The organism is Parabacteroides sp. PF5-6, assembly GCF_029504695.1.
Lineage (GTDB): Bacteria > Bacteroidota > Bacteroidia > Bacteroidales > Tannerellaceae > QVMG01.
This window is the reverse complement of record NZ_JAQFIN010000005.1, coordinates 1-57,671: the sequence shown is the minus strand read 5'-3', so window position 1 is coordinate 57,671 and position 57,671 is coordinate 1. Positions and strand designations below refer to the sequence as shown.

The following is a 57,671-nucleotide window of genomic DNA, read 5'->3' as shown; positions in this document are numbered from 1 at the left end:
CATAACCCTTACGCATTTTGATTATTCATGTCATAATCACGTCTCACAACAAACTTGGTCGTTACCGGAAGCTTCTGAGCGGCTAAGCGCAATGCTTCTTTGGCCACATCAAAGGGAACACCTTCGATTTCGAAAAGGATACGGCCCGGAGTAACAGGCGCCACAAACCCTTCGGGGTTACCTTTACCTTTACCCATACGCACTTCGGCGGGCTTCTTCGTAATCGGTTTATCCGGGAAGATACGTACCCATACTTGTCCCTGACGTTGCATGTAACGGGTTACAGCGATACGGGCAGCTTCGATCTGACGACCGGTAATCCATTTATTCTCTAACGATTTTATTCCAAATGATCCGAATGCGATCTGGTTGCCACGTTGAGCTTCGCCCTTCATGCGCCCTTTCTGCATTCTTCTGAATCTGGTTCTTTTCGGTTGTAACATCTTTCTTAAGTTCTAATGTTTAACGATTCTCTCTCTTCTTCTTGAAGTTTCTGTCCCCTCTGTCTCCTCTTTCTCTTCTGTCGCCACGGCCACCACCGGTGTTGCCGCCACGGCCGGAATCTTTCTGTTGTGTGAAGTTAGGAGCCAGGTCGCGTTTTCCATACACTTCCCCACGGCAGATCCAAACTTTAACACCCAACAATCCCACTTTTGTCAACGCTTCTGCCAGAGCATAATCGATATCAGCTCTGAAAGTATGTAACGGAGTACGACCTTCTTTATACATTTCCGAACGAGCCATTTCCGCTCCATTCAGACGCCCAGAGATTTGAATTTTAATACCTTCGGCTCCCATTCTCATGGTTGATGCGATAGCCATCTTGATAGCGCGACGGTAAGCAATTTTTCCTTCCAACTGACGAGCAATATTGTTTGCGACAATGACAGCGTCTAATTCAGGTCTTTTTACCTCAAAGATGTTGATTTGAACTTCTTTGTCGGTAATCTTTTTCAACTCTTCTTTCAACTTATCCACTTCCTGACCACCTTTTCCGATGATAATGCCCGGACGCGATGTGCAAACTGTAATTGTGATCAATTTCAGCGTACGTTCAATAATGATACGAGATACACTAGCTTTGGCCAGACGTGCGTTCAGATACTTACGGATCTTGCTGTCTTCCAACAAGGTGTCACCGTAGTTTTTGCCGCCATACCAATTGGAGTCCCATCCGCGGATGATACCCAAACGATTACTAATTGGATTAACTTTTTGTCCCATCTAAATTAATTTTGACTATCGTTGTTACTTAGTGTATCTACAAACAATGTTACATGGTTCGAACGTTTACGAATCCGGTAACCTCTACCCTGCGGAGCCGGACGCATTCTCTTCAAAGTTGTAGCGCAATCCACACTAATGGCGGAGATATACAACTCACCGGCTTCTGCCTTACGTTCGTTCTTCTGTTCCCAGTTGGAAATAGCCGAACGAAGCAACTTTTCTACTCTTGCTGCAGCTTCTTTATTGGAAAACTTCAAAACACCCAAAGCACGGAATACTTCCATTCCACGTACCATGTCTACAACCAGACGCATCTTACGCGGAGAAGTCGGTACATTCCGTAGTTTTGCAAAGTATTGGGTCTTGCGAGCATCTTTTCTTGCTTCAGCTGATATTCTTTTTCTAGCACCCATTTTCTATTCTTTTTATTAGATTCCTGAGTTCCTGTTATTTCTTCTTGTTACCGGCATGGCCGCGGAACGTACGTGTCGGAGAGAATTCGCCTAACTTATGTCCTACCATGTTTTCAGTGACAAAAACAGGAATAAATTTATTACCATTGTGAACTGCAATTGTATGCCCGACAAAGTCAGGAGAAATCATTGAAGCTCTTGCCCATGTCTTAATGACATTCTTCTTGCCTGATTCGTTCATATCCAGAACTTTCTTTTCAAGCTTTACATTAATATACGGGCCTTTTTTTAGTGAACGACTCATAGTTTCTTTAATTAATCAGATTATTTCTTTCTTCTTTCAATGATATACTTGGAAGAATGCTTCTTAGGAGCTCTTGTTTTCAAGCCCTTAGCATATAAGCCTTTGCGTGAGCGAGGATGTCCTCCCGATGCACGTCCTTCACCACCACCCATGGGGTGATCAACCGGGTTCATCACAACCCCACGAACGCGAGGACGACGACCCAACCAGCGTGAACGACCGGCTTTACCTGATTTTTCAAGACCATGGTCTGAATTACCTACACTACCAATGGTAGCTTTACAAGCAGCAAGAATCTTTCTTGTTTCACCCGAAGGCATACGAATAATCGCATACATGCCTTCTTTAGAAGTCAGCTGAGCAAATGCACCGGCCGAACGTACCATCTTGGCACCTTGTCCCGGGCGAAGCTCGATATTGTGAATAATAGTACCCACAGGGATGTTTGCCATCGGCAAGCAGTTCCCTACTTCAGGAGCGGCGTCGCTACCTGAGACCACTGTCTGGCCTACTTCCAATCCGTTGGGAGCGATGATATAGCTCTTTGCTCCGTCGGCGTAATACAGTAAAGCGATGCGTGACGTACGATTCGGATCGTACTCAATGCTCTTTACTGTTGCAGGAATGCCATCTTTATTTCTCTTGAAGTCGATAAGTCTGTAACGTTGTTTGTGGCCACCACCGATATAACGCATAGTCATTTTACCTGTGTTGTTACGGCCACCTGTCCGTTTCTTACCTGTTACAAGAGACTTCTCTGGTGTACTTGCAGTGATCTTGTCAAATGCACCAATAACTTTGTGTCTCTGCCCCGGTGTCGTGGGCTTTAATTTACGTATTCCCATTTCTTTTTAGATATTGCTAAAGAAATCAATTATGTCTCCTTCTTTCAACGTGATAACAGCTTTCTTGAACGACGGCATCCGACCGTTGATCACACCCGATTTGGTGTAACGGCTTTTCAGTTTGCCTGCATAATTCATTGTGTTTACATCCACAACGGTTACATTATACATGTCTTCAACAGCTTTCTTTATCTGTAACTTATTGGCATTCGGAGAGACACGAAAACCATAACGATTAGGAAATTTATCCGTGATCGCTGTTTGTTTCTCTGTTACGATAGGTTTAATGATTATTCCCATTTCTCTTTACTCCTTATGCATTAAAAAGTTTCTCAATAATAGCCAGTGAGCTTTCGGTCAACACCAGGTTGTTGGCATTCAGAATACCATACGTGTTCAACTCACAAGCCTGAATAACATTTGTCTTCTGCAGGTTGCGTGCCGACAAATAGATCGCATTATTCTTCTCAGGCAAAACGAACAGCAATTTCTTGCCTTCTACGTTCAGTCCTTTAGCAATGGCGATGATTTCTTTTGTCTTGGGTGTTTCCATGACAAAGTCTTCCACTACCACGATAGCATTTTCCTGAGCTTTATAAGCAAGAGCTGACTTACGGGCCAGACCCTTTACTTTTTTGTTCAACTTAAAGCTGTAGTCGCGTGGTTTCGGTCCGAAAACGCGTCCACCACCTACCAATACCGGAGATTTGATGTCCCCGCGACGAGCACCGCCTCCACCTTTCTGGCGGATCAGTTTGCGCGTACTACCGGCGATCTCACTTCTTTCTTTCGATTTGTGAGTTCCTTGGCGTTGGTTTGCTAAATACTGCTTTACATCCAAATAGATCGCATGGTCGTTAGGTTCAATGCAAAAAATCGCATCATTCAAAGTAACCTTTCTCCCGGTATCTTCACCTTTAATATTCAATATACTCAGTTCCATTACTTTTCAATTAATAAGATTGAACCTTTTGCTCCCGGTACAGATCCTTTAACCAATAAAAGATTGTGTTCCGCAATTACCTTTATCACTTCCAGGTTCTGAACGGTTACGCGTTCATTCCCCATTTGACCGGCCATACGTGTTCCTTTGAATACTTTGGCTGGATACGAACAGGCTCCGATAGCACCGGGCGCACGCAGACGGTTGTGCTGACCGTGAGTAGCTTGTCCTACCCCACCGAAACCATGGCGTTTTACAACACCTTGGAACCCTTTACCTTTGGATGTACCTACGACATCCACGAAACCGGCATCTTCCAGGTAATCTACTGTGATTACATCACCCAGTTTGTACTCCGTTTCAAAATTCTTGAACTCGGCCAAGTGTCTCTTGGGCGTTACTCCCGCTTTCTTGAAGTGACCCATCTCAGGTTGTGGTGTGTGTTTCTCTTTTTTGTCTTCGAAACCCAATTGCACGGCCTGGTAGCCATCATTCTCAAGCGTTTTGATTTGTGTAACGACACAAGGACCTACTTCGATAACAGTGCATGGCAAGTTTTTACCCTCGGCACTGAAAACGGATGTCATTCCGATTTTTTTTCCTAATAATCCTGGCATTTCACTTAATTATTTAATTATCTCACACTTTAATTTCAACCTCTACTCCACTGGGTAATTCCAGCTTCATCAATGCATCGACCGTTTTAGCAGTCGAGCTGTAAATATCAATCAATCTCTTATACGAAGAGAGTTCGAACTGTTCACGTGACTTCTTGTTAACGAAAGTCGAACGGTTCACGGTAAAGATACGCTTGTGTGTCGGCAGAGGGATCGGCCCGCTGACTACTGCACCTGTCGCCTTTACGGTCTTCACGATCTTCTCAGCTGATTTATCAACCAGGGAGTAGTCGTAAGACTTCAGTTTAATTCTGATTTTTTGGCTCATTTAACTAATTGTTAATTATTAATTATTAATTATGGGGGAAAGAGCCATTTCCTCCCCCCATTCTAAGTTTTATTTTATCAGGTCTACGCGTCCCTGCACTTCTTTGAGTACTTCGCGAGCGATCGCTGAAGATACCGGCATGTAGTGAGAGAAATGCATAGAAGAGGTGGCACGTCCGGATGTGATCGTACGCAAAGCGGTTACATAACCGAATGTTTCCGACAGTGGCACTTTCGCTTTTACGATACGGGCACCGGTACGGCTTGATTCCATACCTTCTACTTGTCCGCGACGTTTGTTCAAGTCGCCAATCACATCACCCATGCTTTCTTCCGGCGTAACGACTTCCATCTTCATGATCGGCTCCAGTAAGACAGGACCTGCCTTAGCGGCCGCTTCTTTGAAGGCCTGGATCGCAGCGATCTCGAACGACAACTGGTCGGAGTCGACCGAGTGGAAAGATCCATCGATCAGTGTCACCTTCAGTTGATCCAATGGATAACCGGCCAATACACCGTTCTTCATGGCTTTCTCGAAACCTTTCTGTACGGAAGGGATAAATTCTTTCGGAATATTACCACCCTTCACCACATCAACAAACTGCAGTGTGCCTTCGAAGTCAGCATCTGCCGGCTCAACGCGAACGATGATATCGGCAAACTTACCACGACCTCCGGATTGTTTCTTGTACACTTCGCGCAGTTCGACTGCTTCTGAGATCGCTTCTTTATAAGTTACCTGAGGACGTCCTTGGTTACATTCTACTTTGAATTCACGTTTCAGACGGTCGATAATGATATCCAGGTGAAGCTCACCCATACCACTAATGACAGTCTGGCCTGTATCTTCGTTTGTTTGTACACGGAACGTGGGATCTTCTTCAGCCAGTTTCGCCAAGCCCATACCCAGACGATCTAAGTCTTTCTGCGTCTTAGGCTCTACAGCGATACCGATAACCGGTTCGGGGAATTCCATGGATTCCAGGGTGATCGGGTGATTTTCATCACACAGGGTATCACCTGTACGGATATCTTTGAAACCTACTCCTGCGCCGATGTCACCACAACCGATCGTTTCCATCGGATTCTGTTTGTTGGAGTGCATCTGGAACAAGCGGGAGATACGTTCTTTCTTGCCGGTACGGCTGTTGTAGATATAAGAACCGGCGTCGAGCTTTCCGGCATATACGCGGAAGAAGCACAAGCGGCCTACATACGGGTCGGTTGCGATCTTAAACGCTAACGCGGTCAGGGGTTCTTCGTAGATCGGTTTACGCGTGATTACCTTTTCCGAGTCGTTCGGATCGGTTCCTTCGATAACGTCTACGTCGGCCGGGCTGGGCAGATAAGCACAAACAGCATCCAACAGCGGTTGAACGCCTTTGTTCTTAAAGGATGATCCACAGATCAACGGATTGATCTGCATCGCCAGTGTTCCTTTGCGGATCGCGGCCATAATTTCTTCTACGGTGATCGTAGAAGGATCGTCGAAATACTTTTCCATCAGCGTATCATCGCATTCAGCCAGTACTTCGAGCATCTTGTCGCGCCATTCTTCAGCTTCTGCCAACAGGTCGGCAGGAACATCTTCTACGGAATACTCCGCACCCATGGTTTCGTCGTGCCAGTAAAGCGCTTTCATATTTACCAGGTCGACAACGCCCTGAAACTTTTCTTCCGCCCCGATAGGGATCTGGATCGGACAGGGGCTTGCACCTAAAACATCTTTCACCTGACGCACTACTTCAAAGAAGTTCGCGCCCGAACGGTCCATTTTATTTACATAGCCAATTCTTGGTACGTTGTATTTATCGGCCTGACGCCATACCGTTTCCGATTGGGGCTCAACACCACCCACGGCACAGAATGCGGCGACCGCACCATCCAGTACACGCAGTGAACGTTCCACCTCTACGGTGAAGTCCACGTGTCCCGGGGTGTCAATCAAATTGATTTTATACTTATCGTCTGTGTAATTCCAGAACGTGGTGGTAGCGGCAGAAGTGATCGTGATCCCACGTTCTTGCTCCTGTGCCATCCAGTCCATGGTTGCTGTACCATCGTGCGTTTCACCGATCTTATGTGTCAGACCGGTATAGAAAAGAATACGCTCTGAAGTCGTCGTCTTTCCCGCGTCGATGTGAGCCATGATCCCAATGTTCCGGGTATACTTTAATTGTTCATCAGCTTTACTTGCCATCGTTTACTATTTTCCTATTAATTTGCCTTAAAGATTAAAATCTGAAGTGAGCGAATGCACGGTTAGCTTCCGCCATGCGGTGCATATCTTCTTTGCGTTTGAATGCACCTCCTTGGTTATTAAATGCATCAACAATTTCCGCAGCCAACTTATCAGCCATGGTCTTACCTCCGCGCTTACGCGAATAAAGGATCATATTTTTCATGGATACGGACTCTTTGCGATCCGGACGGATCTCAGTAGGTACCTGGAAGGTAGCTCCACCTACACGACGGGATTTCACTTCGACCTGCGGAGTGATATTATCGAGTGCGGCTTTCCAAATCTCGAGCGGGGATTTCTCTTCGTTAGGCAGTTTTGCCTTTACAGTTTCCAGAGCGGAATAAAAGATCGTGAAGGCAATACTCTTCTTGCCATCATACATCAAATGGTTCACGAAACGTGTAACCTTTACATCACCGAAGACCGGATCCGGAAGGATCTGTCTTTTCTTTGGTTTTGCTTTTCTCATTTTCTCAAAACATTTTTGTTCTTGTCTTTGGTTGGTCTGTCTTCAACAAGCTACGCTTAGCCGTTTACTCAACCGATATATCCAAATACTCAAACCGCTTTAATTACTTTTTACTTAAATCTCAGTTTGAAGGGGATGAATTACTTCTTAGCAGCCTTCGGACGTTTGGCGCCGTATTTGGAACGACGTTGCGTACGGCCATTCACACCTGCTGTATCCAATGTACCCCGAACGATGTGATAACGTACCCCCGGTAAGTCTTTTACACGACCACCACGCACCAATACGATGGAGTGCTCTTGCAAGTTATGACCTTCGCCCGGAATGTAAGAGTTCACCTCTTTACCGTTCGTCAAACGTACTCTGGCTACCTTACGCATGGCAGAGTTCGGCTTTTTCGGAGTAGTAGTATAAACACGTACACATACGCCACGTCTTTGCGGACAAGCATCCAGTGCCGGTGATTTACCTTTTACTACCAAAGATTCCCTTCCTTTTCTAACTAATTGTTGAATTGTAGGCATTTCTTCTTTCTTTTAAACTTAATATATCTCAAAAAATTCTTAATCGCTTTCCGTGTTTCAGGGCTGCAAAGATACGCATTATTCTCGTAACATCAATGAGTTACGTCTATAAAATGCATACAGCATGCGCCAAAACGGTGCAAAGGTAGTGTTTTTCAAGCTTGGCCGTATTATATATTATAGATATATTCCAGAATATTAAGGATAATTAACGGTGGTAAGAAAACTAAAAGGAGTTATCACAACAAAAGGGATAAGCTATTACCCCGCCAGGGGTTATCCATATTAAAGCCCTTTCGGGCTTTCCTCTTACAGTCACTTACAATTTGCAGGTGTAGAAAAAGATAGTAGACTTTACCTCTAAATCCTACTTAATTAAGCATTCCTTAGGCACTTCCCCTACAACTATAAGCCCCAAACCCTAATCTATTTCATTCAAACCCCGCAGAATTAAACCGGCCCACAGCTGTGGGCCGGATGTTTCACACTTGTGGGCCACTTGCTCCACAGCTGTGGGCCGGTTGCTCCACACCTGTGAAACCATCTAAAAGTGCAGTCGAAAGCACTTTGAAGCTTATAGTTTTTCACTATATTTGCCGGACACATTCATCTATACATCTTATTATATAGCAAATTTACCTGACATAAATAATTTAGAATCATGAAAAAAACGTTGATCTTCTTCAGTCTATGGGCAATCAGCCTGGGGCTTGGGGCACAGACGCCCCGTTTACTCTGGGATAACTTCACGGAACTGACCGACACCAAGCCACACGATAGCGAGGCGGTTTGGCGCGCCCAACCGGCGGCAACCCAGATCAGCTGGGGCAGTACGGATGTGCGTTACCCGAAACTAAGTATTCCGCAAGTGACGAAAACCAACCGCTGGCAAACGAAAGCCTGGAAAGGCGAACGGGTGAATGCCCAGGCGGTGGTGTGGACCACAACGGATCTTTCGGGCGCTACCCTGACGGTGAGCGACCTGCGGAACGGTTCAAACCTGATCCCGGCATCAGCCGCCTCGGCGAGCTTCGTGCGTTACGTGATGACCGACGAACTGAGCAAAGACCGCAGTACGGGTTGCGGACACCGCGACAACAAAGCGGATTGGGACTCTTCGATGGTCGCCGATGCGCTCGATATCATCAAGATACACGATATTCAAGCCCTGACAACCCAACCGATCTGGGTAAACATCTGGATCCCGCAGCACATAAAAGCCGGTAAATACAAAGGAACACTGACGGTTGCAGGCGCGAATTTCCAAGAGATGCAATTGCAAATGGAGGTAGAAGTCATGAACCGTACGCTGCCGGCACCCAAAGAGTGGAAATTTCACGTCGATTTCTGGCAAAATCCTTATTCGGTGGCACGCTACTACAAGGTTCCATTATGGAGCCGGGAGCATTTCGACGCGATGCTGCCGATCATGAAGATGCTGGCCGATGCCGGGCAGAAGGTCGTCACGGCAAGTATCATGCATCGCCCCTGGGCGGGACAGACCGAGGATCATTTCGACAGTATGGTGGGGAAAATGAAAATGCTCGACGGCAGCTGGGCGTACGACTATACCGTGTTCGACCGCTGGATCGAGTTTATGCGTAACGAAGTGGGCATCACCCAGCAGATCAGTTGCTACACGATGATACCCTGGGCCTTGAGTTTCGATTATTACGATCAGGCAACCAGTCGGGTGCTCTATGTCGAAGCCAAACCCGGCGATGCTTTATACCAGGACTACTGGGGCAATTTCCTGACCGACTTTGCCCGTCACCTCAAAGCCAAAGGTTGGTTCGAGATCACCACCATCGCCATGGATGAGCGGCGCATGGAAGATATGAGAGAGGCGATCCAGATTATCAAAAAGGCGGATCCCGACTTTAAGATCGGACTGGCAGGCAACTACCACGATGAGATACAAGCCGACCTCTATGACCTGGCGATTGCCTATGGCCACCAATATCCGCCTGCCGTGCGCGAGGAACGCGCCAAAGCCGGCAAGCTGAGCAATGTCTATACCTGCTGCGCCGAAGCGTTGCCTAATATCTTCACCTTCTGTCCGCCGGCAGAAGCGACCTGGACCTTCTGGCACGCCGCGGCCGGCAACTACGACGGCTTCCTGCGCTGGGCATGGAACAGCTGGACCACGGATCCGCTACGCGACAGCCGCTTCCGCACCTGGGCGGCCGGCGATTGCTACCAGATCTATCCCGGTCCGCGCAGCAGCATCCGCTGGGAACGTATCATCGAAGGGATTCAAGACGCGGAGAAGATCCGCATCCTGCGTGAAGAATTCCAATCCAAAAACCAACAAAACAAACTCGACCGCCTCAACAAAGCCGTCGCCCCCTTTATCCACGAAAACCTGACGCCCGACAATGCCGGAGAGATGGTCCGCGAGGGGAGGAAGGTGTTGAATTCTCTTTAAGGAATTAAAGGGGGTTAAGGGGCTTAAGGGGTTTAAGGGAATAAAAAAGGAGCTTAAGGCTTCACCCCTTAAACTCCTTAAATTCTTTAAGCCCCTTGGACCCCTTAAGCCCCTTGAACCCCTTAAGCCCCTTAAATCCTTACTTCTCCCGAATAAAAATATTCACCGGCGTCCCCGTAAAGTCCCAATGCTCCCGGATCTGATTCTCCAGAAAGCGCTTATACGGATCCTTCACCCACTGGGGAAGATTACAGAAGAACACAAAAGAGGGCACCTGCCCGGCAGGCAATTGCGTGATATACTTAATCTTGATATACTTTCCTTTCCAGGCCGGCGGCGGGGTAGCTTCGATAATCGGCAACATCACCTCGTTCAATTTGCCGGTCGTCACCCGGCGGCGACGGTTATCGTACACCTCCTTGGCTGTCTCCAACACCTTCAGGATGCGCTGTTTCGTCAAAGCCGAGATAAACAGAATAGGCACATCCGTAAACGGTGCCAGGCGCGCCTTGATCGATTCGATATAATGCTTGATCGCCTGCTGCGTCTTGTCTTCCACCAGATCCCATTTGTTCACGCAGACCACCAAGCCTTTCTTGTTCTTCTGAATCAGAGAGAAGATATTGATGTCCTGGCTTTCAATGCCCCGCGTGGCGTCGAGCATCAACACACAGACATCGGAGTTCTCGATCGCGCGGATCGAACGGATCACCGAATAGTATTCCAGATCCTCGTTCACCTTGCCTTTCTTCCGGATCCCGGCCGTATCGACCAGGTAGAAGTTCAAGCCGAACTTATTGTATTTGGTGTAGATCGAGTCACGTGTCGTTCCGGCGATATCGGTCACGATATGCCGCTCCTCACCGATAAAGGCATTGATCAACGAAGACTTTCCGGCGTTCGGACGACCCACGATCGCGATACGCGGCAGCTCTTCATCCAATTCCTCATTCTTCTCGGCAGGAAGAATCTCGACCACCTTATCCAACAGATCACCGGTAGACGAGCCATTGACCGCCGAAACACACATCGGATCGCCTAACCCGAAGGAGTAGAACTCCGCCGCATAGGCATGGCGATCGAACGTATCCGCCTTATTGGCCACCACGATAATCGGTTTCTTCGAGCGACGCAGGATACGCGCCACCTCTTCATCCAGGTCGGTCATGCCATTCATCACATCAACCACAAAAAGAATCACATCCGCTTCTTCGATCGCTACCTGTACCTGCTTGTTAATCTCCCCTTCAAAAACATCTTCCGAGTTGACTACCCAGCCACCCGTATCCACCAGGGAGAAATCACGTCCGCCCCATTCGACCCGTCCGTACTGACGGTCACGCGTCGTACCGGCCTCCTCATTGACAATGGCCTGCCGCGATTCCGTCAAGCGATTAAACAAGGTGGACTTCCCGACGTTGGGTCTTCCTACTATTGCTACTATATTACTCATAAATTGTTAATGATTAATGTTTAATGTTTAATGTTTAAAGACAAGGATATCACAATCAACAGAGATTTGCATCTCAAATTAATCATTAATCATTAATCATTAAACATTTTCTTAGTCGAGCTGGTAACCATAAGAACGTAATAGATTATCCCTGTTCCGCCAGTCCTTTTCCACTTTGACGAACATCTCCAGGAAGACTTTCTTGCCGAAGAAACGTTCGATATCCTTACGGGCCATGGCGCCGACTTTCTTCAGTGCCGCACCTTTATGGCCGATTATAATTCCTTTCTGCGAGTCGCGCTCGACCACGATCAACGATTTGATGCGGATCAAGTCTTCCTCTTCTTTAAACAACTCCACGATCACCTCCACCGAATAGGGTATCTCCTTCTGGTAATAAAGCAATACCTTCTCACGGATGATCTCCGTGACAAAGAAACGCGCCGGTTTGTCGGTCAATGCGTCTTTCTCGAAATAAGGAGGCGACTCGGGCATCAATGTCTCTACCCTTTGACGGATATACTCGATATTGAAGTTGTTCAACGCCGAGATCGGCAGGATCTCCGCCTGGGGCAATAGTTCTTTCCAATGGGCAACGAGCTTTTCAAGATCTTCCTGCGTACTCTGATCGATCTTATTGATCAACAAAAGGACAGGACAATCCACCGCCTGCACCTTCTTCAGGAACGCTTCGTTCTTATCGATCGTCTCTACCACATCGGTCACATACAACAACACATCGGCATCGCCCAATGCCGACTGGGAGAAGTTAAGCATAGACTGTTGCAACTTATAATTCGGCTGCAACACACCCGGCGTATCCGAGTAAACGATTTGCATATCGTCGGTATTGACAATGCCCATGATGCGGTGCCGCGTGGTCTGCGCCTTCGAAGTAATAATCGAAATGCGCTCACCCACCAGGCGGTTCATTAGCGTCGACTTCCCCACATTGGGGTTTCCTACGATATTGACAAATCCGGATTTATGCTTTCTTTCCGTCATATCCCCATTTCACATAGATTGCGCCATACGTAAACCCGGCGCCAAAAGCTGCCATGATCATATTATCTCCTTTATGGAGCTTCTCTTCGAAGTCCCACAGGCAAAGAGGGATCGAGCCGGCGCTCGTATTACCGTAACGCTGGATATTGACCATCACCTGTTCGGGTGTCACCTCCAAGCGACGGGCCGCCGCATCGATAATGCGCAGGTTGGCCTGGTGCGGAATCACCCAGTTGATATCCGTATTGGTCAGTCCGTTGCGTGCCACCAGTTCAGCCGCCACATCCGCCATATAAGATACGGCGTATTTGAACACAAACTTTCCGTCTTGATACACATAGTGCATATCGTTATCCACCGTCTCATACGAAGAAGGATAAGCCGAGCCACCCCCACGCATATGCAGGTGGTCGATACCCACGCCGTCGGTGCGCAGGATACAATCCATCACGCCGAGATCTTCGGTAGTCGGCTCCAATAGCATCGCCCCGCAACCGTCGCCAAAAAGAGGCGCCGTGTTCCGGTCTTTGTAGTTGGTGATCGCCGTCATCTTATCGCCGGCCACCAGGATTACCTTTTTATACTTTCCCGAACGGATATAGTTGGCCGCCGTCTCCAGTCCATAGATAAAACCGGAGCAAGCCGCTTGCATATCAAACGTTCCGGCGTTGTGACAACCGGTCTCATAAGCGATAAGAGAAGCCGTAGTGGGGAAACCGAAATCCGGGGTGCTTGTCGCGCAAAGGATGATATCGATCGCTTTGGGATCGACACCGGTCTTCTCCAATAACTGGTTGACCGCGCGAATACCCATATAAGATACGCCACGTCCTTCCCCTTTCAATACTCTCCGTTCTTTAATCCCCACGCGGGTAGTGATCCATTCGTCCGATGTATCGATTATCTTTTCCAGATCCGCATTCGTGATCACATCTTCCGGGACATATCCACCCACACCTGTTATTACCGCATTTATCTTTTCCATAATCAAAAGCCCCACCAACCTCCCCCAAGGGGAGGCGCAAAGGCGCTATTATTTTAATTAACACTTTATCATTTGGCATTTACTTTCCCCTATAGCCTCCCCTTGGGGGAGGTTGGTGGGGCTCCAAAAAAAAACACGGAGACACCGAGGTTTAATCATTGATTAATACAAAACTCCGTGTTTCCGTGTCTCATACAGTATGATCCGTATGAATGAAAGAAACGCGTTAAACTATAACGCTGCTTCTTTTTCAATTGCTAACTTACCTCTGTAATAGCCGCATTCACCACATACGGTGTGATAAATGTGCCATGCTCCACAATTCGGGCAGATTGCCATCGTAGGAGCAACAGCCTTGTCATGCGATCTGCGCTTGCCCTGACGGGCTGAGCCTTGTCTTCTTTTAGGATGTGCCATTTTCTAATTTATTTAATTATAATTATTCTTCTATCAAACCTTTCAGGGCATCCCAACGCGGATCGGTCTCGTTTACCGTTTCGTCTTCTATAGTGTTATCTGTCGAATCATCACTATACTCATCGTCCGAATCATCACCGCTGTTGCGACTGGTATGTTTCTTTAACTTCGATGTCATGGATTTATTGCATTTGCCCGGAGCATGTACATGTTTCATCGGCACCGCCAATGCGACAAACTCATAAAGGAACCAGGCCAGGTTTATCGCGCCTTCGTCCTCGGGAATCACTACCACTTCGTCACTCTCTTCGGCATACGCTGTGCCGAACTTCACCACCAGCCGGTTTTGGGTTTCCACGGGAATATCCATATCGTCCAGGCACCGGTCACACGGCACCATCACCATCCCGTTCAACTGAAAGTCCATCTCGAAAGCTACCGAAGTCCGTTTCAGCGTAAGCTCCACATTCACTTTGCCTTTCTGCACCTCATCACCATCGATATTCACAAAAAAGGTATTATCCAGTTTGTACGTCAATGTATGTACTCCCGGAGCCAGATTTCTTAAATCTATTTTGTATAAATCAAACTTTCCCAAAGCCCTTTATTGTAAAAACCTTGCAAAGGTAAGAAAAAAGAAAACAACTACGCAAGAAAGAGGAAGATTAATTATGAATTATGAATTATGAATTATGAGAAAAGGGAGACAAAAACACGCCCTCACAAGCCCTAAAGCCCTTTAAGAAGGGTAGATAAAGGAGTTCACTTATTTTCCCTACCTTTTCTCATAATTCATAACTCATAATTCATAACTCTCTATTCTCATTGCCTATTCTTCTTCGCTGTCTTTATAATCGCCGTTACAATCCGCTTCAGTTCATCTGCATCGGCATACAGACTATGAAAAGCCTTCTCGTCTAAATAATCAGCATAAAACAGAAGCTTAATCCAATAGAGGGACTCATTACATTCTTTTTGTGCAATCGCCAGTTTATGAATAAAGTCAGCATCACTTTCCGCATTTTCACTTTCACTCTGCAAAGCGCCTACAGCCGTACCGGATCGGAGCAACTGCTTCGAAAGCACAAATTCCTTCTTCTCTTCAGTCAAAAACTTATAGAGTCGCACTACCCGTAAAGCAAAGTTGAAGCTTTTCTCCTTTAATACATTACATTTTCTCTCTCCCATAGCTTAGTGTTTTTAGTGTTTTTCTCATAATTCATAATTCACAATTCATAATTCGAATTGAGCGGCAGCTCAATTCGGAACGTCGTCCCCCGTCCCAGTTCCGAATGCTTGACATAGATCTTTCCGTTGTTGTACGACTCGACAATGCGCTTGACCAGCGAAAGGCCCAGTCCCCACCCCCGGGCTTTGGTGGTATAACCGGGACTGAATACGGATTTGAATTTGGATTTGGGGATGCCTTTGCCCGTATCGGTGATATCGATCTTCACCGTACGGCGTCCCGTTTCGATACGGAAACTGATCTCTCCTTTGCCTTCCATGGCATCCACGGCATTCTTGACCAGGTTCTCGATCACCCACGAGAACAACGAATCGTTCATCCGCACCCAGATCGGGCCGGCAGATAGCTCTTCCGTATGGATCGTCACCTTCGAAGAGATCCGGGAACCCAAATACTCCAACGCCGTATGGATCGACTGCACGATATCCACCGGCTTCGGATCAGGATTGGAGCCGATCTTCGAGAAGCGGTCGGCCACCATCTCCAAGCGGTTCACATCTTTCTCGATCTCATTCAACAGCGAAGGATCAATCTCTTTCAACCGCAGATACTCCACCCACGCCATCAGGGAAGAGATCGGCGTGCCCAACTGATGCGCCGTCTCCTTCGACAAGCCGACCCATACCTTGTTCTGCTCCGCTTTCTGCGTGCTCGACAAAGCAAGAAACGCGATCAGGATAAAGACAAACAAAACACCCAACTGCACATACGGGAAGAAGCTCAACCGTTTCAGTATCGTCGAATCGTCATAATATATATATTGTATAAGATCACCACCCAGATCGAGCAGGATCGGTGGGTTCTTCAGTTTGAGCTTTTGCAGTTTCGCTTTCAGGAAAGCCTCCGAATCATGCTCCGGCAGTTCGATATTATTATAATAGATGATCGAATCGTTCGCTCCCGAAAGGATAACGGGAATGGTCTGGTTCCCTTCGAGAATGGTCAGGATCAGCATCAGGTAATCCCCCTCCCCTTCCGAGGCAGTCACCCGCTGCGCATCTGCCCAGATCTGCATCTTCTGCAGCTCTTCGCGCGCCAGATCTTTCGTCAGCGAATTCGTCACCGCCATCGAAACCACAGCAATCACCATCGCCACAACAATAAACCCCAGCTTAAACCGCTGTTTTGAATCGTAGATATTCATAACCGCACCTCCCACATTCCATTCTTATCCGCGCCAAGACGAACAAGCAGGTTTCTCTGCCTTAGAAAAGTAATATCCCGCCGAATGGTTCTTTCATTCACATCCAGCTCTTCAGACAACCGCTGAATAGTTATCGTTTTGTGTTCTTTCATCAAATGCAGCATTCGTCTCTGCCGTTCAGATATATTTACAGGGACATTTACAAGGACATTTACAGGGACATCTCCTCCTTGTACGCTTTCTTCATCCATAGATTTCTGATACTCCTGAATCATTCGCTCCAGGTTACGGGCATGTTCATCAAACATAAAATCTCGGAATATTTCTATATCACCACTCTCTCGTGTTGAAATAAGTGATTCGATATACGCTAATTTGCGATCCTTATCCACCCGTGAAGGGATTAAGCCCAGTTCAAATTGCAATTGATTCATCAACAGCCTTGACATTCTCCCATTCCCATCAGCCCAGGGGTGAATGGTCACCAAATGATAATGGGCATCAAAACTTACCGTATAGCGTTGTACTATATCTAATGAGGCAAAAGCCTGTCGCTGAAGGTTCAGTTGTTCACAAAACTCAGCCAGCTTTACCGGCACCTTTGTGAAATTCATATACGAACGCCCCCCAACTCCTGCAGTAACATTCAGCAATCGCAAATCACCATCCGCCGAAGAGAAACTACCCAGGGCTGTATGATAAGTTGCCCCGGTATTCTTCATCACGATCGATGATAAGTGTTTAAGGCTGTCTATAGTAATCGCCGTATGTTTTTTCGCATAGATCAGGCTTTGTTCATACGCCGCTTTCAGGTCAAGGTTCATCAGTTGTTCTGTTATAGAACGTCCTTTGGCACTCAGGCCTTCATCAAACAATAACTGATTCTCCAGTTCGGTTACCGTAGAGCCTTCAATGGCCGTAGAATGGGTAATAAGTGAATAGAGGTAGAATTTATCATAATCTACCTGCTTGTCAATACCCAATTCCTTAAATCGGGAGATTAACGCTATCACTTTCATTCGCCTTTCCATTTCAACAAAAGTATAAATCGCTCCACCATACCCCCAGCTTAAACCGCTGTTTTGAATCGTAGATATTCATAATTCCGCGCAAAGTACGAAAAAAGCCTGAATCAGGATTCACCGGATTGAATAAATTATGGGGACATTCGCATTACAGAAGAAAAGGGGTTAGCTCGTCAATTGTCTTTTCAAATCCATACTGCCATGAAGAATCCTAAGTATTTCAATTTCGTTTTCAGTAATTATCCGGTAAAAGAGAATATGGCGTCCGGCAATAAAAGCATACAGCCCCTCAAATATATCCTCTGAATTCTTCCCTAAAAACGGATTATTAGCGATCGCCTTACAAGAAGCGATCAACATTTCATAATAACGGTCAGCCTGCTTTTCCGACCAGGCAGTAAAAGTATAATTCCAGATATCAGACAAGTCTTCTATCGCTTTATTCGTTAAATGATAAATGCCCATCCTTTCTATTTGCCTTTAAGGATTGCAGATGTTTCTGCGGATCAAAATCAAGAACGACTCCACTATCTATACCTTCTTGTATCGCAGCTTTCAAGGCAGCCCTACGCATCTCCTCTTCTTCTAAAAGCCGCAAGCCGGCACGAATAACTTCACTGGCATTTTTGTAACGCCCTTGAGAGATCCTGCTTTCCACAAAATTCTCAAAATAATCTCCTAATGCTACTGATGTATTCTTTCTCATAACAATCTTATCACTGTTCAAATATACCAATATTTGGTAAAACAATTACGCTTTTTGGTATTTATTTTCTGAGCCATTTTGAATTGTGTAGTATAACGTAGAACCTTCATTCTTCAAACGACTTGAGACAACCACCCCCACCGAGGTAAGTCGAGCCAGTCGTCCTGAAAGGACAGGGAGCGCTGAAAGCGCGTCAGAATTTAGCCCAGGGCAAATAGGCCGTTAGGTCTGCGCCACCCTGGGTCGAAGCACACCCACACACAACCGAGCGCTGAAAGCGCGAAAGATTTGCTTTCGCACTTTCAGCGCTCCGTTTATATATATCCTTAACCCGGGGTGGCGAACCTCTTCAAGGTTCTGACCCCGGGCTGAAGGCTAACGCGCTTTCAGCGCTCACTGTCCTTTCAGGACGACTGCCGTGAATTTGACACACCCTCCAAAAGAGAGGCCTACAGCCATTCGCTTCGCGCATAAAAAAAGGGCCCTTCCGCATGGAAGAGCCCTTCGTTTTATCGAATTCCTTTACAGGAAATCACTTATTTACTTTACCAAAGCTTTCGTAGCTACGCCGTTAACAGAAACAACTACTACACCTGCCGGAGCAGCGATGGTAGCTTCGTTTTTGTCAAGAACCACGTTAGCAACTACCTGACCTAAGATGTTAGCCACAACCACTTGTTGGCCGGCAGCACCCTTGATCGTTACAAAACCTTGACCAGCCACTACGTCAACCTTAGCTGCATCGATCATACCGTTTGAAGTCGGATTTTCTTCCGTTACTTCCAGGTTGAAGATTTCAGCTTCATTGTAAGCGAATTCAGATACACCACCATTCACGATAGCCGGAACACCATTCTGGATTTTCACCCAACCACCATTGGTTGTCGGAGCGATACCACCAGCGAAAGGTTTGCCATCTTTCCAAGATTCTGATTCGATCAGGAAGTCGTTAGAATCATCTTCCAACAGACGGAACTGGAACAATACCGGTGAATGAGCATTCTTGGTCAGATCAAATTTCTTCTGATCGTGCAGGATTGTCAATTCGTCTTCGTCCATATTCAGGATACCGTCAACAAATGCCAAGCGAGTATATTTCTTTTCCCACTGGAAGTCATTTGCAATAGCAGTGCCTTCGTATTTACCGATTGAGTCAATCAGGTTCACTAAGAAGCGACCAGTGATATAACCTTCTGTTCCGTCGATATTATGCGTACAGTTCGGATCCAAACCTTGGCATTCCGGGCAAAGAACAGGATCAGTTCCAGGAACTACTTCTTCACCTAAAGAAATCAGATACTGCGGCATGATATCACCTGAAGTATAACGAGCCTGCATAGCTGCGTTTTTATCCATACCTTTACCTTCAACGCCCAGCATATTCATGCCGATACCTTGTGAGTAAACGCTGTTTGCATCTTCATACAGATATTCTTTACCTGTACCTGCAGAATTCATACGGAAGAATTTAACGATATTGATATCTTCTTCTTCATCTTCTTCTACACCTAATGTACGATAGATAATCGTTTCGTCGCGTTCGATCTTGAAGGCAGAGTTGTTTACTTCACCCCAAGCATAATCATCGATTTCACCGTTAGTCAATGACAAGGTATTGTTATCTACAGCTACTTTCGTAGAAGCATAGTTATCATAACCACCTACAACAACTAACAAATAGCCACCATCAACTGGAATAGGGAAGAAATAGTAAGCAGCATAAAGTGCCTCTTGATTTGCAGCAATAAATGCATCTACCGCATCCCTGTTTTCAAACACCTTAGCTGTCCAAGCATCTTGAGGAATACCATTTTCATCTGCTACTTTAGTCTGACCAGCGATAACATAAGCTTTACCTGCATCTAAGTTAGCAGTAACATCAGCGTCAAAAATCAAATTAGCCAATTTACCACCGTCAAGTGCAAATTTAATCTTATTATCATCATTTGCATCTGCTTTAATATCTTTCACCTTAATCAAATCCAATCCCAAAGAAGTATTTGCTTCCAGCAAGATATAGTAATTCAGGTCATTTGCATAGTTATTAGCCTTCATCAAGAATACAGAAGCACCAGCAGCACCTTCTTGCAAATAATATTTCTTATTCTTTGCATCGTAAGTTACATAACGGTTCTCCATTTCGAAGTTAGAAGAATAATAAACTTTCAGCTGATAAGCCGTACGTTCCAATTTAGCCAGAACTTTATCGTTATAAGTATAACCATAGGTATCGTCAGCTACTTTTACCAACTGGAATTTGATTGCGTCATCGTTTACGTCAACCCAGATAGCAGAATCTTTGTCGGTCAATGTGCTGATCGGTTTATCCATCTGCAGTTCGTGCAAGAAGCGGAACTCATAACGGTTCAGGTCGATATTGTCAACATCAACATATTTGTAACCTAATTTCTTATCCATCGGAGCAGCTACTTTTTCAAAAGCAATCGTATCACCACCTAAGAAGAAGAACTGGTTAGCAGTTTCTGTTCCGTAAGTTTGTCCTACGTTGAAATAAGGTCTGTTCACAAAATCTCCCTCTACGTCAAATTCCACATAGAATTCGCTAGCAAATTCACGGTTAGTAATCTTAGTTGTAGAATAGCTTGAAGTACCAGTTGTTTCGATAACCCACTGTGCAGAAGGCATTTCCTGGAAATTCTGACGTTTTTCCAATGTAACGAATTCAGATTCGCCAACCAGGTTCATCTTCAGATATTTACCTACGCGGTCTTTGTTAGCCGGATCAAATACACCAACTACTTTCAATACATAAGCACCTGTTGTTACACGGTTCGGTTTGTATTGAGCCGGAGTAGACATTTGGATTGTCAGGTTAGAAGGAGCATCCATACCGAACGTATAAGCTACAGAGCTTGCCAATTTAGCAAATACCAGATTCTGGTTTGCGCCATAAGCAGCTTCATTTGCCATCGTTCCAGCATTAATAGCAGTTCTTGCTTCTTCAGCAAGCGTATTCGGCCATACAGAACCCTTGATCATCGGGTTGAATGTATGATAAGCATTGTCATCATCATGTGCAAAATTTTCAGCTACACCTGAATAATAAGCAGCATTATTCGTTTGATTGGCTGTCGGAGTTGCAATTTCTTTCACATATCCTTTGGAAATAATGACTACAGAGTTCTTATCTGCATTATACATGAATTTGAACAGATAAGATTCCGGCAAACGATATTTTGTTGCATTCTTAGCGTTATACAATTTATCGGTAGTTACCTGGATACGTGCATTTCCTGCCTGAGCAGTACCGGGAACATAGCTGGTATCAACAACCAAATATTTTTCGTCATCTTTTGAATAAAGAGCGATCCAAGCTTCATTGCTTTGATCTCTTACAGCAGCAAATTCATCGCCTTCCAAGGTTCCTTTCGGATACATTGAAATATAAGTGCCTTTACCAGCCTCAGGAATGAAAGGAGTATCTTCTGTTCCGTATTCAACTTCCCAACGCTCAACAGCTTGTGCTTGCAACGTATGAGTAAACGGAGAAGCTTCCGTATTAGCTGTTCCAAATGTCAAGCCGAAATAGCTTTCGTTGGTCGCCATAATACCTTGATTAGGTACATAAACACCAGCTTTACCAAACTGCGTATTCAAATCGTTAGCAGTCAAAGCAGCAGTACCTTTGATTTTGAAAGGAGAAACCTTCATTGCACCATCAACAGCAGCAGCGATATCATTGTAAATAACAATAACAACTCTGTCATCAGCTTCCAACATGGCATACACCTTACTACCATCATTGATAATGGCATACAAAGCCTGGCTTGCAGCAGCAGTTGTTTTACCACCTTCCGGTGTCCATTTCTCAACATCTCCGCCTAAGGCATTTGCATTTGCAGCCGCAGGTTTATCGGCAGCTAAAGCAACAGCAGAGTTTAAAGCCAACTTAACACCATTTGAAGCATTGGTGTATTCCAATGAAACAGGATTACCAGCAGAAGCTGCATTTGCTTTCACATACCATAAAGCTCTTTGTGAAGCAGCATAAGTTGCAGGAACTGCATCCAAAAGGATCAAGCTTGTTCCAGCCTCATCTACAGCCAAATAGTTGCCATTAGCGGTCTTCAGCAAGTAAGAAGTTGTGCTCGAATAGGCACCGCTTGTTACAGCACTACCCTCTAAGAGCTGCGCAGAAGCTCCAAAACTAATCATCGCAAAGAGTGCGACCAAGAGTGTAAAAAACTTTTTGTTCATAATAAATAAATTAATATTAATACTAAAGTAAATAAGTTCTATTCTAATCTAAATCCACATAATCAAGGGGATCGGAACCCTAAAGTAAACAGTTCACCCCACTATATCGTGAGCAAAAGTAAACATAACTTTTATATCCGCAATCATTTGATATCTTTTTTTTGGCTTTTCAAGGGCTTTCTTATCCATAAACAGCCGTTTTCTGTACGAAAACCCCCGTTTACCCAACGAAACCAATCTACACCCCCCAAACAAACACCCACACAAAACACATATCTATCTGTTTTAGAATACGTTCAAAGGAATTGGCGAAGTGATCATTTAGAAGAGAGAAGGGGATAAAGCCATGCGAACACCCCAAACGTAAATAAAGTTTACAATTTTTACTTCCATCTTCCATACTATATAATCACAAAACGTTAAACCTATCATTCCGGCTTGGCATCACTTGCAGAGTTACTTCCATAAATAAAGGCTGCTTTTTGGGATTTAACAGCGTATTATTCGGTGAGATATGGAAGATGGAAGTAAAAATTGTAAACTTTATGGACGGAATGATAGGTTTACCACTATTTGTCGTTTGCATTTGTCAACATCTTCCCTTTGACTACAAAAGCTGCCTCCTTCACTGAAAAGGCCGCCGGAGTTTGCCAAAGGGCTGCCGGAGTTGTGTAAAAGGCCGGCAGGGTTTTTGAAAAGGGAGGGAAAGAACACAACGTTATATATATATAAGTAGTGATCTGAATCGACTCGTACGTTGTGCTCTTCGTGCACTTCGTGGTTAGAAAAAAAATTTCCTTGCAACTTAGTGGTTAAAAAAATAGAAGGATGATTGTTTTTATGAATTATTTAGGGGTAATAGTTTGTTTCGCGTTGCCGGATTAGAGAACTTTGCGCAACGGGAAAAATTCCCAATTAAACATAATAGAATGAAAATCCTTGCGCTATTTACAAGTCTTTTCCTGCTGGTGGCCGGAGTGAATGCTCAGAGCTACGAAGAATGGATCGAAAAAAGTTTTGATGACCTGGAAAAGAATGACTTAGCGGCCGCTGAAGTGAGTCTGCAGAATGCACTCAAACAGGAGCCGGCCCATCCGAATAACTTTGCCTTGTTGACCAACCTGGGCACGGTGCAACGGCAACTGGGTAAAGCCCAGGAGGCGCTGCTCTCCTACTCGGCGGCCCTCAACCGGATACCGGCAAACAAGAACCTGCTCGAAACGCGTGCCTCACTCTATGTCGAACTGGGAGACAACGAGAAAGCGATCAACGACTTCACCACCATCCTGCATCTCGAGCCCGACGATCAGGAAGTGCTCTACTACCGCGGACTGCTCTACCTCGAAGAGGACAACCTGCTGCTGGCCGAAGAGGACTTTGCCCATATCCTCGAGGTGAACGACAAAACGGTCAAAGGGCGGCTCGGTTATGCCCTGATGGAGAAGAAACGTGGCAATTACGACGAGAGCGAAAAGATCTATAACTTCCTGATCAGCAAACGCCCTCGCGACTGGAGCCTCTACGAAGGGCGCGCCGACCTCTACTACCAGATGGGCAAGAATGCCCGTGCCATGGCCGATATCCATAAGATCTTCGCCGAGAGCAAACCCTCTGCTTTCCTCTACGTCCTGCGCGGCAAGATCAAACTGGCCCAATACGAAAAAGAAGCCGCCATGAAAGACTTTGCCAAAGCGGTAGAGATGGGGTATGATGCGCAAAAGCTCAGGGAGCTTATGGGGAGTGAAGAGTGAAGAAATGCGAAAAAAGTATCCTGGCTCCCCTTCTTAGAAAAGAAGGGGGTGGACCAGAGCCGTAGGCGATGGTGGGGTAGTTTGATCCTCAATATATTACGATATTCCTAACAAGAACAACTATGAGAAATGAAAATGATAAACTAATGAACCGCAAGGATCAGAAAGACAAACGTAACGCCTTGCGGCGTAAGGCAACCCCGGCCGAGAAAGAATTGTGGAAACTTTTGAGAGGGCTTAGGGAAGAGGGTATCGTATTTCATCGCCAACATGGTATTGGTCAATATATTGTTGATTTTTATTGTCCGGGTATTCGTTTAGCCATAGAGCTTGACGGGTATGTTCATATTGGGAATGAGGAGTATTATTAAATCCTTAAATTGCTTTACGCTTCGCTAAGCGACCGTTGGTTCCTGATTCAGACATTATTCAAGCTCACTCAAATACCGATAAATCTCAATCTGCGCCCGCGTTTTCACCGGATTGTCATCGTGTTTGTAGTGGTTGTTCAGGTGTTCGTCCAGGCGCACGGCTTTGACGTTGTCGGCCAATTGGATATGTAACAGATCGATCACCTGTTGCTTCAGCGCCGGGTCGAGGATCGGGAAGGCGGTCTCGATGCGGCGGTTGAGGTTGCGGCGCATCCAGTCGGCCGAGGTGAGGTAGAGGTCTTCCGCCCCATCGTGATGGAAATACCAGATGCGGGAATGCTCGAGGAACATATCCACGATACGGGTGACCCGGATATTGCGGCTATAGGGCTGATCGGGCACCAGGCAGCAGATGCCACGCACGATCAGGTCGATCTCCACCCCACTCTCACTGGCGTGATACAGTTCGTTGATCATATTCTGGTCGTGCAGCCCATTCATCTTCAGGATGATATAACCACGGCGGCCGGCCTGCACATGATCGATCTCCCGGCGGATCAGGCGTTTGAGCTCGTCGAGCATATTGAACTGGGCGACCAAGAGATGGCGGAATACGGGATGAGGCTCCTGCCCTTCCAGGACGGCAAATACCTGGTTGATATCGTTGATAATCTCCCGGTTCATCGTCAACAGGGCAATATCGGAATAGATCTTGGCGGTCTTCTCGTTGAAGTTGCCGGTACTGAGATAAGCATAATTGCGCCGTTTCTCGCCTTTGGCGGTATCCTTGCGCAGGATAACGGCGACCTTGGCATGCACCTTCAGGCCGGGGATGCTGTAGATAATGCGGATACCGGCCTGCTTCATGCGCTCGGCGGTGCTCAGGTTGTTCTCTTCATCGAAACGGGCTTTGAGTTCGACAAAGACCGTCACCTTTTTGCCGTTCTGTGCCGCGCTGATCAGCGTATTGATCACCGCCGAGTTCTCCGCCACGCGGTATTGGGTGATCTTGATCGCTTCCACCTTCGGGTCGAAAGCCGCTTCCATCAGGAAACGGATCAGGTAGTCGAACGACTGATACGGGAAATGCAAGAGGATATCCCGCTTTTTCAACACCTTCATCACCGAGCCGGCCTCGTCGAGATAGGGCACACGCATCGGTGCGGGCGGTTGCTGTTCGAGCGCCTTACCCCGGGGGTTAGGCAGATGAGCCAGGTCTTGCAGGTTCAGGTAACGCCCACCCACCACCAGATCATCGGGATGGATACTGAACGCGTCGCAGATAAACGCCAGAAAATCATCGGGCATGGCGCGGTCGTACATGAAACGGCTCAAGGCACCGATCTTCCGTTTCTGCACCTTCTTCCGGATATTCTCCACGATATCGCCACCCGTCTCGTTCTCAAGGTAGATATCCGCATCGCGCGAGATCTTGATATTGTAACAGCTATCGATCACATACCCGGGGAAGACCGTCGCCAGGTTGGCGCGGATCATATCGTCGCTGAACATGATATAGTGCCTCCCCGCGTGCGAAGGCAGTTCGATGAAACGGGGCACCTTGGCATGGGGTATCTTCATGATCGCATAATGATATTCGGGCTGGACGGTCGTCTCCGGCTGTTTCTTTTTCTTCTTGGTCATGCGCACCACCAGATACAGGCGGCGGTCGCGTATAAACGTACGGATATCACCCGCCTGGATCATCACGGGCGAGAGAAATGGGAATACCTCTTCATTGAAATAGTCGCGCACGAAATCGGCATGGAACGCCAGCGGTTCGCTGTCCTGATACAAGATGATCTGCTGGCGATCGAGCTCGGGCAGGATCCTCTCGGAGAAGATCCGGTAGTATTCGCGCTGCTGGCGGTTCACCTCACGGGTGATGGCCGCCAGGGTCTCTTCCGCTTCGGTGACACTCTCTTCCGCGAAATTCTTTTGCATGATAATACCCCGGTGCTCGGCCACCCGTATCTCATAAAACTCTTCCAGGTTGGAGGAATAGATCGAAAGGAAACGGATCCGTTCGTAAATGGGCAGACTCTCATCTTCCGCTTCCAGTAAGATCCGGTAATTAAAAGAAAGCCAGCTGATATCGCGGCGAAAATAGGCGTAAGTCATTTTTTGGTCCATGCCCCAAATGTAATGATAAATTATGAATTACAAGCCTCTACCCAGGCCTCTTTCAAAAAACAAACTCTTTGATAAAAGAGTCCAGGGTGATCCGGTGTACCTGGTATTTGCGGGCAATGGCGCTTTTGGGAACCTGCCGGTTCAATAAGTCCCGGATCTCGTCTTCTTTGCCGGAGAGTTTTTTGTTCTTCGACCGACTGCCTTTCGGACGACCCAGGATCACCCCTTCCGCCTTTTTGCGGGCCAAAGCCTCTTTCGTGCGCTGGGAGATCAGGTTGCGCTCGATCTCCGCCGACAGGCCGAAAGCAAAAGCCAATACCTTCGAGTGGATATCATCACCCAGGCGGTAATTGTCTTTGATGGTCCAGACCTGCACTTCGTTGTTCATACAATAATTCAGGATCGACATGACCATCAATAAATTTCGACCCAGGCGGGAGATCTCCGCACAGATCAACACATCTCCTTTGGATAAGCGCCCCATCAGCCTGCCCAGTTTGCGCTTTTCCACTGCGGCCGTCCCGGAGATTGTTTCTTCAATCCAGCGATCGATCTTTAACCCTTTCTCCCCACAAAAACGATTGATTTCAAACCGTTGATTTTCTACTGTCTGTCTATCGGTACTTACCCGAACATAACCATAAATCATACACACTCCTTGTTTTGTTGTTATTTACTTTAGCCGGGAAATAATCGGTTTTCACGCGCCACCTCCCAGGTAAACAAAGAAACGACAAACTAACAAGTCTCCACCCATGCGTGAATTTTTCTTACCAATTGACATTAAAGCGGCAAAAAAACTTACATTTTCCTTGGTGGATATGCATTTATATCCTACATTTGCGCCATTAATTGAAATTTATAGTGATAACGAACGTTTTGCATATTATTCTCGTGGTCGTCCTTCTAGTCATTAGCAGGTAAGGAGAAAGGTATGTGGATGTGATGTAATCATTATAGAAAAAATAGCCTTTCTCCGAACAGAGAAAGGCTATTTTTTTATAGAAGAATAGAAGAATGAAACTACGGAGTTCAGAAAGTACACAAGGGCGCAGGATGGCCGGTGCGCGGGCATTGTGGCGGGCGAATGGCATGAAAGAAGAGCAGTTCGGCAAACCGATCATTGCGATTGTCAATTCCTTTACACAGTTTGTGCCGGGACATACGCATCTGCATGAGATCGGGCAAAAGGTAAAGGCTGCCATTGAGAAACAAGGTTGCTTTGCGGCAGAGTTCAATACGATCGCGATCGACGACGGCATAGCGATGGGACATGATGGCATGCTCTACTCGCTTCCCTCGCGCGATATCATTGCCGATAGTGTGGAATATATGGTCAATGCCCATAAGGCGGATGCAATGGTGTGTATCAGCAATTGCGACAAAATCACGCCAGGCATGCTGATGGCTGCCATGCGCCTGAATATACCGGCGGTATTTGTGTCGGGCGGACCGATGGAAGCGGGTGAACTGGACGGTCGCCAACTGGATCTGATCGATGCGATGATTGAAGCGGCCGACGAGACGATCTCGGACGAACAGGTGGAGAAAGTCGAACGCTCGGCCTGCCCTACCTGCGGCAGTTGCTCGGGTATGTTCACCGCCAACTCGATGAACTGCCTCAACGAAGCAATCGGCCTGGCCTTGCCGGGCAATGGAACGATCGTAGCCACCCATGCGAATCGCACCCGGTTGTTCGAAAAAGCGGCAGCGTTGATTGTTGAGAATGCTTACAAATATTACCGCGACGGCGACGAATCGGTGCTTCCCCGAAGTATTGCGACACGCGAAGCTTTCCTGAATGCCATGTCGCTGGATATCGCCATGGGCGGATCGACCAATACGGTGCTTCACCTGTTGGCTATTGCACACGAGGCCGAAGTGGACTTTACCATGGCGGATATCGACCGGCTCTCGCGGCAGACACCGGTACTTTGCAAGGTGGCACCCAGTTGCGCCTACCATGTGCAGGACGTCAACCGCGCCGGCGGGATCCTGGGGATCCTGGCGGAATTAGACAAAGGCGGGTTAATCGATGGCTCCGTCAAACGGGTAGACGGCTTGAGCCTGTCGGAGGCGATCAAACGCTACGATGTACTGTCGCCCCGGCTGACGGAAGAAGCGATTCAACTCTATAAAAGCGCTCCGGCCCACCGGTTCAACCTGGTGATGGGATCACAGGAGACGTATTACAAAACATTGGATACCGACCGTGCAGCGGGTTGTATCCGCGATATGGATCATGCGTATGTGCGTGACGGCGGACTGGCGGTGCTCTATGGCAATATCGCCGAAGCCGGATGTGTGGTAAAGACCGCCGGGGTGGATGAGAGTATTTTCCGTTTCAGCGGACCGGCGAAAGTATTTGAGTCGCAAGAGGCGGCATGCGAAGGCATTCTGGCCGGGCGGGTCGTCGCGGGCGATGTGGTGGTCATCACCTACGAAGGACCCAAAGGCGGACCGGGCATGCAAGAGATGTTATATCCCACCTCGTATATCAAGAGTAGGCATCTCGGCAAGGAATGTGCATTGATCACCGACGGACGCTTCAGCGGAGGCACCTCCGGCCTCTCGATCGGACACATCTCACCCGAAGCGGCAGCCGGCGGAGCGATCGGATTGGTCAAAGATGGCGATATCATACGTATTAATATCCCCGAACGGACCATCCAAGTCGAACGAAGTGCGGAAGAATTAGCCGCACGCCGTGCCGTTGAAGAGGCACGGGGACGGGAAGCCTTCACGCCGCGACAGCGCCAGCGCACGGTTTCCAAAGCACTCAGAGCTTATGCCAGCATGGTTTCTTCTGCCGACAAGGGGGGAGTGAGAGTAATTGACAATTGATAATTGATAATTGACAATTGACAATTAAAAGTATCAGCACTAAAAAGATTTTCATTTATGAAAGAGAACAAAATAAGCGGCTCGGAAGCTTTATTGAAAGCATTGATCGCCGAAGGAGTAGATACGATCTTCGGTTATCCGGGCGGACAGGCCATCCCTATCTTTGATAGCTTATACGACTATACCGATCAGCTGAAGCTGGTCTTGGTACGTCATGAACAAGGTGCTACCCATGCAGCACAAGGGTATGCACGGGTATCGGGCAAGGTGGGCGTGAATATCGTGACTTCCGGTCCCGGCGCGACCAATACGATCACCGGCATTGCCGATGCGATGATGGATAGTACACCGATCGTGGTGATCACCGGCCAGGTGCCCTCGCCACTGCTTGGGACAGACGCGTTCCAGGAGATCGACGTGATCGGGATCACCCAACCGATCACCAAATGGGCCTACCAGGTACGCCGTCCGGAAGAGATTGCCTGGGCAGTCTCGCGTGCCTTCTATATCGCCTCCACGGGACGACCCGGGCCTGTTGTGCTCGACTTTGCCAAAGATGCACAGGTCGGACTGGTGGATTATGTCTACGAGAAAGTGAATTATATCCGCAGCTATCAGCCCATCCCGGACCGGGCAGACGAACAGATCGAAGCGGCAGCCCAACTGATCAACCAGGCAAAGAAACCGTTCGCCCTTGTCGGACAAGGCGTGATCCTGGGTCATGCGGAGGAAGAACTGAAGGCTTTCCTGGAGAAAGCGAATATCCCGGCCGGGCTGACTGCCCTGGGGCTTTCCGCTTTGCCTTCCGACCACCGCTTGAACAAAGGCATGCTGGGTATGCATGGGAATGTGGGGCCGAACCTGAAAACCATGGAGTGTGATGTATTGATCGCTATCGGTATGCGGTTCGATGATCGGGTGACCGGCAACCTGGAAACCTATGCCAAGCAGGCAAAGATCATCCATTTTGATATCGACAACAGTGAGATCGGGAAGAATGTGCCGGTAAATATCCCGGTACTGGGCGATGCCAAAGAGACGCTTGCTGCTACGACCGAATATCTCCGGGCAAACGATCATGCGGAATGGATCGCCTCTTTCGACGCGCATGAAACAGAAGAATACCAAAAGGTCATTCAAAAAGAAGTCTTCCCCACGGAAGGACCATTGAAGATGGGCGAGATTGTGCGCAAAGTATCCGAAGCGACCGACAATAAAGCGGTACTGGTAACCGACGTAGGGCAAAACCAGATGATGGGTGTGCGCTATTTCAAGTACAGCCAGACGCGCAGTGTGGTGACCTCCGGTGGCTTAGGCACGATGGGCTTTGGCATCCCGGCAGCGATAGGTGCCAAATTCGGGGCTCCGGACCGCACGGTCTGTCTCTTTATGGGTGACGGTGGCTTGCAAATGACGATCCAGGAGTTCGGAACCATCATGCAGGAAAATCTGAATATCAAGATGGTAGTTTTGAATAACAATTACCTGGGCATGGTACGCCAATGGCAGGAACTGTTCTTCAAAGAACGTTATTCCGGCACAATTATGGCCAATCCGGATTTCGTCGCCATCGCTAAGGCCTACCAAATCGGTAGCCGGTTGGTGGACAAGCGCGAGGATCTGGACCAGGCGATCACGGAAATGCTGGAATATGATGGTCCCTATCTCTTGGTCGCCAATGTGGAAGCACACGGCATGGTCTATCCGATGGTACCGGCAGGGGCAAGCTTGACGCATATCATTCTGGGGGAGTGATATGCGAATTGATAATTGATAATTGATAATTGACAATTGACAATTAAATGAATAGTTAATCCGAAGTCTGAGTTAAACTTTCAACTTAATAGTTATGGACAAGAAATTATATACTGTTATCATATTTTCAGAGAACTCGGTAGGGTTGCTGAATCAGATCACCATTATCTTTACGCGCCGGCAGTTGAATATCGAGACGTTATCGGTCTCTCCTTCCGCGATTAAAGGCATTCATAAGTTTACTATCACTACCTTTGCCACCGCAGATATGATCGATAAGGTAGTCAAACAGATCGACAAACGGGTGGATATCCTGAAGGCGTATTACAATACCGACGAAGATCTGGTGCACCAGGAGATCGCGCTTTATAAATTAAGCACGGAACTGTTTATCAAGATGCCCGGTGTGGAAGAGCTGATCCGCAAATACAACGCCCGCGTACTGGAGATCGACGAAGACATTGTCGTGTTGGAGAAAAGCGGCCATTATGCCGAGACACAGGCCTTATTCAAGGAACTGAGTGAGAAGATCGGCGTATTGCAATTCATCCGCTCCGGCCGTATTGCCATCACCAAAAGCAAGGTAGAACGACTGAGCGATATGCTGGCGACGATGGAAAAGAAAATTAAAACTGACGAATTATGAATTATAAATTATGAATGATGAGAAGAAAAGAAACAACCCTGTTCTCATAATTCATAATTCATAACTCATAATTCATAACTCAAGAGTTATGGAGAAAGTAGGTAAATTTCATTTCATTACAGAAGAATATCTCTTGGATTTCAGGGGAAGGGTGACGATACCGATGATCGGGAACTACCTGATCCACGCGGCATCCAATCATGCGGCGACCCGCGGTTTCGGGTTCAGTGATATGAACGAGAAGCATACCGCCTGGGTCTTGTCGCGGCTGGCGATCGAGATCATGCGCTATCCCGAACGCTCGGAGAAGATCACGCTGTACACCTGGATCGACGAGGTAGGCAAATTGTTTACCAGCCGTTGCTTCGAGCTGGCCGACGAGAGCGGCCGAAGTATCGGGTTCGCCCGTTCCATCTGGGCAGCGATCGATATGGAGACACGCCGTCCGACACTCCTGGATATCGAAGCGCTCAGTGTTTATCTCTCCGACCGCCCCTGCCCGATCGAACGGCCAGGCAAGATCGCGCCGGTAGAAGGCAAAAGCGAAGCGATCCCTTACCAGATCAAATATAGCGATATCGATATCAACGGACATCTGAACAGCATCAAATACATGGAACATCTATTGGATCTTTTCGATCTGGAACTGTTCCGCGAAAAAGAGATCAGCCGCTTCGAGATCGCTTACCAGTCGGAAGGCAAATACGGTATGCCGCTCACCCTGCACAAAGGAGAAACAGAGGCCGATAAATATAATCTGGCGATCTGCCATGAGGGGAAGGCGATTTGCAGGGCTGCTGCGACATGGAAATTATGAATTATGAATCGAAGATCGGCCTTAGCCAATTATGAGAACAAGGTTGTTTCTTTTCTTCTCATAATTCATAATTCATAATTCATAATTCAAATAAGAACTTAGGTATTACTAACAAATAAAACAAAAAAAGAATGGCAATCATGAATTTTGGCGGGGTGGAAGAGAATGTAGTCACCCGCGAAGAATTTCCTTTGGAGAAGGCAAAAGAAGTATTAAAAGATGAGGTAATCGCAGTGATCGGTTACGGTGTGCAAGGCCCCGGACAGAGCTTGAATCTGCGCGACAATGGCTTCAATGTGATCGTGGGACAGCGCAAAGGCGGCAAGACCTGGGACAAAGCAGTAGCCGACGGTTGGGTACCGGGCGAAACACTTTTCGAGATCGAAGAGGCTTGTCAGCGGGCAACGATCATCCAGTATCTTTTGTCCGACGCGGCACAGATCGAAGTATGGCCACGCATCAAACCGTATCTGACGGCAGGGAAAGCGCTTTATTTCTCCCATGGTTTCGGTATTACGTATAAAGAACGCACCAATATCATTCCGCCGGCAGATGTGGATGTGATCCTGGTAGCACCCAAAGGCTCGGGCACTTCCTTGCGTCGGATGTTCCTTGAAGGACGCGGCTTGAACTCGAGCTACGCGATCTTTCAGGATGCGACCGGCCGGGCTTGGGAACGCGTGGTTGCATTGGGTATCGGAGTCGGTTCCGGTTACCTGTTCGAAACGACATTCCAGAAAGAAGTTTATTCGGATTTGACCGGCGAACGCGGTACATTGATGGGTGCGATCCAGGGAATCCTGTTGGCACAGTACGAGGTATTGCGTGAAAACGGACATAGCCCTTCGGAAGCCTTCAACGAAACGGTAGAAGAATTGACGCAGTCACTGATGCCGCTGTTCGCGGAAAACGGAATGGACTGGATGTATGCCAACTGTTCGACGACCGCTCAGCGTGGCGCTTTGGACTGGATGGGTCCGTTCCACGATGCCAGCAAACCGGTATTTGCGAAGCTGTACGCCGAAGTAGCTTGCGGCAACGAAGCCCAACGCTCGATCGACACCAACAGCAAACCCGACTACCGCGAAGGTCTGGAGAAAGAACTCAAAGCATTACGCGAAAGCGAGATGTGGCGTGCCGGCGCTGTGGTGAGAAAACTGCGGCCGGAGAATAATTAAGGAATTAAGGAATTAAGGGGTTTAAGGGGATTAAGGGGTTTAAAGCTTATTCCTTAAACCCCTTAAACCCCTTAAATCCTTTAAGCCCCTTAAGCCCCTTATCCCCTTTTCTTATTAATCAACGAAACCACCCAAAGCAACACCACCGCACCAATCACCGACATCACCAGAGCGCCCAGGATACTGCTGGTAGAAAATCCCAGTAATCCATAGATCCAACCACCCAATACACTACCGACCAACCCGACAACCAGGTTCATCAACCAACCAAATCCACTACCTTTCATCAACCAGCCGGCAATCGCACCAGCCAAGATGCCGATAATAATCGACCATAAAATACCTAATCCCATAACTTTCTTTTTTTATACGGTTAAACAATCTGTTTTACTTTATTCATACAACAAGGCAGTCTTCCGTTTTGTTGCAGCAAAATCTTTTCCCTATCTTGCAGCCGGTTTTGAATGCCAAATCTAAAAAACACATAAATACCATGAAGACAGAAAAGCAAAAGATGCTCGCCGGGGAATCCTATAACCCGACGGATAAGGAACTACTTAACCGTTGGCACCTGGCGAAAAAAATTATGAAAGAGTTTAATCATGCAGACACACAGGACGAACGGAAACTCAACAACCTATTGGAGATGTTATTGGGATCGAAAGGCAAGAATCTCTGGATCTCCGCCCCTTTCTTTGTCGATTACGGGGAGAATATCCATATCGGCGACAATTGTGAGATCAATATGAACTGCGTATTCCTGGATTGCAACAAAATAACCATCGGAGATAATTGCGGGATCGGACCCAATGTGCAGATCTACGCCGTGAGCCACCCGGTCGATCCGCGCGAACGGTTGAACAAAGAGATCAATGCTCCGATGGGTGCCTGGAAAATCCATTCCGCACCGGTCACATTGGGAAATAACGTATGGATCGGTGGCGGCTCAATTATCCTGCAGGGCGTTACGATCGGCGACAATACGACGATCGGCGCCGGCAGTGTAGTGACTCAATCCATTCCGGCCAATTGCCTGGCGGCAGGTAATCCTTGTAGGGTGATTAAGGAGCTTTGTTGATAACTTTCCCCCAATCCTTCATCTTACTCCTTGCTTTTTCCTTATTTTTGTTCAGAGATAATGCGCCGTACGTATGAACGAAAATGTATTGGAAAAGCTAAAGATCCTTGCCGAATCCGCCCGGTATGATGTGTCGTGCTCTTCGAGCGGGACTTCCCGATCGAACAAGAAAGGCACGATCGGCAGTGCTGCCGGCTGGGGCATCTGCCATAGCTTCGCGGAAGACGGGCGGTGCATTTCGTTATTAAAAATAATGCTGACAAACTCATGCATTTATGACTGCGCGTATTGCATCAATCGCCGAAGCAATGATATTCCCCGGGCGACACTATCCGTCTCCGAATTGGTCGACCTGACCATCGAGTTCTATCGCCGCAATTATATCGAAGGTTTGTTTCTCAGCTCCGGTATCGTTCGCAATCCGGACTATACGATGGAACGCCTGGTGCGTATCGTGAAAGACCTGCGGCAGGTCCATCGTTTCAACGGTTATATTCATATGAAAAGTATTCCCGGTGCCAGCGAGGAACTGGTGCAGGAGGCCGGCTTGTATGCCGACCGCCTGAGTGTGAATATCGAGATCCCGAAAGAAGAAAGTCTCAAGATCTTAGCGCCGGAGAAAGATTTCCAGAGTGTGTTTGCACCCATGCGCTATATCCAGCAGGGAGTGCTTCAGAGTGCCGAAGACCGGAAACGGTTCCGTCACGCGCCCCGGTTTGCCCCGGCGGGACAGAGCACACAGATGATCGTTGGTGCCACGCCCGAGACCGATAAAGATATCCTTTGGGTTTCCTCGGCTCTATATAAACGGCCGACGATGAAACGGGTCTATTACTCGGGCTTCGTGCCGGTCAATGCCTACGACAATCGTCTGCCGGCATTGAAACAACCACCTTTGGTGCGCGAGAACCGATTGTATCAGGCCGATTGGCTGTTGCGCTTCTATCAGTTCAAAGTGGAAGAGATTGTCGACGATGCCTATCCGCATCTCGATCTGGAGGTCGATCCGAAACTGGCCTGGGCATTGCGTCATCCGGAACATTTCCCGGTGGATATCAATAAAGCGGATTATGAAATGATCCTACGCGTGCCGGGCATCGGAGTCAAGTCGGCTCAGTTGATCGTCGTCTCCCGCCGGCATGGCCGATTGGGCACGGAGCAATTGAAAAAGATAGGTATTGTGATGAAGAAAGCGCAATACTTCATCACCTGTAACGAACTGACCATGCAAAGCGTGCAGGACCTGCGCCCAGAGAATGTACGCCGCTTACTGGTGCAGAAAAACAACCGCAAACAGGACGATCGCCAACTCATCCTTCCGTTTGCCGATCAGGAATAACACCCATGAATATCTTCATCTACGATAAAACCTTGGAGGGATTACTAACGTCTGTGTTCGATGCCTACGCCCGCAAGACTTTCCCGGACCGGTTATTGGAAGAAGGCGAGCCTCTGCCCCTCTTCTACGATGAAGTGTACACCGTAACCACGGACGAAGAAAAGGCCAACCGGGTATGGCGGGCGTTGGAAAAGAAGCTCTCCAAAGTGGCTTTATCTATGATCACGGTCAGCTGGTTGTCTGAGTTGCCGGAGATCGACAGTCTGTTGTTCCGTTATATCCGTAAGAATATCGACGCGCCCCGTGCTATCGAGATGAATTTCGGCGACCCCGACGTATTGGAACTCTCTAAAATCTGGAAAAAGGTGGGACGGGAAAAAGAGCGCATGGGCCAGTTCCTGCGTTTTCAGAAAGCTGCCGACGGCACCTTCTTTGCCGCCATGGAGCCTTTGTATAATGTACTGCCTCTGAATATTTCTTTTCTGAAAGACCGCTTCGCCGATCAGAAATGGCTGGTCTACGACCTGAAACGCGAATATGGCTACTATTACGACCTGACGGAAGTGATCGAAGTCCGCTTCGAAGAAAAAGAGCAACACCTACTCACCGGCCTATTGAATGAAGAACTGATGGATAAAGACGAAAAACTCTTCCAACAACTCTGGAAACAATACTTCCGATCCATCGCCATCAAGGAACGCACCAACCCCAAACTTCAACGCCAACACATGCCCGTTCGCTTCTGGAAATACCTGACGGAAAAGCAATAAATCATTCCACCCTATAAATCGCTGGTTCCCTGCGGGTTTCAAGTCTTTTCACAGGGAGTATTTATTTGTTGATAATTATCAACAGATTTGTTGATAGTTATCAACAGATCTGTTGACAATTGTCAACAAATGTGTTGACGGTTATCAACAAGTGATTAGTCCCAGGAAAAAATGAACAAAATCCTCCGGATATTTCAATGGAGCCTCCACATGTCCGCCTTTATAGAGCCAGAATGTTTTGGGGCATTCGGCACTTTCATATACCGCCTGCGCGTCCGATAATGGGATAGGGTCTTCTTCCGAATGAATAACCAGGAGTTTGAGGTTTTTCAGGTGGCGGATATCCTCTTTAGCCGAATAGGGCGAAGTGACAAACTGTTTGATCACCTCATGATGTTCAGCAGGGGAAGTCAACAAAGCCACATCGGTAAAAGAAGCCATCATACCATCCAGGGCAAGGGCGGCGATGCGTTCGTTGTTATTCCGGGCCAGATGGGTGGCCACCTGTGTGCCGATAGAGACGCCATACACGATCAGTGGAACCTGCCGGATATCCGTTTCGGTCCACAAAGTATCCAACAAGAGCTGCGCATCGTGGGCGATATTCAGGTGAGTAGGTTTGCCGGTTGATTTTCCGTATCCCCGATAATCCAACAGGCACACCCGGAAACCCTCATCAATCAGTGGCTTGATATGCCCGATCCATTTGGAGATATTTCCTCCGTTCCCATGAAAATAAAGGACGGTAGCCTTTGCCGGTGTTGCGGGATTGATTAATAAGGAATGAACGGTGTCCGCGTCGGCCGTTAATACAATCTCCCGGTAATCGAGCGATGCCGGCAGAGGCAGCCACTCTTTGTCGGGGTGATAAAACTTTTCGTCCATCTGGGCACCTACGACCTGGGCGAACAACAGAAATACAATGAAGAATAAATTCGTTTTCATAACTTTATTTTTTTTGTTTGTCGGGCAAAGATAAAGTCATGAAATAAGCGAAAAAAGAAACAGGGACAGACGTCCCGAAATGGGATAAAATACGCGGAAAAGGCTGTTCATCCCTGGTTTTTGGGATGAAATACTATGCTTTCAGACGGTAATATTCAGCCGGGTGCGAATGATTTTCGTATAGGAACGCGATACGGGCACCTCTTCATCCGTGTCGCGCAGGCTCAGTTGATAGCCCTGTGAATTGCCTTCGACATTGGAGACGGCCGAGACATTGACAATAAAAGCACGGTGACAACGGACAAAGGCCGGGTAGTCCGCCAGGTCCTTCTCCAACTGCGCGATAGTGGTGCGGAGTTGTTTCCGGCCAACGCCCTGCTCCGGCGACATACGGTAATTGATCCGCACATAATTGCCGCAAGCTTCCATATAAAGGAGATCGTCCGGGTTGAGTTCGATCTGATCTTTCGTGTTTCCGGTCAATACAAGAGTATGTTTTTCTTCCGTGGCGGGCTGCCTGTTTGATAAACCATTCATCAGATGTTTGTTGATCTCTTTCGCCTCGCGCAGGTTTTGCTTCAATGCGTAATTCTGCACCAAGACAGACGAAACCGTTGCCGGGATAAGCCCGATCAGAAAGGTGACTAACATATAGGCCGTCAATACGGCAAAAAAAGTCTCCGCAGGCCGATCAGATATGATCCAGTCGAACAAGAAATTCCCAAACCCGATCAATAGGATCAGAAGGCATAGATTTAACAGGCTCTTGCCCGTCGTCCATTTGTTCGGATCATAAAAACGTTTGAAAATCAATGGAAAGACATAACCCACAAATGTAGTAACCAAAGCCGTAACCAAGGCAAAACCGGTGATGGCAAACCATTTGATATCCGACCGGTTTTCCAGCCCGAAAGGCTGAAAAGCTCCCAAAAGGAAAAATACCAACAGAGAAGAAACCCCAACAATGACCCAGGGTCTCCTATTCGCCACTGCTGGCCGACTTAAAAAGGATTGTATCTTATTCATCAACTATCTACAGGCGCTTTACTCTTAATAGACACCCCAAAAGTACAACTTTTATTTATTATAAACTATCAGCGACCAAACCTCTTTCCTTGCGTTTTGTAAGAGAAAATAAGAAAATAATTTCTTTTTTATTTTGCATTTCCCGAAAAGAGTATATCTTTGCAGCATTAAAGCAAAAGAAGATGCGTAACACAATAAACAATATTATTAACATTTCTATTATTATTCTACTCTGGGAACGGGATAGGAAGTGAGAATGTTGTGTGTTGTTTAAACATATAAAGAATAAAAAGAGCCTTTCTCACTTCCTGGTGAGAGAGGCTTTTTTCTTGTAAGCCCCTCCAACCTCCCCGAAAGGGAGGCTAAAGAGAAAGGAGAAAAAAGTAATTAACAATTTATAATTAACAATTAACATGAGCCGATTATTTATTTTCGACACCACCCTGCGCGACGGAGAGCAGGTTCCGGGATGCCAGTTGAATACCGTAGAGAAGATTCAGGTAGCACGCGCGTTGGAGGGACTCGGTGTGGATGTGATTGAAGCGGGGTTCCCGGTATCGAGCCCGGGCGACTTCAACAGTGTGGTGGAGATTTCGAAGGCGGTGACCTGGCCGACGATCTGCGCGTTGACCCGTGCGGTGGAAAAAGATATCGACGCGGCGGCCGAGGCGTTGAAGTATGCCAAGAAAGGCCGGATCCATACGGGCATCGGGACATCCGATCCACATATTCTGTATAAGTTCAATTCCACGCGGGAAGAAATTATCGAACGGGCGGTTGCCGCTACGAAATATGCCAAGCGTTACGTCGAGGACGTGGAGTTCTATTGCGAAGATGCCGGACGTACCGAGAATGAATACCTCGCCCGGGTGGTCGAAGCGGTGATCAAAGCGGGTGCGACGGTGGTGAATATCCCCGATACGACCGGTTATTGCCTGCCGGATGAATACGGTGCGAAGATCAAATACCTGATGGAACATGTGCCGAACGTGCATCAGGCGATCCTTTCCACGCATTGCCATAATGATCTGGGCATGGCTACGGCCAATACCGTACAGGGCGTACTGAACGGCGCCCGCCAGGTGGAGGTGACCATCAACGGCATCGGCGAACGTGCCGGCAACACCTCATTGGAAGAGATCGCCATGATCTTCAAGAGCCATAAAGAAAAAGAGATTGTGACGAATATCAATACCACGAAGATCTACGGCATCAGCCGTATGGTTTCGAGCCTGATGAATATGCCGGTGCAGCCCAATAAGGCGGTGGTCGGACGCAATGCCTTTGCGCATTCGTCAGGCATTCATCAGGATGGAGTACTGAAGAACCGGGAAAGCTACGAGATCATGGATCCGAAAGAGATCGGGATCGATGATAACGCGATCGTACTGACGGCACGCAGTGGACGGGCTGCCTTGAAACACCGGTTGTCTGTATTGGGCGTTGAGCTCGATCAGGAGAAACTGGACAAGGTGTACCAGGAATTCCTCAAACTGGCCGACCGCAAAAAGGATATCAACGATGACGACGTATTGATGCTTGTCGGCAAAGACCGCACAGAAATGCACCGCATCAAACTGGAGCATCTGCAGGTGACCAGCGGCATTGGTTTGCAATCGATGGCAAGTGTCTGTCTGAATATGGCAGGCGTGCGCCGGTGTGAAGCAGCTGCAGGTAACGGGCCGGTCGATGCCGGTATCAAAGCCGTCAAAAAAGCAATCAGCAATAGCGATATGACCATCCAGGAATTCCTGATCCAGGCCATCTCGAAAGGCAGCGACGACACCGGAAAAGTCCATATGCAAGTGGAATACAACGGCAGTATCTATTACGGCTTCTCTGCCAATACCGATATCATCGCGGCTTCGGTGGAAGCTTTTGTGGATGCGATAAACAAATTCATCGTATGATGAATTTGTTTAAATGGTTAATTGTAAATTATTAATTGTAAATTGGAAAGCCCAAATACGATAACAATCAGCCATTTAAAGTTATAATTTATAATTAATAATTAATAATTAATATGAAGACATTATTCGACAAAATCTGGGACAAACACGTAGTAGATACCCTGGCGGATGGCACGATCCAACTGTATATCGATCGCCTGTACTGTCATGAGGTGACCAGCCCGCAGGCTTTCGCCGGATTGCGGGAGCGAGGATTGAAACCTTTCCGTCCGGCACAGGTCACCTGTATTCCCGATCATAATATTCCGACCCTCAATCAGGACCGTCCTATCGAGGATCCGGTATCCAAAAACCAGGTAGACACATTGGAAAAGAACGCCAAAGATTTCGGACTGCCCTACTATGGGCTGTTGCATCCGAAGAACGGTATTATCCATGTGGTAGGCCCGGAAACGGGACTCACCCAACCGGGTATGACCATGGTATGCGGTGACTCACACACCTCGACTCACGGGGCGATGGGTGCGATTGCCTTTGGTATCGGTACCAGCGAAGTGGAGATGACCCTGGCCACCCAATGCATCATGCAACGCAAGCCGAAAACGATGCGTATCACCATCGACGGTCAACTGCAACCGGGCGTAACAGCTAAGGATGTCGCTTTGTATATCATCAGCCGGATGAGTACTGGAGGGGCAACGGGTTATTTTGTGGAGTATGCCGGCGAGGTGATCCGTCGCGCGACGATGGAAGAGCGTCTGACGATCTGTAACCTGTCGATCGAGATGGGTGCACGCGGTGGCATGATCGCTCCCGACCAAACGACGTTCGACTATCTGGAAGACCGTGAATTTGCGCCCCGTGGCGAGGAATGGGAAAAGAAAGTCGCCGAATGGCGCCAATTGTATAGCGATCCCGGCGCGACGTTTGATAAAGAGATCGTGTTCAAAGCCGAAGATATTGAACCGATGGTGACTTACGGTACGAATCCGGGTATGGGAATGGGTATCCGAGAAAACATCCCGACATTGGAAAGTATCGACGAAGCCGGGCGCATCTCCTTTAAGAAATCATTGGATTATATGGGCTTCACTGCCGGTGAGCCGGTATTGGGTAAAAAGATTGATTATGTATTCTTAGGCAGTTGTACGAACGGACGCATCGAAGATTTCCGTGCCTTCGCTTCCGTGGTGAAAGGAAAGAAAAAGGCCGATCACGTGACTGCCTGGTTGGTTCCCGGCAGCTGGATGGTAGAAAAACAAATCCGCGCGGAGGGCCTGGATAAAGTATTCGAAGCTGCCGGTTTCGAACTGCGCCAGCCCGGATGTTCCGCCTGCCTGGCGATGAACGAGGATAAGGTGCCTGCCGGCATGTACGCCGTCTCGACCTCAAACCGCAATTTCGAAGGCCGCCAGGGACCAGGTGCCCGCACCATCCTTGCCGGCCCCTTAGTGGCCGCTGCCGCTGCCATTACGGGAGTAATAACCGATCCACGCGAACTAATATAAATATGAGAATCAGAATATTATGGAACGCAGACGACACAGAATTCGCAGATTTACGCAGAAATTATATTTAGAATAATCTGCGTTTGTCTGCGCCATCTGCGTCGTCTGCGTTCAATAATTCATAAAAATGCAACAACAATGAAAGAAAAAATCAATATAGTAACATCCACGTATGTGCCGTTACCTTTAGAGAATGTGGATACGGACCAGATTATCCCGGCACGGTTTCTGAAAGCGACCACCAAAGAGGGCTTTGGGGATAACCTCTTCCGCGACTGGCGGTATGATAAGGCGGGGAATCCGAATCCCGACTTCGTATTGAACCAGGGCGTATATAAAGGTGAGATACTCGTAGCGGGCAAGAACTTCGGTAGCGGTTCGAGCCGCGAGCATGCCGCCTGGGCAATTGCCGGTGCCGGGTTCCGCGTGGTGGTAAGTAGCTTTTTTGCTGATATCTTTAAGAATAACGCGATGAATAACGGTGTATTACCCGTTGTTGTCTCTCCGGAGTTCCTGACCGGCATATTCGCTTCGTGCGCGAACAACCCACAAGCCACATTGACAATTGATCTGCCTGCCCAGACCATCACCAACAACGAAACAGGCAAAAGTGAGTCCTTCGATATCAACCCCTACAAAAAAGACTGCTTAGTCAACGGACTCGACGACATCGATTATCTATTGGCGAATAAGTCTAAGATCGAGGCCTACGAATCAATACATTAAATCGTCTGCGTTCACTAATAAAAAGATTATCATGATAGAAATAATGGATACAACCCTGCGGGACGGGGAACAGACAACCGGGGTCGCTTTCGCGGCGCACGAGAAGCTAAGCATCGCACAGATGCTATTGGGCGAATTGGGCGTAAACCGGATAGAAATCGCTTCGGCACGGGTGTCGAACGGGGAGTTCGAAGGCGTCAAGCGAGTGGCGCAGTGGGCGGCACGGACGGGGCATCTGGATAAGCTCGAGGTGCTCGGGTTCGTCGATGGCGACCTCTCATTGAACTGGATCGAACAGGCGGGATGCCGGGTGGTGAACCTATTGTGCAAAGGTTCTTACAAACATGTGACCGAACAGTTGCGCCGTACCCCCGAAGAGCATATTGCTGATATCCGACGCGTGGTCGAATTGGCCACACAGAAGCAGATCCATGTGAATATTTACCTCGAGGACTGGTCGAACGGCATGAAACATTCTCCCGAATATGTGTTTCAATTCCTCGACGGATTGAAAGACCTGCCCGTCAAACGGTTTATGCTTCCCGACACATTGGGTATACTGAACCCCGAAGAAACGTATGAGTTCTGTTGTAAGATGGTCAACCACTACCCGGAACTGACCTTCGATTTCCATGCGCATAACGATTACGACCTGGCGGTGGGTAATATCTACGGTGCTATCCGTGCCGGAGTCAAAGGTATCCACACGACGGTGAACGGCCTGGGCGAACGTGCCGGTAACGCGCCATTGAGCAGTGTGATTGCCGTGATCAAAGATCAATTGGGCGAAGAAACGACCATCCGGGAAGAGAAGATCAATAAGGTAAGCCGCCTGGTGGAGACCTATGCCGGCATCCATATCGCTCCCAACAAACCGATTATCGGTGAGTTTGTCTTTACGCAATGTGCCGGTGTGCATGCTGATGGGGATAATAAGAACAACCTGTACTACAACGACCTATTGCCCGAACGCTTCGGCCGTATCCGCGAATACGCCTTGGGCAAGACCTCCGGCAAGGCGAATATCCGCAAGAACCTCGAAGCATTGGGTATCGATATGGACGATGAATCCATGCGCAAAGTCACCGAACGCATCATCGCCCTGGGTGATAAAAAAGAGATGGTTACCCAGGACGACCTGCCTTATATTATCAGCGATGTATTGAATCAATCGACACAGGAGGATGAAAAGATCCGTGTCTTGAACTACTCCTTATCGCTGGCGCAAGGTCTACGCCCGGTAGCAACGGTAAAGATGGAAATCAACGGTGCGACCTACGAAGAGTCCTCCACGGGAGACGGCCAATACGACGCCTTCGTCCGTGCCGTACGCCGGATCTATACCGACCTGGGGCGCCCCTTCCCGATGCTGACCAACTATTCGGTATCGATCCCTCCCGGTGGACGAACAGATGCTTTCGTATTGACAATCATCAGTTGGAACTACGCCGGTGTCGACTTCAAAACCCGCGGGCTCGATGTCGACCAGACCGAGTCGGCCATCAAGGCAACCCTGAAGATGCTCAACAAGATTGAAAACTAATGGTTAATGGTCAATGATTAATGGAAAAGAGAAACAGCTTCTCTCCTTTTTACAATTAACAATTTATAATTAACAATTAACCATTAAGTACGTACCTTTGTGAGGTAACTAAAACTAAATAGTCATGACTCAAGCAGAAATGAACGCGCGGAAAGTCCGGATCCTCCGGACCCTGATGGATGAGAACCTCTCAACGGTAGATCTTCAATACTTTGAGAATGTACGCCTTTTCATACTCGAAGAGCGAAAGCGGAAAGAAGGCAAAAAAGAAGAACGTTTCCCTCATAACGAGTCGAAAACAAATGAGCCCACAGCACCTTACGGCTGGCAAGATGGCGTAAGCTACGCGCTCGATGAAGTTCCCCCTATAAGTGAGACACAAGCAAACGCCCTCAAATTAAGGCTTAGCCAATTCCTTCTTGATGAGGCAAAAGAGGAAGAGGAGCTGGAGGAACTCGATATCGTTGATTATACCATCCGGATGGGAGATAAGGCACCTTGCCGGTATACCCGTGAAGAATTGAATGCAAGAGCTGACAGGGCAGAGGCTCGCTTTGAGAGAGGTGAGGGAATTCCTCATGAAGAAATTCGTAGGCGAATCATGGCATTATGAGATTAATCTGGGATGAAGAAGCATGATTTCCGTATGGGATTGCCGACGCAACCCGGAGGACATGACAAAAGAAATTAAATAACAGAACAAAATGAAACAACTAAAAATCGCGCTCGTAGCGCACGACAGACGAAAAGTAGATATGGTGGAATGGGCCGTTCATAATGCGGATTTCCTCGCTCATCAACACCTGGTATGTACCGGAACGACCGGAGGAATGGTGTATGACGCTTTCCAGGAAAAAGGGATTAATATCGAAATGACGCGGATGCATTCCGGTCCGCTGGGCGGTGACGCGGAGATTGCCGCTATGGTGGTACGCAAAGAGATCGACCTGGCGATCTTCCTGATCGACGACCTTAACCCGCAGCCCCACGAAGCCGACATTCAGATGTTGCTCCGCCAGTGCCGCGTACACAATGTGCCTATTGCCTGCAACCGGTATAGCGCCGACCTGATGATTACCAGTTCCCTCTGGGACGATGAGAACTACATACCGATGGAACCGAAATATATACATTTTCAACGCTAAAAAAACAAATGATTAATGTTTAATGATTAATGTTTAATGGCAAAGCCATAGACACGAAAAGCCCTCCAGGGCTTCCATTAATCATTAAACATTAATCATTAAACATTAAGATACATGAAACTACATATCGCCCTCCTGCCCGGTGACGGCATCGGCCCGGAGATTATCGAACAAGGGATGAAAGCGGTGAAAGCCGTGTGTGAACGGTTCGGACACGAACTGAGTGATAAAGAAGCGTTGGTCGGAGCTGCCGCGATCGACGCGACGGGCAACCCCTACCCTGACGAGACGCACGAATTGTGCATGCAGAGTGATGCCGTTTACTTCGGTGCTATCGGTTCGCCGAAGTACGATAACGACCCGTCCGCCAAGGTACGTCCCGAACAGGGACTGCTGGCGATGCGCAAAAAGCTGGGGCTCTATGCCAATATTCGTCCGGTGACCACCTTCCCGTCATTGATCCATAAGTCACCTCTCCGTGCCGAGCTGGTCGACGGTGCCGACTTCATGTGTATCCGTGAACTGACCGGCGGGTTGTATTTCGGTCGCCCGCAAGGACGTAGCGAAGACGGCAACACGGCTTACGACACCTGCGTCTACACCCGCGAAGAGATCGAACGCATCGTGCGCCTCTCCTTCGAATATGCGCAGAAAAGAAGAAAGAAGCTGACCGTTGTCGACAAAGCCAATATCCTGGCCACTTCCCGCCTCTGGCGCCAGATCGCGCAGGAGATCGAGAAAGAATACCCCGAGGTGGAGACCGAATATATGTTTGTCGACAACGCTGCTATGCGCCTGATCCAATGGCCGAAGAGCTTCGATGTGATGGTGACCGAGAATATGTTTGGCGATATCCTGACCGACGAGGCTTCGGTGATCACCGGTTCGCTGGGAATGTTGCCCTCGGCCTCCGTCGGCATCCATACCTCCGTGTTCGAACCCATCCACGGCTCCTACCCGCAGGCGGCCGGCAAGAACATCGCCAATCCATTGGCTACGATCCTGAGTGCGGCACTGATGTTCGAATATGCGTTCAACCTGCCCGAAGAAGGACAAGTGATCCGTCAGGCCGTTGCCGCTTCGATGGACGCGGGCGTAGTGACCGAAGATATCGCTTCGGGCGGCAAGGCATACTCGACCAGCGAGGTAGGCGACTGGATCGCCTCTTTTATCACAAACGCATAACACAAGGCTTTTCAAGTTCCGAAAAGGTTCAGAGAATTTACAGAAAGTCGTAAAAAGAAAAGGATTGAATGCTGATTCTAATAGTTAGTTCGTATATTAGCGCTTGATTAGCTTAAACAATTACTATAACTAAAATGACAAATCAATGAAGTTCTTTATCGACACCGCCAACCTGGATCAGATCCGGGAAGCAAACGATCTGGGCGTATTAGACGGCGTAACCACCAACCCGTCGCTGATGGCTAAAGAAGGCATCAAAGGAGTAGCGAACCAACGGGAGCATTACCTGAAGATCTGCGAGATCGTCGAGGGGGATGTGAGCGCCGAAGTGATTGCCACCGATTACGAAGGTATGATCCGCGAAGGCGAAGAGCTGGCCGCCCTGCATCCACAGATCGTCGTCAAGGTGCCTTGCATCGAATCCGGCATCAAAGCCATCCGTTACTTCACCCAGAAAGGCATCCGTACGAACTGCACCCTGATCTTCTCCGTCGGACAAGCCCTGCTGGCAGCCAAAGCCGGAGCGACCTACGTCTCCCCCTTTGTCGGCCGCCTGGACGATATCTCCACCGATGGCATCGGGCTGGTGGCGCAGATCGTTGAGGTCTACTCCACGTACGACTACAACACCCAGGTGCTTGCCGCCTCGATCCGCCACACCCAACATATCATTCAATGCCTCGAGGTAGGCGCCGATGTAGCGACCTGCCCCCTCGGAGCGATCAAAGGCCTGTTGAAACATCCGTTGACCGACAGCGGACTGGCTACTTTCCTGGCCGACCACAAGAAGGTGAACGGGTAAGAGGCATTGTAGCACTTAACAAGATACGATATGAATCACCGGCAGATCCAATCATTACGCCCGAAAGGGAATCTTCCCGTCCATCCATGGCGGTTGTTATTACCGCTATTACTGTTTATTATATGCCCCTTGGCTGCCCAGGCGCAAAGCGGGCAGGCCCTGCTCGACAGCCTGCGCCGGCAGGTGGAGCAGGTCGAAGGGATCGATAAACTGAAAGCGCATCATCGCCTGTGTTATATGCTGTCGAACTCGGAGGCGAAGCTGGAGGAACAGATCGAGGCACTGGAGAGCTACCAGAAGGAGGCCGACCGCCAGCAGGTAGTATCTCACCAGGCCAGTGCCCGTACCTTTATCTTGACGGTCTATAAAAATGCCTATGCCTACGATGCCTTCTTCGCCCGCTTGCCCGAGGTGCAAGGATTCTTGTATGCCCATGGACACGGGCAGGACAACTTCCAGATGACCAGCTACTACAACACCGTGCGCATGGCGAATGAGCTCTACCTCGAACAGGGACAGAGCGAAACAGCCATCCGCCGCGCCCAGGAGCTCTACCTTCAGGCAAGTGCCGACAACGACCGGATCGGCATGTCGACCCTCACCTTCTGTCTGGCACAGAGCTATGAATTGTCGCGCCAGTTCGAGAAAGCCGAAGAATACTTCCGCCAATCGCTCGACCTTGCCCAAAAGGTAGAAAAAGAAGAACGGCGCATCGCCCAGTTGCAGAATATCTATGTACTCTACGGACGCAGCATGATGGACCGGGAGAAATACACCGAGACCTTGGCGCTCTGCGACGAATGGCTACACGCTATCGCCGAGCAGGAAGACTTCGAAAGGCGGGTTGTGGGTGAATTAAAGAACACCTTATACAGCCGGCTCGACCGTAGCCTATTATTGATCCGTGCCTATGCCGGCTTGCAGCAGTTTGCCCAAGCCGACTCCTGCCGCCTGTTGGTCGAAGAGATGCAGCAACAGCAAGACTTCGGCCCCTGGGAGCTCTACATCGACGAGGCGTTGTTCGAATTGGCCTATCACCGCAAAGACTATGCCGCGGCACAACCGCTGCTCACCACCCTGCTCGAGGCATTCCGCCAGTACGACTCGCCCGCCAACGTAGCTGCGCTATTGGAGAAACAAGCCGTCATACAAGAACAAACCAACCAGTACGCCCTGGCCGCTGCCGGCTACCGCGAAGCCATTCAACTGCGCGACTCGATCCAGAACGCCCAATTCACCGCCCAGCTCAACGACCTGCATACGATCTACGAAGTGGATAAGATCACCGCCCAGAAAGAGCGTAACCGGATCTACTTCCTGATGGCGCTGCTTGCCTGCACACTGCTTGTGATCGCCCTGGCCGTCTGGATCGTCTACTCCCAACGCCTGCGGCGGAAGAACCGCGCGCTCTACCAACAGATCGAAAAGCAACGCCGCTTAGAGAAAGAGACGACAACGACAACGGTGGAGGCCGCCCCGGAAAAGCTGTCGAAAGAGATGCAGCTGTTTGTCGCCTTCAAAAACCTGTTGCTGACCGGCGACTTATACCTCTCCGCCGAGCTCGACCGTCACCGACTGATCGAACAACTGGGCACCAACGAACGCTACCTGATCGAAGCCGTACATGCCGGCTCAGGCATGACCATCAGCGGCTATATCGCCCAGCTGCGCCTGCGCTACGCCCTTGAATTACTGCACGACCATCCCGAGCTCACCCTCGAAGCCGTAGCCCTCGATTCCGGCCACGCCTCTTACTCCACCTTCTTCCGCGCCTTCACCAAAGCCTACGGCATGAGCCCAACGGAATACCGCAAGATAAACACACATTTTGCCCGTTAGCCGTTAGCATTCGCTGCGCTCGCTCATAGTCAAGCTGCATTCCTCTCATTCCTGAGACGAATACCCTCCTTGCGGTGCCTCCGTACGGAGATTTCCGCGATTTGACATATACTTCCCGTGATTTGCAAAGTACGCCACACCCACTCGGTCTACATTTGTGCAAACGTTAGAGCCATGTATATGATCGACAGAGGAAATCTATTTATCAACACCAACTGCTGGATCTACATCCTACGGCAGAGGCAAACGCCCGGTACGATGCGCATCACCTTCTCCCTGATGGCCAAAGAGATGTTGCAGCATGCACCCCAGGCCGATCTGCTCTACTACCGCCAGTTTACCCAGGTGGCCGAGGCCCTGGCCCATAAGCTCCTATTGGAGAACCTCTCGACAAACTCTCTTTACAGCTATATACAACATATAAACCCCGAGATGAAAGACCTGAATACGGACTTCGGGGTATTACATAATTAACTATTAACAATTAAAATACGTGTATCATGAAACAGATTGTACAACTAACAATGGTAATCCTTGCCTTGGCAAGCGGAATAAACCTCTACGCAGTGGGAGATAACACCTCGACAGGGACGTTATACATCGGGGAAAATGACTATGATCTATCGGTGGACCAAGAGAAAACCGGAGAACCCGGTTGGAAATGGACGGCGAAGACTTCGACTCTCGCGCTGGATACCGGCTATGTGGCTAAAGCCATTTATATCAACTGTGCGAATAAAGACAGTATAACCTTGGTTTACACGGCGAATATCACCATTGAAAGTACGGGGACAACACCTCTCCGATGCGATGGGGCGCTCACGATACAGGGAAAGAACAATAGAAAGTTGACCCTTATATATACCGGCGACGATGAAAAAAAACACGCTTTGTATAGCCAAAGGATCTTAACCATAGAAGACGGCAGGCTGGATCTCCAGACATCGAACTCAAGCAAAGTGGAGAATGGTTTATTTACCGCAAAGGCCGCCGCGCTCTATGCCGCGGAGGGTTTGGCGGCGACCGGGAAGACAAAGATAAACGCCAATGTGACAGGAGAAAACGCATTCGGCATACTACTGACAAGGGATAAATGCACATCCATCATAGATCTCGAAGACGAAGGCACGATTACGGCCAACTCTACCGGCGCCGGCGGCGCCCTCTGGATAGACAATGGACATACACTGGAAATCAAAGGTGGCAATCTCTTTTTATCCAATAATGCCGCCACGAACCCGATCAAGGGAAGTGGAAACTACGTGATGGTGGGCGGAACGCTACAATACAATAACGGACCGGCACCTGTGATGGCTGATAGAGCACCTGTCAAAGAAGAAGTCGTTTTAGGAGATGTAGTCACGTTACACGGAGTGAATCTTTCGGATACGGCCAAAGTATGGATAGGCGGCAAAGAGGCCATAGTCCTCGATGGGAGTAATCAAACAAAGCTTGACATACAAATACCCGCAGGAGAGGCAGGGGATATTGTCGATGTCCTGATTGAAACATACGGAGGACGGACATTTCTGCAAAACGCGTTTAAGTACACAGCCTCCTCTTACCGGATCACGTTAAATTTACCTGTCGAAGCGGAGTTAGAAGGAAATCGATTTATCGATGTAGCGTCAGGCACAACCATCGACGACCTCCTTCCTACCCCCACACAAGAAGCATGTTTGTTTAGAGGATGGAGTACCGATCAAATCAGGTTCGAGAAATGGGAGAATGCGACTGAGGTAACGGAAGACTGGGCGTTGCACGGTGTGTTTATTAAAAAAGCGATATTGACTCCCGACATTGATGCCAAAGGAGTGGCTGTGAATACGCCCATTACGATCGTTTTCCCTACCAATCCGGTAAAGATAGCGGGCGCAACGATTACTGCTGATCTAAGTCCGTACGAAGGTACGCTCACCTGCAAATACGACACCCTGACTTACAGCAATAAACCGATTGAATATATCGTAACGATCGAACACGAAGGCTTAAAGCATAACACGGAATATACCGTAACGCTTTTCAGTGAGGCTTTCAGCGCGTACCCCGAAGATATCACCTGGACATTCACGACTGCGGACTTGCAGTCAACGGTCTTCCATACCATCAGCCTGATTGTAGGCGAAGGCATCGATTGCAGTTATTCGACCGGCACACTGACCATTTCCGAAGACGACCACCTTTTCCTGACCTTCTACGCAGAGAACCCTGAACTGACCGCAACCGATATCGTTTTGTTGATCGACGGAGTAGAGACTGCCTTCAACGCATCCGTCGACGGCCGCGGCGGCAATTACATCCTCAACTCGATCGAGAAAGACTGCTACGTCGAGATCCGCCTGCGCGAAGGCGCTGTTGATCCCGATCCCGACCCTGACACGACGGGCAATCTGGATCATTCCTCCGGAAATATCCAGATTGCAATTATCAATTATCAATTATCAATTATCAATTCGGGCCCTGCGGTGGATGTAATGATTTATTCAATCACCGGCAAAAACGTGGTGTCGCTCCGTGGACTTCGGGGTTCAAAAACCTTCGCGTTACCGACGGGTATCTATATCGTACGTGCCGGTGGACAGACCTGGAAACTGATGATTAACGGTTAAAAATTAACGGTTAAAGCAAATACCCCCCCTTTTTATATACAATTATGAAAAACTTCGGTAGCACCTTTTAGGTCGCTATCGAAGTTTCTTTTATTTTTGCATCTGATATGCATACACTTTACAACTTCATCAGGCTCAAAGCTTGGATCATATTACTGATTCTTACGTTATCGGCACACGCTTTCGTGTGGGCAGAGCACCCGACAACGACGCAAAAAACCGATTCCCTCCGGGCACTTCTATCCACCCAAACAGGCAATGACCGACAAAAAACGTACGACATGCTCTTGGCCTTGTTGCAACAAGACGAGAATATCTGGTTGTATCGCGTCGAACTGGAGACCTACCTGCAGGATGCCGAGAAGCGGGAGAACATTGAAGACCAATGCTTCATCCGCGCGCAATGGGCCACATTCTACAACAACCACAATTTCAACGACAGCCTGATCCAGGTAGCGCCCGCTTTTATGGAATTCACCCTGCAGCACGGCGACTGGAACGCTTACGCCCATATATTCAACCTCTTTATCGGCAAATTATCTGCACAAAAACGCTATGAGGAAGCCTTTGTTGAGATCAATAAAGTGTACGCCGTCTCGAAAGAGCAAAACAACGCGCGCGGCGAAGGCTTGGCGCTTTACTGGATGGGAAGGATCAACAACAACCTGCACCGTTTTGAGGATGCGGAGAAGAATTACAAAGAAGCCCTCGAGGTGATGAAAGACCTGCCCAATCCGGTCGCCCGCATGGATGTCTACAGCAGCTACAGCCTGGTCTTGCGTAACATGAAACGCTACGACGACCTATTGGTTCTGTTACACGCCTTTGAGAAAGAGATCGAAAAGGCGGATCAGGAAAAGGCTGCCCAAGGAATCGAACAACGTTATATCAGCCCGGCATTTAAGTTATACAATGAATATGTAGCGGTGTACCTTATATTCAAAGACCTGCCCAATGCCCGCCGTTATTATGAGAAGATGGAAACTTCACCCATGTTGAAGATCTCCACCCATTCGCGTACGTCATTGCTTGATGCACGCATGCAACTGCTCCGGGCGGAAGGACATTTCCGCGAAGCCTTAGCCCTCAGTGACACGATCTATCAACAACGCAAAACATACGAAGACGCAGGAGGAATGACCAACACACTCTATAAACGCGTCAATATCGCCAAGGACCTGGGAGATGCGGATATCATGTTTGATGCCTTCTTCGAACTGATCGCCTTGAACGACTCGATCAAAAGCGTGGAGGTGAATGCCCAGCTCGATGAACTGCGCACCACATACGAAGTCGACCGCCATATCCTCGAGAAAGAGCGCAACCGCAACTACTTTATCTTCGCCCTCGCCGGCTGCGGCCTGTTGGCCATCGCCCTGACGATCTGGATCATCTATTCCCGCCGCTTACAGGCCAAAAACCGGGCGCTCTACGAACAGATCCGGGCGCGTAATCAATACCGTATCGCCCACGAAGAGACACTCATCAACCGTCCCCAGGAAGAACTGTCGGCCGAGATGCGCCTCTTCCGCGAGCTTAGCCTGATGATGAAAAACGAACGCCTCTTCACCGACCCGGACGTCAACCGCCGGATGATCGCCGAACGGTTGGCCACCAACGAGCGCTACCTTGCCGAAGCCATTCACGAAGGAGCCGGCGATACCTTCAACAACTACATCAACCAATTGCGGCTCACGGACTCGCTCGACCTGTTGATCAGCCAGCCCGATCTACCGATCGATGCCATCGCCACCGATGCCGGTTTCAGCTCCTACCCCACCTTCCACCGCCTCTTCACCCGCGCCTATGGCATGGGACCGTCGGAATACCGCCGCTTTGCCAAAAGCTAAAGGAGATCCATACACGCTGCGTGGCACTTTCAAGTGGTTTGAGAAGTGAAGATGCGCGCTAAGACTTATCGCGTTTCTTCCATGTCCATGGCTTATAAACGGTGGCAAAACTATCACCCCATTATTGATAGTTTTGCCACCGTCGTTAATCTTTATTAACTCTTTTAGGCCCATTTTTCCAGATTTGAGAGGTTTTTTTCCAGATTTGAGAGGTCGTTGCGGCAGCGCACCCGTAGATTTGCACCAAACAAACAAAGCGAGTATTTACAATATATAATTAACAATCTAAAAAAAAAGAAGTATGATGAAACGTATTTTACTATTATCGATGGCGCTACTGGCGCTGGTCGTGGGCCGGACCACAGCCACAACGTATGATGTCAGTGGAGATTTAAGTACTCTCCAAAATGTAACATTACAAACCGGAGATGTGATCAACCTCACTGCTGACGTTACTAAATCTCTAACTATTCCAGAAACGGTAACAGAATTAACCATCAACGGGAATGACCATAGCTGGATGACAGCGACTGGCCTTACAATCATTTTAACAGGAACAATCAAGTTGAACTTAAAGGACATTACAATCCAGGCAAATGGCCATTCCCAATCGGCTATTGATCTGGTGAAATCGGGTGATTATACAATCCACAGCCGAGGAGATGTGACGTTAAAAGGATGGAATGCCCTAATAATACATTCTGGTGTATCCGGAATACTCACCATCAGTGGAAGTGATATCTGCTTTGAAAGCATTGCCGAACAAGCGATAAATGGGTACTATGGCCATGGAGTGCATATCCATAGTGGTTTCCAGGTGATCATTGAAGCGACTGCTCCAGTATTTAAGAGTGCGATAGGGCATGGCTTTTACTACGAAAATAATTATTATAACAAAGAAGAAAAAATAATCATCCGGGGAAACTCCGCACCGGTTTTTGAAACAGCGGCAAAAGTGAATAAAGCTGGCCTTTATATGCATCTCAGTAGCCTGGAAGTCTCGACTTCCGGAAATACGACCTTCCGGGCAACAAACCGGTCAGCGGCGAGCACTGTAGGCGGACTGATGGTGGGTGATACGCTTGATGTGACCGGCATGACCGGCACACTTACTGCTGAGGTTTCCGGTTCTGCGACTGCAATGACAAGTAATAGAGGTGGTTTTTATATCGTAGGAGATATAGGCACAAATGGGAAGATAAATATGAATGGATACTATGCTATGAGTGGCAGATCCTATATCCATACCAATGCTCCAATTTCTATATCAAGCAATTATGTGGGAATAGAAAGTCCTTTTGAACTCAACCATAAGAATGCTCATTTGACAGTTTCTTCAACTAATATCGCCCTGAGAACCAGTTCGAAAATCATCAAAGGAAAGGTTAGCGTCAGTGGCTCTATCGGTCAATACGGAAGTGCTTTAGAGATTGAAGAAGAGGGGATACTGCATATAGCTGCGGATAGCACTGCCAAGTTGAATGTAAACACGAGCAGTTCTTATCCCGGAGCGAATTCAATAACGAACAGAGGTACCTTGGTGATCGAGGGTACATTTGAAAACAATGATTCCATAGTCAATAAAGGTCTCATCAGCAACCTGGGCGTCATCACCAACAACTCTAGCTTCACCAACGATACGACAGGCGTTATTCATAACGGAACGCAACCACAGCTTCTGTCACTTCGCACAGCTCCCACCCCTCCGGCGATTATCAATGCCTATGGGGCGACACTGACCAACGTGGGAGATATATACTTATATAATGGTGAGTTGACCAATAACGGCGCATTAATCAATACCGCTCTCGGTGAGATAACCGGAAGCGGAACCATCAGCAACACAGGAATTTCCGATAAACCGGCCACATTGACCAACCAGCCAGGAGGAGTGATCGGCACCAAGGATGAAACCAGCCCGGGCATTCAAAACAACACGAATGCGACACTGACCAATAACGGAATTCTCTTTAGCACGCTAAACGCGTCGGGAGGAACCTATACCGGCAACGCTATCGACACCTATGTCAAAGTCGATGGCGAGCAAAGTGGTACACTTTCAACGGGAGCATCAGTCACATTCGAGAATATCGAGCTCTATGGCTTTGACGAAAACGTTGAAGGTTATAGAACCGAAGTATTGGATGAGGCGGGTGAAGTGATCGGAGCCATGGAAGCCGAGCTGATCGATGATGTGCTGACACTAAAGCTCACCGGTTCAATGGCAGTCGGCACACATAATGTCTCTATCAAAGTGTATAAAGGGGAAGATAGCTATTTCATTTCTGCCCCCTTTGCCATTCAGGTGACAGCTGTCGATACGGCCTACCACACCATCAGCCTGATCGTTACCGATGGTATCACCTGTGACTACGCGACCGGTAGCCATACCATTGCCGAAGGCGACCACCTCTTCCTCTCCTTCTTCCCCGAAGAGGCCTCACTGACAGCAGCCGATATCCTCTTCCTGATCGATGGCGTGGAGACGGCATTCAATGCATCTGTCGACGGACGTGGTGGCAGTTATATCCTCAACCCGATCGAGAAAGACCTGGATGTGGTGATCGCCCTGCGCGAATATCCGGTGACCCTGCCGGAGATCGAAGGACTGACTATCACCACCAGCGGGAAAGCGATCTATGGCCAGCCGTTCACCTTTACGATCAGTAGCCCGACACTCGATCTGTCGGCAATGAAGGTATTTGTCAATGGAGAGGAACTGACAGCCAACGCCCTGCGTGCCGAATCGTATACATATACCATCGCTAAGGTGGAAGGCCCGATCGTCATCACGCTCGAAGGGTATACCACGGGCCACGCCTCTCTTGCCACCGGCAAGATCCGCGTGGCAATGGACAATGGACAATTGACAATTGACAATGAAATGGCCAATGCAGTCGACATCGCTATCTACAGCGTCACCGGCCAAAACGTGGTGCAGCTTCGTGGACTTCGCGGTTCAAAAACAGTTGCTTTGCCCGCTGGCGTTTACGTGGTCCGCGCCGGGACACAGACGTGGAAGGTGATGGTTAATGATTAATTGATAATTGTTAATTATTAATTATTAATTACTAAAGACTTATCACTGATAAAGATATTCACCAGACTAACCCGGCATTATTATCCTCCGGCAGCCCCGTTCGCGGGGACTGCCGGTTTTTCAATTTCTCTCCGTTTATCCCTTCCCAAAAAAACATTGCACTTTATTCGATCAAAGCGCAATGTTTTTTCGCGCAAAGTGTAATGTTTTTCCGCGCAAAGTGCAATGTTTTGGAAAAGGGGGTTTTGGCGGGTCAAATATCGTGAGAAGTGAAGGTTTTTCCGGGGTAGCAGATGGACATTCTTGGCTGGGGCTGACCC

55 protein-coding genes (1 of these 55 running past the window's edge) are annotated in these 57,671 nt (G+C 48.3%); 25 read left to right on the top strand and 30 right to left on the bottom strand.

Annotation, left to right across the window (positions count from 1 at the left end):
• The 13 genes from rpmC to rpsL all read right to left on the bottom strand — a co-directional run.
• Positions 1–3, bottom strand: the beginning of a protein-coding gene (rpmC, locus tag M2133_RS07850; protein ID WP_277465519.1) for a 50S ribosomal protein L29. It extends 198 nt beyond the left edge of the window; only the first 3 of its 201 coding nucleotides appear in the window; it begins with the start codon at positions 1–3; its stop codon lies off the left edge, out of view.
• A gap of 5 nt (positions 4–8) precedes the next feature.
• A complete protein-coding gene (rplP, locus tag M2133_RS07845) occupies positions 9–443 on the bottom strand; it encodes a 50S ribosomal protein L16 (RefSeq protein ID WP_277465518.1) in 435 nt (144 codons plus the stop codon).
• A 19-nt stretch (positions 444–462) separates the two neighbouring features.
• Positions 463–1,224 (bottom strand): 30S ribosomal protein S3, encoded by a 762-nt coding sequence (gene rpsC, locus M2133_RS07840; RefSeq protein WP_277465517.1) that lies wholly within the window; start codon positions 1,222–1,224, stop codon positions 463–465.
• A 5-nt stretch (positions 1,225–1,229) separates the two neighbouring features.
• Complete coding sequence (gene rplV, locus M2133_RS07835; protein WP_277465516.1) at positions 1,230–1,640, bottom strand: 50S ribosomal protein L22; 411 nt, start codon at positions 1,638–1,640, stop codon at positions 1,230–1,232.
• Positions 1,641–1,674: 34 nt separating this feature from the next.
• The gene (gene rpsS, locus M2133_RS07830; RefSeq protein WP_277465515.1) at positions 1,675–1,944 is read right to left on the bottom strand and encodes a 30S ribosomal protein S19; all 270 of its coding nucleotides are present in this window, start codon (positions 1,942–1,944) and stop codon (positions 1,675–1,677) included.
• A 20-nt stretch (positions 1,945–1,964) separates the two neighbouring features.
• Positions 1,965–2,789, bottom strand: a complete 825-nt coding sequence (gene rplB / locus M2133_RS07825) for a 50S ribosomal protein L2 (RefSeq protein WP_277465514.1) — start codon at positions 2,787–2,789, stop codon at positions 1,965–1,967.
• A gap of 6 nt (positions 2,790–2,795) precedes the next feature.
• On the bottom strand, positions 2,796–3,089 hold the full coding sequence (gene rplW, locus M2133_RS07820) for a 50S ribosomal protein L23 (protein ID WP_277465513.1): 294 nt from the start codon (positions 3,087–3,089) through the stop codon (positions 2,796–2,798).
• Positions 3,090–3,102: 13 nt separating this feature from the next.
• The gene (gene rplD, locus M2133_RS07815; protein WP_277465512.1) at positions 3,103–3,732 is read right to left on the bottom strand and encodes a 50S ribosomal protein L4; all 630 of its coding nucleotides are present in this window, start codon (positions 3,730–3,732) and stop codon (positions 3,103–3,105) included.
• Entirely contained in the window at positions 3,732–4,349 is a 618-nt protein-coding gene (gene rplC / locus M2133_RS07810) for a 50S ribosomal protein L3 (RefSeq protein WP_277465511.1), read from the bottom strand. The genes rplD and rplC overlap by 1 nt, the downstream gene beginning before the upstream one ends.
• Before the next feature lie 22 nt (positions 4,350–4,371).
• Entirely contained in the window at positions 4,372–4,677 is a 306-nt protein-coding gene (gene rpsJ / locus M2133_RS07805) for a 30S ribosomal protein S10 (protein WP_005634728.1), read from the bottom strand.
• 69 nt (positions 4,678–4,746) lie between these two features.
• Positions 4,747–6,876, bottom strand: coding sequence for an elongation factor G (gene fusA / locus M2133_RS07800; RefSeq protein WP_277465507.1), 2,130 nt, complete (start codon positions 6,874–6,876; stop codon positions 4,747–4,749).
• A 34-nt stretch (positions 6,877–6,910) separates the two neighbouring features.
• A complete protein-coding gene (rpsG, locus tag M2133_RS07795; RefSeq protein ID WP_277465506.1) occupies positions 6,911–7,387 on the bottom strand; it encodes a 30S ribosomal protein S7 in 477 nt (158 codons plus the stop codon).
• A 140-nt stretch (positions 7,388–7,527) separates the two neighbouring features.
• A complete protein-coding gene (rpsL, locus tag M2133_RS07790; protein WP_277465505.1) occupies positions 7,528–7,911 on the bottom strand; it encodes a 30S ribosomal protein S12 in 384 nt (127 codons plus the stop codon).
• Positions 7,912–8,572: 661 nt separating this feature from the next.
• Here rpsL and M2133_RS07785 point away from each other — a divergent pair.
• Positions 8,573–10,339: a glycoside hydrolase domain-containing protein gene (locus M2133_RS07785; RefSeq protein ID WP_277465504.1), complete on the top strand. Its 1,767-nt coding sequence runs from the start codon at positions 8,573–8,575 to the stop codon at positions 10,337–10,339.
• Positions 10,340–10,478: 139 nt separating this feature from the next.
• On the opposite strand, the gene der is transcribed toward M2133_RS07785, so the two are convergent.
• The 11 genes from der to M2133_RS07730 all read right to left on the bottom strand — a co-directional run bounded on the left by der (position 10,479) and on the right by M2133_RS07730 (position 22,541).
• On the bottom strand, positions 10,479–11,792 hold the full coding sequence (der, locus tag M2133_RS07780; RefSeq protein ID WP_277465503.1) for a ribosome biogenesis GTPase Der: 1,314 nt from the start codon (positions 11,790–11,792) through the stop codon (positions 10,479–10,481).
• 111 nt (positions 11,793–11,903) lie between these two features.
• Complete coding sequence (gene era / locus M2133_RS07775) at positions 11,904–12,797, bottom strand: GTPase Era (protein WP_277465502.1); 894 nt, start codon at positions 12,795–12,797, stop codon at positions 11,904–11,906.
• Positions 12,778–13,782 carry a beta-ketoacyl-ACP synthase III gene (locus M2133_RS07770; protein WP_277465501.1) on the bottom strand — a complete coding sequence of 335 codons (1,005 nt, stop codon included), beginning with the start codon at positions 13,780–13,782 and terminating at the stop codon, positions 12,778–12,780. Before M2133_RS07770 ends, era begins: the two co-directional genes overlap by 20 nt.
• 231 nt (positions 13,783–14,013) lie before the next feature.
• On the bottom strand, positions 14,014–14,199 hold the full coding sequence (gene rpmF, locus M2133_RS07765; protein WP_277465500.1) for a 50S ribosomal protein L32: 186 nt from the start codon (positions 14,197–14,199) through the stop codon (positions 14,014–14,016).
• A gap of 22 nt (positions 14,200–14,221) precedes the next feature.
• Positions 14,222–14,797, bottom strand: coding sequence for a DUF177 domain-containing protein (locus tag M2133_RS07760; protein ID WP_277465499.1), 576 nt, complete (start codon positions 14,795–14,797; stop codon positions 14,222–14,224).
• 224 nt (positions 14,798–15,021) lie between these two features.
• On the bottom strand, positions 15,022–15,387 hold the full coding sequence (locus M2133_RS07755; protein ID WP_277465498.1) for a four helix bundle protein: 366 nt from the start codon (positions 15,385–15,387) through the stop codon (positions 15,022–15,024).
• Positions 15,388–15,425: 38 nt separating this feature from the next.
• The gene (locus M2133_RS07750) at positions 15,426–16,592 is read right to left on the bottom strand and encodes a HAMP domain-containing sensor histidine kinase (RefSeq protein ID WP_277465497.1); all 1,167 of its coding nucleotides are present in this window, start codon (positions 16,590–16,592) and stop codon (positions 15,426–15,428) included.
• The gene (locus tag M2133_RS07745; protein WP_277465496.1) at positions 16,589–17,611 is read right to left on the bottom strand and encodes a Fic family protein; all 1,023 of its coding nucleotides are present in this window, start codon (positions 17,609–17,611) and stop codon (positions 16,589–16,591) included. The genes M2133_RS07750 and M2133_RS07745 overlap by 4 nt, the downstream gene beginning before the upstream one ends.
• A gap of 171 nt (positions 17,612–17,782) precedes the next feature.
• A complete protein-coding gene (locus M2133_RS07740; RefSeq protein ID WP_277465495.1) occupies positions 17,783–18,082 on the bottom strand; it encodes a type II toxin-antitoxin system RelE/ParE family toxin in 300 nt (99 codons plus the stop codon).
• Positions 18,057–18,323 (bottom strand): type II toxin-antitoxin system ParD family antitoxin, encoded by a 267-nt coding sequence (locus tag M2133_RS07735; protein WP_277465493.1) that lies wholly within the window; start codon positions 18,321–18,323, stop codon positions 18,057–18,059. The genes M2133_RS07740 and M2133_RS07735 overlap by 26 nt, the downstream gene beginning before the upstream one ends.
• A 540-nt stretch (positions 18,324–18,863) precedes the next feature.
• Complete coding sequence (locus M2133_RS07730) at positions 18,864–22,541, bottom strand: DUF6383 domain-containing protein (RefSeq protein WP_277465492.1); 3,678 nt, start codon at positions 22,539–22,541, stop codon at positions 18,864–18,866.
• A gap of 929 nt (positions 22,542–23,470) precedes the next feature.
• On the opposite strand from M2133_RS07730, the gene M2133_RS07725 reads away from it, so the two are divergent.
• Positions 23,471–24,292: a tetratricopeptide repeat protein gene (locus M2133_RS07725; RefSeq protein ID WP_277465490.1), complete on the top strand. Its 822-nt coding sequence runs from the start codon at positions 23,471–23,473 to the stop codon at positions 24,290–24,292.
• Between the two features lie 122 nt (positions 24,293–24,414).
• A complete protein-coding gene (locus M2133_RS07720) occupies positions 24,415–24,663 on the top strand; it encodes a DUF559 domain-containing protein (RefSeq protein WP_277465489.1) in 249 nt (82 codons plus the stop codon).
• A gap of 54 nt (positions 24,664–24,717) precedes the next feature.
• Here M2133_RS07720 and M2133_RS07715 read toward each other — a convergent pair whose 3' ends face one another.
• Positions 24,718–26,796: an RNA degradosome polyphosphate kinase gene (locus M2133_RS07715; RefSeq protein ID WP_277465488.1), complete on the bottom strand. Its 2,079-nt coding sequence runs from the start codon at positions 26,794–26,796 to the stop codon at positions 24,718–24,720.
• A 52-nt stretch (positions 26,797–26,848) separates the two neighbouring features.
• Positions 26,849–27,445, bottom strand: coding sequence for a master DNA invertase Mpi family serine-type recombinase (locus tag M2133_RS07710; RefSeq protein ID WP_277465486.1), 597 nt, complete (start codon positions 27,443–27,445; stop codon positions 26,849–26,851).
• Between the two features lie 106 nt (positions 27,446–27,551).
• Here M2133_RS07710 and M2133_RS07705 point away from each other — a divergent pair, with 106 nt between their 5' ends.
• The 6 genes from M2133_RS07705 to ilvC all read left to right on the top strand — a co-directional run bounded on the left by M2133_RS07705 (position 27,552) and on the right by ilvC (position 34,036).
• Positions 27,552–27,713 carry a hypothetical protein gene (locus M2133_RS07705; RefSeq protein ID WP_277465484.1) on the top strand — a complete coding sequence of 54 codons (162 nt, stop codon included), beginning with the start codon at positions 27,552–27,554 and terminating at the stop codon, positions 27,711–27,713.
• Positions 27,714–27,813: 100 nt separating this feature from the next.
• On the top strand, positions 27,814–29,640 hold the full coding sequence (gene ilvD / locus M2133_RS07700) for a dihydroxy-acid dehydratase (RefSeq protein WP_277465482.1): 1,827 nt from the start codon (positions 27,814–27,816) through the stop codon (positions 29,638–29,640).
• A gap of 57 nt (positions 29,641–29,697) precedes the next feature.
• The gene (gene ilvB / locus M2133_RS07695) at positions 29,698–31,395 is read left to right on the top strand and encodes a biosynthetic-type acetolactate synthase large subunit (RefSeq protein WP_277465481.1); all 1,698 of its coding nucleotides are present in this window, start codon (positions 29,698–29,700) and stop codon (positions 31,393–31,395) included.
• A 94-nt stretch (positions 31,396–31,489) separates the two neighbouring features.
• Complete coding sequence (gene ilvN, locus M2133_RS07690; protein WP_277465480.1) at positions 31,490–32,041, top strand: acetolactate synthase small subunit; 552 nt, start codon at positions 31,490–31,492, stop codon at positions 32,039–32,041.
• 88 nt (positions 32,042–32,129) lie between these two features.
• Positions 32,130–32,858 (top strand): acyl-ACP thioesterase domain-containing protein, encoded by a 729-nt coding sequence (locus tag M2133_RS07685; protein WP_277465478.1) that lies wholly within the window; start codon positions 32,130–32,132, stop codon positions 32,856–32,858.
• Between the two features lie 131 nt (positions 32,859–32,989).
• Positions 32,990–34,036: a ketol-acid reductoisomerase gene (gene ilvC / locus M2133_RS07680; protein ID WP_277465477.1), complete on the top strand. Its 1,047-nt coding sequence runs from the start codon at positions 32,990–32,992 to the stop codon at positions 34,034–34,036.
• A gap of 98 nt (positions 34,037–34,134) precedes the next feature.
• Here ilvC and M2133_RS07675 read toward each other — a convergent pair whose 3' ends face one another.
• The gene (locus M2133_RS07675; protein ID WP_277465476.1) at positions 34,135–34,389 is read right to left on the bottom strand and encodes a GlsB/YeaQ/YmgE family stress response membrane protein; all 255 of its coding nucleotides are present in this window, start codon (positions 34,387–34,389) and stop codon (positions 34,135–34,137) included.
• 140 nt (positions 34,390–34,529) lie between these two features.
• Here M2133_RS07675 and M2133_RS07670 point away from each other — a divergent pair, with 140 nt between their 5' ends.
• The 3 genes from M2133_RS07670 (at position 34,530) to M2133_RS07660 (ending at position 37,223) form a co-directional block, all read left to right on the top strand.
• Positions 34,530–35,114 (top strand): sugar O-acetyltransferase, encoded by a 585-nt coding sequence (locus M2133_RS07670; RefSeq protein ID WP_277465475.1) that lies wholly within the window; start codon positions 34,530–34,532, stop codon positions 35,112–35,114.
• A gap of 73 nt (positions 35,115–35,187) precedes the next feature.
• Positions 35,188–36,453 (top strand): putative DNA modification/repair radical SAM protein, encoded by a 1,266-nt coding sequence (locus tag M2133_RS07665; RefSeq protein ID WP_277465473.1) that lies wholly within the window; start codon positions 35,188–35,190, stop codon positions 36,451–36,453.
• 5 nt (positions 36,454–36,458) lie between these two features.
• Positions 36,459–37,223, top strand: coding sequence for a TIGR03915 family putative DNA repair protein (locus M2133_RS07660; RefSeq protein WP_277465471.1), 765 nt, complete (start codon positions 36,459–36,461; stop codon positions 37,221–37,223).
• Positions 37,224–37,367: 144 nt separating this feature from the next.
• Here the strand turns inward: M2133_RS07660 and M2133_RS07655 are convergent, their stop codons facing one another.
• Entirely contained in the window at positions 37,368–38,168 is an 801-nt protein-coding gene (locus tag M2133_RS07655; protein ID WP_277465470.1) for an alpha/beta fold hydrolase, read from the bottom strand.
• A gap of 141 nt (positions 38,169–38,309) precedes the next feature.
• Entirely contained in the window at positions 38,310–39,194 is an 885-nt protein-coding gene (locus tag M2133_RS07650) for a LytTR family DNA-binding domain-containing protein (RefSeq protein ID WP_277465469.1), read from the bottom strand.
• A gap of 413 nt (positions 39,195–39,607) precedes the next feature.
• On the opposite strand from M2133_RS07650, the gene M2133_RS07645 reads away from it, so the two are divergent.
• The 13 genes from M2133_RS07645 to M2133_RS07585 all read left to right on the top strand — a co-directional run bounded on the left by M2133_RS07645 (position 39,608) and on the right by M2133_RS07585 (position 57,351).
• Positions 39,608–41,104 carry a 2-isopropylmalate synthase gene (locus tag M2133_RS07645; RefSeq protein WP_277465467.1) on the top strand — a complete coding sequence of 499 codons (1,497 nt, stop codon included), beginning with the start codon at positions 39,608–39,610 and terminating at the stop codon, positions 41,102–41,104.
• A 113-nt stretch (positions 41,105–41,217) separates the two neighbouring features.
• Positions 41,218–42,612 (top strand): 3-isopropylmalate dehydratase large subunit, encoded by a 1,395-nt coding sequence (leuC, locus tag M2133_RS07640; protein WP_277465465.1) that lies wholly within the window; start codon positions 41,218–41,220, stop codon positions 42,610–42,612.
• Between the two features lie 138 nt (positions 42,613–42,750).
• Entirely contained in the window at positions 42,751–43,338 is a 588-nt protein-coding gene (gene leuD, locus M2133_RS07635; protein ID WP_277465463.1) for a 3-isopropylmalate dehydratase small subunit, read from the top strand.
• 31 nt (positions 43,339–43,369) lie between these two features.
• On the top strand, positions 43,370–44,881 hold the full coding sequence (locus M2133_RS07630) for an alpha-isopropylmalate synthase regulatory domain-containing protein (protein WP_277465462.1): 1,512 nt from the start codon (positions 43,370–43,372) through the stop codon (positions 44,879–44,881).
• A 124-nt stretch (positions 44,882–45,005) separates the two neighbouring features.
• Positions 45,006–45,494: a hypothetical protein gene (locus tag M2133_RS07625; protein WP_277465460.1), complete on the top strand. Its 489-nt coding sequence runs from the start codon at positions 45,006–45,008 to the stop codon at positions 45,492–45,494.
• 91 nt (positions 45,495–45,585) lie between these two features.
• Entirely contained in the window at positions 45,586–46,026 is a 441-nt protein-coding gene (locus tag M2133_RS07620; protein ID WP_277465458.1) for a methylglyoxal synthase, read from the top strand.
• Between the two features lie 114 nt (positions 46,027–46,140).
• Positions 46,141–47,211: a 3-isopropylmalate dehydrogenase gene (leuB, locus tag M2133_RS07615; RefSeq protein WP_277465456.1), complete on the top strand. Its 1,071-nt coding sequence runs from the start codon at positions 46,141–46,143 to the stop codon at positions 47,209–47,211.
• Between the two features lie 145 nt (positions 47,212–47,356).
• The gene (gene fsa, locus M2133_RS07610; protein WP_277465454.1) at positions 47,357–48,013 is read left to right on the top strand and encodes a fructose-6-phosphate aldolase; all 657 of its coding nucleotides are present in this window, start codon (positions 47,357–47,359) and stop codon (positions 48,011–48,013) included.
• A 30-nt stretch (positions 48,014–48,043) separates the two neighbouring features.
• Positions 48,044–49,852 (top strand): helix-turn-helix domain-containing protein, encoded by a 1,809-nt coding sequence (locus M2133_RS07605; protein WP_277465451.1) that lies wholly within the window; start codon positions 48,044–48,046, stop codon positions 49,850–49,852.
• A 180-nt stretch (positions 49,853–50,032) separates the two neighbouring features.
• Positions 50,033–50,326 (top strand): hypothetical protein, encoded by a 294-nt coding sequence (locus M2133_RS07600; RefSeq protein WP_277465450.1) that lies wholly within the window; start codon positions 50,033–50,035, stop codon positions 50,324–50,326.
• Between the two features lie 26 nt (positions 50,327–50,352).
• Positions 50,353–52,461 (top strand): Ig-like domain-containing protein, encoded by a 2,109-nt coding sequence (locus M2133_RS07595; protein WP_277465449.1) that lies wholly within the window; start codon positions 50,353–50,355, stop codon positions 52,459–52,461.
• 281 nt (positions 52,462–52,742) lie between these two features.
• Positions 52,743–54,311: a helix-turn-helix domain-containing protein gene (locus tag M2133_RS07590; RefSeq protein ID WP_277465447.1), complete on the top strand. Its 1,569-nt coding sequence runs from the start codon at positions 52,743–52,745 to the stop codon at positions 54,309–54,311.
• A gap of 301 nt (positions 54,312–54,612) precedes the next feature.
• Positions 54,613–57,351, top strand: coding sequence for a hypothetical protein (locus M2133_RS07585; protein ID WP_277465445.1), 2,739 nt, complete (start codon positions 54,613–54,615; stop codon positions 57,349–57,351).
• An 80-nt stretch (positions 57,352–57,431) separates the two neighbouring features.
• Here the strand turns inward: M2133_RS07585 and M2133_RS07580 are convergent.
• On the bottom strand, positions 57,432–57,671 hold a 240-nt coding region (locus M2133_RS07580), incomplete at its 5' end, for a hypothetical protein (RefSeq protein WP_277465443.1).

What these genes read in the sequence shown, in the direction of transcription:
- rplP (WP_277465518.1), bottom strand. Translation starts at nt 443, where the DNA reads ATGTTACAACCGAAAAGAACCAGATTCAGAAGAATGCAGAAAGGGCGC.
- rpsC (WP_277465517.1), bottom strand. Translation starts at nt 1,224, where the DNA reads ATGGGACAAAAAGTTAATCCAATTAGTAATCGTTTGGGTATCATCCGC.
- rplV (WP_277465516.1), bottom strand. Translation starts at nt 1,640, where the DNA reads ATGGGTGCTAGAAAAAGAATATCAGCTGAAGCAAGAAAAGATGCTCGC.
- rpsS (WP_277465515.1), bottom strand. Translation starts at nt 1,944, where the DNA reads ATGAGTCGTTCACTAAAAAAAGGCCCGTATATTAATGTAAAGCTTGAA.
- rplB (WP_277465514.1), bottom strand. Translation starts at nt 2,789, where the DNA reads ATGGGAATACGTAAATTAAAGCCCACGACACCGGGGCAGAGACACAAA.
- rplW (WP_277465513.1), bottom strand. Translation starts at nt 3,089, where the DNA reads ATGGGAATAATCATTAAACCTATCGTAACAGAGAAACAAACAGCGATC.
- rplD (WP_277465512.1), bottom strand. Translation starts at nt 3,732, where the DNA reads ATGGAACTGAGTATATTGAATATTAAAGGTGAAGATACCGGGAGAAAG.
- rplC (WP_277465511.1), bottom strand. Translation starts at nt 4,349, where the DNA reads ATGCCAGGATTATTAGGAAAAAAAATCGGAATGACATCCGTTTTCAGT.
- rpsJ (WP_005634728.1), bottom strand. Translation starts at nt 4,677, where the DNA reads ATGAGCCAAAAAATCAGAATTAAACTGAAGTCTTACGACTACTCCCTG.
- fusA (WP_277465507.1), bottom strand. Translation starts at nt 6,876, where the DNA reads ATGGCAAGTAAAGCTGATGAACAATTAAAGTATACCCGGAACATTGGG.
- rpsG (WP_277465506.1), bottom strand. Translation starts at nt 7,387, where the DNA reads ATGAGAAAAGCAAAACCAAAGAAAAGACAGATCCTTCCGGATCCGGTC.
- rpsL (WP_277465505.1), bottom strand. Translation starts at nt 7,911, where the DNA reads ATGCCTACAATTCAACAATTAGTTAGAAAAGGAAGGGAATCTTTGGTA.
- M2133_RS07785 (WP_277465504.1), top strand. Translation starts at nt 8,573, where the DNA reads ATGAAAAAAACGTTGATCTTCTTCAGTCTATGGGCAATCAGCCTGGGG.
- der (WP_277465503.1), bottom strand. Translation starts at nt 11,792, where the DNA reads ATGAGTAATATAGTAGCAATAGTAGGAAGACCCAACGTCGGGAAGTCC.
- era (WP_277465502.1), bottom strand. Translation starts at nt 12,797, where the DNA reads ATGACGGAAAGAAAGCATAAATCCGGATTTGTCAATATCGTAGGAAAC.
- M2133_RS07770 (WP_277465501.1), bottom strand. Translation starts at nt 13,782, where the DNA reads ATGGAAAAGATAAATGCGGTAATAACAGGTGTGGGTGGATATGTCCCG.
- rpmF (WP_277465500.1), bottom strand. Translation starts at nt 14,199, where the DNA reads ATGGCACATCCTAAAAGAAGACAAGGCTCAGCCCGTCAGGGCAAGCGC.
- M2133_RS07755 (WP_277465498.1), bottom strand. Translation starts at nt 15,387, where the DNA reads ATGGGAGAGAGAAAATGTAATGTATTAAAGGAGAAAAGCTTCAACTTT.
- M2133_RS07750 (WP_277465497.1), bottom strand. Translation starts at nt 16,592, where the DNA reads ATGAATATCTACGATTCAAAACAGCGGTTTAAGCTGGGGTTTATTGTT.
- M2133_RS07745 (WP_277465496.1), bottom strand. Translation starts at nt 17,611, where the DNA reads ATGAAAGTGATAGCGTTAATCTCCCGATTTAAGGAATTGGGTATTGAC.
- M2133_RS07740 (WP_277465495.1), bottom strand. Translation starts at nt 18,082, where the DNA reads ATGGGCATTTATCATTTAACGAATAAAGCGATAGAAGACTTGTCTGAT.
- M2133_RS07735 (WP_277465493.1), bottom strand. Translation starts at nt 18,323, where the DNA reads ATGAGAAAGAATACATCAGTAGCATTAGGAGATTATTTTGAGAATTTT.
- M2133_RS07730 (WP_277465492.1), bottom strand. Translation starts at nt 22,541, where the DNA reads ATGAACAAAAAGTTTTTTACACTCTTGGTCGCACTCTTTGCGATGATT.
- M2133_RS07725 (WP_277465490.1), top strand. Translation starts at nt 23,471, where the DNA reads ATGAAAATCCTTGCGCTATTTACAAGTCTTTTCCTGCTGGTGGCCGGA.
- M2133_RS07720 (WP_277465489.1), top strand. Translation starts at nt 24,415, where the DNA reads ATGAGAAATGAAAATGATAAACTAATGAACCGCAAGGATCAGAAAGAC.
- M2133_RS07715 (WP_277465488.1), bottom strand. Translation starts at nt 26,796, where the DNA reads ATGGACCAAAAAATGACTTACGCCTATTTTCGCCGCGATATCAGCTGG.
- M2133_RS07710 (WP_277465486.1), bottom strand. Translation starts at nt 27,445, where the DNA reads ATGATTTATGGTTATGTTCGGGTAAGTACCGATAGACAGACAGTAGAA.
- M2133_RS07705 (WP_277465484.1), top strand. Translation starts at nt 27,552, where the DNA reads ATGCGTGAATTTTTCTTACCAATTGACATTAAAGCGGCAAAAAAACTT.
- ilvD (WP_277465482.1), top strand. Translation starts at nt 27,814, where the DNA reads ATGAAACTACGGAGTTCAGAAAGTACACAAGGGCGCAGGATGGCCGGT.
- ilvB (WP_277465481.1), top strand. Translation starts at nt 29,698, where the DNA reads ATGAAAGAGAACAAAATAAGCGGCTCGGAAGCTTTATTGAAAGCATTG.
- ilvN (WP_277465480.1), top strand. Translation starts at nt 31,490, where the DNA reads ATGGACAAGAAATTATATACTGTTATCATATTTTCAGAGAACTCGGTA.
- M2133_RS07685 (WP_277465478.1), top strand. Translation starts at nt 32,130, where the DNA reads ATGGAGAAAGTAGGTAAATTTCATTTCATTACAGAAGAATATCTCTTG.
- ilvC (WP_277465477.1), top strand. Translation starts at nt 32,990, where the DNA reads ATGGCAATCATGAATTTTGGCGGGGTGGAAGAGAATGTAGTCACCCGC.
- M2133_RS07675 (WP_277465476.1), bottom strand. Translation starts at nt 34,389, where the DNA reads ATGGGATTAGGTATTTTATGGTCGATTATTATCGGCATCTTGGCTGGT.
- M2133_RS07670 (WP_277465475.1), top strand. Translation starts at nt 34,530, where the DNA reads ATGAAGACAGAAAAGCAAAAGATGCTCGCCGGGGAATCCTATAACCCG.
- M2133_RS07665 (WP_277465473.1), top strand. Translation starts at nt 35,188, where the DNA reads ATGAACGAAAATGTATTGGAAAAGCTAAAGATCCTTGCCGAATCCGCC.
- M2133_RS07660 (WP_277465471.1), top strand. Translation starts at nt 36,459, where the DNA reads ATGAATATCTTCATCTACGATAAAACCTTGGAGGGATTACTAACGTCT.
- M2133_RS07655 (WP_277465470.1), bottom strand. Translation starts at nt 38,168, where the DNA reads ATGAAAACGAATTTATTCTTCATTGTATTTCTGTTGTTCGCCCAGGTC.
- M2133_RS07650 (WP_277465469.1), bottom strand. Translation starts at nt 39,194, where the DNA reads ATGAATAAGATACAATCCTTTTTAAGTCGGCCAGCAGTGGCGAATAGG.
- M2133_RS07645 (WP_277465467.1), top strand. Translation starts at nt 39,608, where the DNA reads ATGAGCCGATTATTTATTTTCGACACCACCCTGCGCGACGGAGAGCAG.
- leuC (WP_277465465.1), top strand. Translation starts at nt 41,218, where the DNA reads ATGAAGACATTATTCGACAAAATCTGGGACAAACACGTAGTAGATACC.
- leuD (WP_277465463.1), top strand. Translation starts at nt 42,751, where the DNA reads ATGAAAGAAAAAATCAATATAGTAACATCCACGTATGTGCCGTTACCT.
- M2133_RS07630 (WP_277465462.1), top strand. Translation starts at nt 43,370, where the DNA reads ATGATAGAAATAATGGATACAACCCTGCGGGACGGGGAACAGACAACC.
- M2133_RS07625 (WP_277465460.1), top strand. Translation starts at nt 45,006, where the DNA reads ATGACTCAAGCAGAAATGAACGCGCGGAAAGTCCGGATCCTCCGGACC.
- M2133_RS07620 (WP_277465458.1), top strand. Translation starts at nt 45,586, where the DNA reads ATGAAACAACTAAAAATCGCGCTCGTAGCGCACGACAGACGAAAAGTA.
- leuB (WP_277465456.1), top strand. Translation starts at nt 46,141, where the DNA reads ATGAAACTACATATCGCCCTCCTGCCCGGTGACGGCATCGGCCCGGAG.
- fsa (WP_277465454.1), top strand. Translation starts at nt 47,357, where the DNA reads ATGAAGTTCTTTATCGACACCGCCAACCTGGATCAGATCCGGGAAGCA.
- M2133_RS07605 (WP_277465451.1), top strand. Translation starts at nt 48,044, where the DNA reads ATGAATCACCGGCAGATCCAATCATTACGCCCGAAAGGGAATCTTCCC.
- M2133_RS07600 (WP_277465450.1), top strand. Translation starts at nt 50,033, where the DNA reads ATGATCGACAGAGGAAATCTATTTATCAACACCAACTGCTGGATCTAC.
- M2133_RS07595 (WP_277465449.1), top strand. Translation starts at nt 50,353, where the DNA reads ATGAAACAGATTGTACAACTAACAATGGTAATCCTTGCCTTGGCAAGC.
- M2133_RS07590 (WP_277465447.1), top strand. Translation starts at nt 52,743, where the DNA reads ATGCTCTTGGCCTTGTTGCAACAAGACGAGAATATCTGGTTGTATCGC.
- M2133_RS07585 (WP_277465445.1), top strand. Translation starts at nt 54,613, where the DNA reads ATGATGAAACGTATTTTACTATTATCGATGGCGCTACTGGCGCTGGTC.